A 55865-nucleotide genomic window follows, 5' to 3' on the forward strand; every position below is an offset into this window, starting at 1 on the left:
GATGTCCGGCGGGCGCGCTGAATCTTCTGGCGTCCCTAGTTGGCCCACGTCTGCGGGGCGATGTAGTAGCCCTCCTCGTCCACGACGATCTGCACGCTGCCGCTGCTGTGGTTGTAGACGCCGATGATCAGGCCGGGGTCGGCGACGGACACCAGGCTGGGCACCGTTTGACCCGCGGTGAAGTTCAGGTTCGACGCGTTCGGCACCGTCTGTTCGTTGGGGTAGACCGTGAGGAAGCCGTTCTTCCGGGGCTGGGTCGCGGTCACGTTGAGCACCGCTCCGGTCGGCTGGGGGCAGCCGGCCGCGCAGTCCTTGTGCCACCACGGGTAGAAGCTGAAGTTGCCGTATGCCGGGACGGGGCCCGTGACATCGGGGTCGGAGCGGGTGTCGACGAGACGCGTGGGCCCCGCGGGGACGTAGGACTGGTTCTCCCCGGCGGCGGCCGAGCCGAAGTAGCCCGCCAGGTCGGCGACGATCTGGACGGTGCCGCCGCTGCCGTTGTAGAAGTCGGCCTTGCCGTCGGTGACGGGGACGACGGCAAGGTTGGCGATCGTCTGCCCGGCGGTGAAGTTCAGGTTCGACACGGCCGGCATGGCGCCCGCGTCCGGGTAGGCGGTGAGGTAGCCGTGCTGGGTCGGCCGGGTGACGGTCAGGTTGAGTACGACGGCCGTGGTGCCTGCCGGGATGCGTCCGGACAGGTCGAGGGACAGGGTGGCGCGCGGGGTGATCGCTCTCGCCGCCGAGGTGCCGAGGCCGGAGCGGGTGTCCAGGACCCGGGTCGGGGAGACGGGCTTGAAGCCGGAACCGGCCTGGCCGTAGAAGCCCTGCAGGTCCATCAGGACGTGGACGGTGCCGCTGCTGCCGTTGTGGATCACCACCCCATCACCGCCTAGCGGCACCGTCACCAGGTTCGCCACCGTCTGCCCGGCCGTGAAGTTCAGGTTCGACGCGGTGGGGAGGCTCTGGCCGTTGTGGGGGTAGAGCGTGAGATGCCCGGCGGCGGTGGGTTGGGTGACGGTGACGTTGGCGACGACCGCGCTGACGTCGGCGGCCGGGATGCCGGCGACGCTGGGGACGGGCAGGACGACGTCGGCTCCGGCGGCGACGGCGGCCGTGGTCGTCACCCCGACGGCGTGCCGGGTGTCCAGCAGCCGCACCGGGGTGAGCGGGGTGTAGTCGGCGCCGACGACGACGTGCTTGTCGGGGGAGGGGCCGCCGCCCCTGAGGTCGTAGCGGCGGATGGCGTGGTCGCCGGCGCGGTGGAAGGTGTAGGTGAACGTGCCGTCCGTGTCGATGGGGAAGCCGGTGGTGGCGTCGTCGGGGACGTAGGAGTACGTCCGGTCGATGGGGCCGTTGGCCGTCCAGGCGGGGGTGGGGGCGATCGTGGTGACGGTGACCTGCAACGGGTTGGACGAGCCCAGCGGCTGAATGGAGTAGCCCCCGCCGCTTGTCGGGCCCACCACCTCCACCGCGCCCCGGTCGTAGTAGCCGGTCGCCGTGTCGGGCACCGAGGGGTCGTCCTCGCGGGGATCGCCGAAGAAGTCCGTGGCCGTCTCGCCCGGCGCCGAGGGGTCGGCGGAGTCGATGACGGGCGAGGAGGCGCCGGGCTGGAACCACAGCCGCGGTCCGGTGACCTGTTCGGTCAGCTGGGGGCTGGCGGAGATGTCGGCGCCGCCCTGTCCGGTGGCCGCCGCGAAGGAGGACGCGTCCGGATAGCCGGTGCCCGCCCAGGAGTAGAGGGAGCCGCCGCTGGTGGGGTCGATCACGTTGTCGTCGACGCTCGTGCCGGAGGTGGCGGTGTCGGCGACCGAGATCGCGGTCGCATCGGCCGTCGACGCGCAGGCCGAAGGGGAGGAGGCCCAGCCGTTGGCCGCCTCCTCGACGACGTCGTTCTTCACCGTCGAGCCGGAGGAATCCCCGTCCAGGACGATGCCCCGCGTGCAGTAGCCGACCACGGTGTCGCCGGTGACGACCGTGCCCGGCGCGCCGGAAACCGCGATGCCCGGCGCGTGGTTGGTCGCACGCGGGCTGAAGACGGTGTCCGCGCTCAGCACGGTGCCGGACGCGCCGCCATCGATCGCGACACCCGGGCTGCCGTTGGCGACATGAGTGACGCTCGTGCGGCTCAGTGTGACGTCACGGGACGTGCCGGTGATCCGGATCGCCGGTGCGCCCGCACTGCTGTTCACGGCCGCCCGGTCCACGGTGATGTCGGAGGAGTGGTCGATCAGCACGGAGGGAGCCCCGCCGGGCGCCGTCGTGGAGAAGCGACGGAGAACCACATGCTGCGCCCCCGAGACGGTGAACGCCGGCGTCGCCCCCTGCGCCGTGGTCCGGCCCCTGACGTAGGCGGGATTCAGCGACAAGTCGTTGGAGACGAAGGTGATGGGCGCGTCCGCGGTACCCGAACGGGTGATCGTCACCGACTCCGGATAGTCGCCCGCCTCGACCAGCACCGTCTGGCCCGGCTCCACGACCCCCGCCGCGGCACTGATCGTGCAGAACGGCCGCCCCTGGCTGCCGCTGTCAGCCGCGGTGTCGGAACACGTCGACGTCTTCGCGACGTACAGCACGTCGGATGCCGGGGTGTCCGCCATGGCCGGAGCACTGGACGCAACCGGAAGGGCCAGGCCCAGCAGCGCGAAAGCCACGGCCCGGGAAGGCCCCGCGATTCTCTTCAATTGTGTCCCTTTGTATCTGTGTGGGCGGGAGAAACGGGCGCTTCCACGGAACGTCGGACATACGATCGGATGGGCCCGGAGGCGGGATCGTAGCCCGCGGATCATCACAGACGGCCCCAGAGCCGGCCATGAATTGATCAAAACGGCGTGCGCGACACGCTTTAATCAGAGTTCCTGACCAACCGCACGGACCGGCCGACGAAAGGCACAGGAGAATGAGTGAGCCGCAGCTCTGGGGCGCCGTTGACGACTACTTCACCAGCCGGCTCTCGCCCGACGACGAGGCGTTGGAGGCGGCCTTGCGGGACAGTGAGGCGGCCGGGCTGCCGGCGATCGCCGTCACCGCGCCCCAGGGCAAGCTGCTGCAGCTCCTCGCCCAGATCCAGGGCGCCCGCACCATCCTGGAGATCGGCACCCTCGGCGGCTACAGCACCATCTGGCTGGCCCGCGCCCTGCCCGAGGACGGTCGGCTGGTCTCCCTGGAGTACAGCGCCAAGCACGCCGAGGTCGCCGTCCGCAACATCGCGCGCGCCGGCCTCGACCGGCTCGTCGACGTGCGCGTCGGCCCCGCCCTGGAGTCGCTGCCCAAGCTCGCCGACGAGAACCCGGCCCCCTTCGACCTGGTCTTCATCGACGCGGACAAGGTCAACAACCCGCACTACGTGGAGTGGGCGCTGAAGCTCACCCGCGCCGGCAGCCTGATCGTCCTGGACAACGTCGTACGGCAGGGCCGGGTCGCCGACGCGGACAGCACCTCCCCGGACGTCGTGGGCACCCGCGCCGCCATCGAACTCATCGGCCAACACCCCAGGTTGACGGGTACGGCCGTCCAGACGGTCGGCGCCAAGGGGTACGACGGGTTCGCGCTGGCGCGGGTGCTGTAAGCGGCGGAGCCGCCCCACAGGCGGCGTCTAGAACTCGTGGAAGAACCCGACGTTGACGCTGCGCGGGGCGGTGCGGTCGCGGATGACGATCTCCCCGTTGCCGCCCCGGGGCAGCGCCACCGTGCCGCCGTACACGAGCGGCTGCGCGTACTCCCCGACGACCAGCCGGACCTCCGACGACGGGTCGGGCTGCGAACCGCGCAGCCAGGTCACCTGCCAGGTGCCCTCCGGCCCGCACAGGAACTCCAGATGGACCCGGGAGACGAACAGCCAGTCGTCCGGCGTCACCAGTCGGCACGCGGACTTGTCCCGGCCCACCCGCAGCACGGCACCGGGCTCGCTCGGCGCGTCGGCCATCAGCATGCCCGCCGTGGCCCCCTCTTCCCCGGAGACGGTGGCCATGGTCAGTTCGAGCACGTGCGCTCCTCGTGAAGTGTCCTTACACAGCGGGCGCATGATAAATCGCCCGGCCAGGTCGCGTCCGGCACAATGGAGTCATGACCGAGCGAAAGCCACCGGGCGTCACGTTCGAGTCCTGGGTCGACAAACAGATCCGTGACGCGGAGGGACGCGGAGAGTTCGCCCAACTGGCCGGAGCGGGCAAGCCGTTGCCCGCCGGAACCGACACCACGTACGACGAACTGTGGTGGATCAAGCAGAAGATGGCCCGTGAGGGCCTTTCGGTCCTGCCACCGACCCTCGCCCTGCGCAAGGAGGCCGAGGACGCCCTCGCCGCGGCGTACGCGGCACCCTCGGAACGCATCGCCCGCAAGATCGTCACGGACGTCAACGTCAAGATCCGGGACATGATGTTCAAGCCGCCGCCCGGGCCCCCACTCGGGATGAAGCCGTACGACGTCGAAGAGGTCGTACGCGTGTGGCACAGGCGCCGGACGGCGGCGGAAGGGCCGGCGGCGGGCGGGTCAGCCGTGTAGCAGGCGCTCGGCGAGCGCGCGGTAGTCGCGCAGGGCGAGCCGGAGCTGTTCGGTGTCGGGGTGCGTGCCCTTGCTCCTCGCCTCGTCACCGTCCTGCCAGGACGAGCGCAGGGTGCGCCGCCGCCTGGTCACGGCCTCCGCGAACCGGCCGGCGATCTCCTCGACCACCTGGTCGGCCTCCCGCACGGCGTTCCGCGGCTCGTCGACGAATCCGGAGACCGCCTGCCGCAGACGCAGCTCCAGCTTGTCGCACTCCTCGTGAGGGAGCAGACGGGCGCTGGAACCCGTGCCGGAGGTCGCGGTGCCGGTACCCGAGGTCCCGGTGCCGGGCTCGGTGAGGTCCGTGGTGTCCGTGACACCCGTGGTGCCGGCGGCGCCCCCCGAGTCCTCGGTGCGGGCCTCGTCCGGGGTCGGGAACGGGGGGACCGTCCGGCCGTGGCCGCTGTCGCCGCCACCCACGCTCTCCTGGTTCCGGTCCGTGGACTCGCCGAGCCCACGTCCCGTACCCTCGCGCCCTTCGCGTCCCTCGCGCTCGGTCTCGACGGGCGTCGGCGCCGCCGTCCGCCGCGTGGTCCCGTCGGCGTCGGCGCTCTTCCTCGCGCCCGTACCCGGGCCGGTCGTTGCGTCGGTCATGTCGCTCAACTGCCCTTCACGTGACGTCGGTTGAGAGCAAACGGCAGATGGCCGCTCGATCGGGTGGCCGCCGGGGTGCGGGACTTGTCGTCGGCGTGGTGGATCGGCGAGGTCAGGTCCTCGAAGAGGGCGCGGGCCTCGACCATGGCCTCCCGCAGCTCCTCCGTGTCCGCCCGCTCGCCGTCCTTGCCGCCCGCGCCGCCGCCGACGGCGCTGTGGACGCGCCGGTAGCCGTGGACGTGGTGACCGTGGTGGACGGAGATCGCCTCCAGCTGCTCCTCGTACGCGCCGTCCGGGAAGCCGCGCACGGCGGCCACCTCCGACAGCAGCCGGTCGGCCTCGGCCACCGCCTCCCGCGGCGAGTCGACGAACCGCTCCTGCGCGGCCGCCCAGCGAGCCTCGAACTGCTCGCGCTGAGCCGGCTCCAGCGCCCGCTCGCGCAGCGAACCGTGCCGCTCCACGCGCTCGGTGAGCTCGCGCTCGGCGGCCTGGGTGTCCCCGTCGTGCCGGGCCAGCGTCCGGTCGTACTCGGGCCCGAAGCGCCGCTTCAGGTTCCGGCCGCCGTGCGGGCCCCGGGCGCGCGAGGTCAGGACGGCCGCGACAACGACCACGGCCGCCACGATCACGATCAGAGCAATGATCAAGCCTGTGGACATGGGTGCCTTCCAGTGTGTCGGCCCCTCGGGCCGGTTCTTTGACCGGGTTGCCCGCGAACCCCCGCTCAAACTGCGCCCGGAATCCGGGGACCGGCGTGTCGAACGAGCCGCGGCCCGATCGACGGCAGGGTGAGGGCGCCACCAGGGGACCGGATTCCGAGGAGGTCATGATCATGGGTGAGGTCATCGCACGGCTGGCCATGTCGCTGGACGGGTACATCGCGGGCCCCGAGTCGGGGCGGGAGCACCCCTTGGGGATCGGCGGGGAGCGGCTGCACTCGTGGGTGTTCGGGCTGCGCAGCTTCCGCAGGATGCAGGGCATGGAGGGCGGGGCGACGGGCCCGGACGACGACCTGATCGCCGAGCACGTCCAGCGGCCCGGCGCGGTCGTGATGGGGCACGGCATGTTCGTCACGGGCGAGATCCCGTGGGGCGAGGAGCCGCCCTTCCACGCGCCGGTGTACGTCGTCACCCACCACCCCCGCGAGCCCCTCGTCCGTACGGGCACGACCTTCCACTTCGTCACCGAGGGGCCCGGGCGCGCGCTGGAGCTGGCCCGCGCGGCGGCCGGCGACAAGGACGTGTCGCTTGCGGGCGGCGCGGACCTGGTCCAGCAGTTCATCCGCGCGGGGTGGCTGGACGAGCTGCTGCTGCACGTCGTGCCGGTGCTGGCGTGTGGCGGTCGCCGGCTGTTCGACAACCTCGGCGACCAGCACATCGAGTGGCACAAGACCCAGGTCCTGGACTCCCCCGAGGTCACACATATCCGGTTGCGCAAGGTGCCCGCGTCCGGCTGAGAATGCGGTCCATGACCTGGACCGTGGCCCCGGAGCCCGTCGACTCGGCCGTGGCCGCCGCACTGTGGCGGGCGTACTACACGGAGGTCAGCGACCGCTGGTACCTCCTGCACGAGGGGCGCCGGACGGACCCCGCCGAGCTGGAGCGGGAGATCGCCGCCGACCCCGGCTCCGAACTCGCCCCGCCCACCGGGCGGTTGCTCGTCGCGCGGTACGACGGCGTTCCGGGCGGCTCGGCGGGCGTACGGCTGCTGGACGCGGCGACCGCCGAGCTGACCCGGGTGTTCGTGGTCGAGGAGCTGCGCGGCAAGGGCGGCGCCCCGCTCCTCGTCGGCGCCGCCGAGGAGGCCGCCCGGGCCCTGGGCGCCCGGCGGTTGGTGCTCGACACCCGCGGCGACCTCGTGGAGGCCCGTGCCCTGTACGCGCGGCTCGGGTACCGCGAGACCGAGGCGCACAACCACGACCCGTACGCCGAGCACTGGTTCCGCAAGGAGCTGGTCAACTGAGCTCGGTGGTGCGGCCCTTCTGGGGCTGTTCGCGTTCCGAGCCGCACAGCTCGTCGTTCAACTCCTTCACCAGTTGGACGAGGTCGGTCGGGCGGTCCGGGCCCCACCAGTCGCCCAGGAGTTCGGCGAGGGAGTCCTCGCGGGCCCGGGAGAGCCGCTCGGCGACCTCGCGGCCGGTGTCGGTGAGGACGAGGTCGAGGCCCTCCCGGACGGCCAGGCGCCGCTCCTCGACCTGGCGGGCGGCGTCGAGGATGACCTCCAGCGGCACGGGGCTGTGCTCGGCGAGGACGCCCGGCTCGACCCAGCCGTACCGCTTGATGCGCAGCAGCAGCCAGCTCGCGGCCGGCAGCAGGTCGTAGCCGGCCCGCTCGGTGATGGTCCGGTAGATCTCGCGCCGGCCCTCCCGGGTGCCGAGCACGGACAGCGCGCGGCACACCTCGTCGTACGAGGACCGTTCGACCGGGTTGCTGGCCAGGGTCTCCGTGACGTCGGGCGCGGTGACCGAGCCGCGCAGCTTGTCCTCCTTGAGGAACCAGGCGAGCAGGAAGCCGAGCAGCGCGACGGGGGCCGCGTACAGGAAGACGTCGGTGATGGAGGAGGCGTACGCGTGCACGGCGGGGGCGCGCAGGGCGGGCGGGAGCGAGCCGATGCCGCGCGGGTCGGACTTGAGCGCGTCGGCCGAGACACCGCCGGGCAGCCGGGCGCCCCGGAAGGCGTCCGCGAGCTTGTCGGAGAGACGGCTCGCGAAGACCGTACCGAAGATCGCCACGCCGAAGGACGCGCCGATCGAGCGGAAGAAGGTCGCGCCGGAGGTGGCGACGCCGAGGTCCTCGTAGGAGACCGCGTTCTGCACGATCAGCACGAGCACCTGCATGACCAGGCCGAGTCCGAGGCCGAAGACGAAGAAGTACGTGCTCATCACGGCCGTGGAGCTGTTCTCGTCGAGCTGGTGGAGCAGGAGCAGGCCGATCGTGGTGACGGCCGTACCGGCGATCGGGAAGACCTTCCAGCGGCCCGTGCGGCTGACGATCTGCCCGGAGACGGTGGACGACAGCAGCAGGCCGAACACCATCGGCAGCATGTGCACACCGGACAGGGTGGGGGTGACGCCCTGGACGACCTGCAGGAAGGTCGGCAGATAGGTCATCGCGCCGAACATGGCGAAGCCGACGATGAAGCTGATGACCGCGGAGAGCGTGAAGGTGCGGACGCGGAACAGCTTCAGCGGCAGGACGGGCTCGGCGGCGGTTCGCTCGACCTGCACGAACACGACGGCGAGGAGGACGCCCAGCACGGCGAGTCCGACGATCTGCGGTGAGCCCCAGGACCAGGTGGTCCCGCCGAGGGACGCCACCAGCACCAGGCAGGTGGCGACGGAGGCGATGAGGAGGGTGCCGAGGTAGTCGATGGTGTGCCGGGTGTCCTTGCGCGGGATGCGCAGCACGGCCGCGATCACGGTGAGCGCGACGACGCCGACGGGGAGGTTGACGTAGAACACCCAGCGCCAGCTCAGATGCTCGGTGAACAGTCCTCCCAGCAGCGGTCCGAGCACACTGGTCGCCCCGAACACGGCCCCGAACAGGCCCTGGTAGCGTCCGCGTTCCCGCGGCGGTACGACATCGCCGACGATCGCCATCGACAGGACCATCAGCCCGCCGCCGCCGAGTCCCTGGACGGCCCGGAAGGCGATCAGCTGGGGCATGTTCTGCGCCATGCCGCACAGCGCGGAGCCCACCAGGAAGATCACGATCGCGGTCTGGAACAGCCGTTTGCGCCCGTACTGGTCGCCGAGCTTGCCCCACAGCGGGGTCGCGGCGGTCGAGGCCAGCAGGTAGGCGGTGACGACCCAGGACAGATGCTCGAGCCCGCCGAGATCGCTGACGATCGTCGGCAGCGCGGTCGACACGATGGTCTGGTCGAGCGCGGCCAGCAGCATGCCGAGCAGCAGTGCGCCGATCGAGACGAGGACGTTCCCGGGCACGTGCGGATCCCGTGCCTGCCGTACCTGCCCGGCCACAGCGGGCGCATCCCCTGCCATGAGGGCCTCCCTGGGTGTCAAGTCGTTGCGCGGCGTGTTCCGCCGTGATTTCCCATCGTGGTGGGAGTGACCGGATATGGCCTGTCGAGTCCTGCGGAAGCGGGGATTCCGGGGGCTTGTGGGAGAAGGGGTGGAGAAGATCGGCATAATCCTTGGAGCTCGCGAGGCGAGCGTGTGTCCGTGTGGAGGGAGGGACGAAGCGTGACAGACCCGGAGGGTCGGCGGTGCCCGGAGTGCGGAGCACCCAGAGACGCCGACAACACGCCGTCCTGCGCCTGCGCCCGGCGCGCGGCCGAGGCCCTGCTCGAGACCCGCACGGCGGAGGCGGCAGCGGCGGAGGACTTCGACCCGCTGCGCATACGGCCGTACGTGGAGCTGGAGGGCGCCGACGCGGGCGCGACGATGCCGTTACGGACGGTCCGCCCCGAGGAACCTGCCAGGGACGCGACATCCGTGCCGCCGACTCCCGCGGAGGGTGGGCCCAGCACCCAGGATCTGCGGCTGTTCGAGGCGGAGCGGACGGAAGGTGAGCCGGGGGACGGCGTCGAAAGGCCACGCGGCCGTCGCCGTACCGTGCTGCTGGGCGCGGCCGGGGCGGTCGTCGCCGTGGTGGCCGCGGCGGGGCTGGCGAGCGGGCTGTTCTCCTACGAGCCGCCCTCCCGGGACGGCGCGCTGCCGCAGGACGTCCGCGCGAGCGTGCCGGACGCGTCGCCGAGCACGGCGTCGGTGACGCCGTCGGGCCGGGCGGCCCCGGTACGGCCGTCCGCCGCGCCGACTCCGTCCGTCAGCCCCTCGGCGTCCGCCTCACCGACGCCGTCCACGACTCCGAGTCCCGCGCCGACCCCGTCCCGCTCGCCGAAGCCGGCGACGACTCCGCCCACGGTCACGGCCACCGGCACCGTCGGCGCGCCGAACGCCCAGCCCAACACCCAGCCCCCGGTCCTGCGCCGCGGCTCCGAGGGCCCCGAGGTCACCGAACTCGAACAGCGCCTCACCCAGCTGGGCTTCTACACCCGCACACCCACGGGCCACTACAACGAGGGCGTCGAGGACGCGGTGACGAGATACCAGAAGGCCCGGGGCCTCAACGTCCCGGAGTACGGGGTGTACGACCTCGTGACCCGGGCGCACCTGGAGTCGGAGACGACCGAGCCGTGACGGTCGGGCGGGTCCGGCGACCGCGGTGCCCCGAAGGGGCGGGGTGCCGGACTAGCCGACGTACAGGCGGATCCCTCCGTCGGCGGTCGCCTCCACGCGCACCTGTGTGAGGTCCCGCACCACGACGTCCGGGTCGTGGAAGTCGGCGCGGGCCCCGACGCCCACCACGCGCATCCCGGCGGAGCGTCCGGCCGCGATGCCGGCGGCGGAGTCCTCGAAGACCACGCACTGCGCGGGGTCCACTCCCAGTTCGGCGGCGCCCTTCAGGAAGCCCTCGGGGTCGGGCTTGCTCGCGCCCACGCACTCCGCGGTGACGCGGATCTCGGGCAGCTCCAGGCCCGCCGCGGCCATCCGGGCCGTGGACAGGGCCACGTCCGCCGAGGTCACCAGCGCGTGCGGCAGGCCCCGCAGCGACTCCAGGAACCGGCCCGCCCCGGCGATCGGCACGACCCCGTCGACGTCCGCGGTCTCCTCCGCGAGCAGGCGGGCGTTGTCCGCGCGGTTCTGCTCCATCGGACGGTCGGGGAGCAGCAGCGCCATGGTCGCGTGTCCCTGACGTCCGTGCGCCACCTTCATCACCTCGCCGCCGTCCAGCCCGTGCCGCTCGGCCCAGCGCCGCCAGACGCGCTCGACGACGGCGTCGGAGTTCACGAGGGTGCCGTCCATGTCCAGCAGGAGGGCGCGGGCGGTGAGGACGGTGGGCACGGTGGTGACCGTCATCGGCAGCTCCAAAGCGTGGCGGAAGGGCGGGTCGAGCGGCCCCGGAAGGGACAAAGCGCCCCGCCCGCCGGTCAGGGAGAACAGGCGGGGACCACTTTGTTCCTCCACGGTACAAAACCGGACCGGCATCCGCCACCACCGGGCGGAGAGTTCACCGGCCGTTCAGCTCGGGGCACGGCCGCCGCGCGCCGCTCAGCCCGCGACCGCCTCCCACAGCCCCCACACCCCGAGCCCCAGCATCAGCAGCGCCGCGATCTTGGTGATGAGGGCCAGCGGCACCCGCTTCATCAGCGCCTTTCCGCCGACGATGCCCAGCCCGGCCACCGCCCACAGCGCCAGCACCGCGCCCAGACCGACCGACAGCGGGTCGTCGTACCGGGCCGCGAGGTTCGCCGTCATGATCTGCGTCAGATCACCGAACTCGGCGACCAGGATGAGCATGAAACCGGCGCCGGCGACCTTCCAGAAGGACTGGTCCTCGGGCCGGCGGATCTCCTCCTCGTCCTCGCCCTTCTGCAACAGCAGCATCGCGGCGCCGGCCAGGAACAGCACACCCGTCAGCGCGTGCACCAGCCGTTGCGGCAGCAGGGTCAGGACACTGCCGGCGGCCACGGCGAGCACGACATGCAGCGCGAAGGCGGCGGCGACGCCCGCGAAGACGTACGAGGCGCGGTAGCGCGTGCCGAGCACGAGCCCGGCCAGCGCGGTCTTGTCCGGCAGTTCGGCGAGGAAGACGACGCCGAAGACGAGCGCCGTGACGGTGATGCTGATCAAGAGGTCCTCAATCGGTCGGGCCGCCCCGCCGAGAGTGATCACGTCTTCGGGAAGACACCTCGGCACGGCAGCACACTGAGCACCCGCGCCATGGGCACGGGCATGCACTGCTTGCCGAAGGTCTCGCTGGCGGGGTCCCTGGGACCCGCCTCCGGGCGCCGGCTCAGACGAGCTGAGCAGTATGTCGACGACTCCGGCGAAGAGCTACTCCCCTTCTGCGCCCTCCATGGTACGCGACGCCCGGACGGGAGAAAGTTCGACCGTGAACCTTGTCGTGTCATGTACGCGTCACTAGCTTCTTACCGAACGCTCACCCGTCCGCAACACGGCGCGACGAGCATTCCCCTGCTCGCCCTTCAACGCCCCTGCCCCTCAAGGGAGTTCGCATGCCGAAGTTCTACGCGCGTCGACGGCTCAGCATACTCGCGGCTCTTACCGGTCTCATAGCCTCGGCGGCCCTCTTCGACGGTCCGGCCGCCTCCGCCGCCCTGCCCACCCCGGTCAGCGCCGCCACCGCCCGCGGCTACCTCGCCTCGCTCACCGTGGCCACCGAGAACCGCACCGGCTACAGCCGCGACCTCTTCCCGACCTGGATCACCATCTCCGGCACCTGCAACACCCGCGAGTACGTGATCAAGCGGGACGGCAGCAGCGTCGTCACCAACTCCGCCTGCACCGCGACCAGCGGCTCCTGGTACTCGCAGTACGACGGGGTCACCACCACCGACCCGAGCACCTTCGACATCGACCATGTCGTGCCGCTCGCCGAGGCCTGGGACTCCGGCGCCTCGGCCTGGACGACCGCCCAGCGCCAGGCCTTCGCCAACGACGTCACCCGCCCGCAGCTCATCGCGGTCTCCGCCAGTTCCAACCGCTCCAAGGGCGACGACGACCCGGCCGAGTGGGTGCCCGCCCGTTCCGCGTACCTGTGCACCTACGTCCGCGCCTGGGTCCAGGTGAAGTACTACTACGACCTCTCCGTCGACTCGGCCGAGAAGTCCGCGCTGCAGAGCGACCTCGCCGGCTGCTGATCGTTACGCACGGAGCCTCCCACCACACCTCCGCCGTTCCGTACGGTACGGAGCGACGGAGGAGGGTGAGCCGAAGGGGCGGCTCAGGCGCTCCGGAGGCGAACCCGACCAGAAAGAGGTGCGGTGATCTCGTGGCTGAGCTGCGTCTGGGGCCGTTGCTGAGGTACGTCGGCGGCTCGGGTGCGACCGTGTGGGTCGAGGCCGGCCGGCCGGGCACCGCCGAGGTGCGGTGTGCCGACGGCGCCTCCGGGACGGCCCGCACCTTCCAGATCTGCGGACACCACTACGCCCTCGTCCCGGTCACCGGACTCACGCCGGGGGCGGCGACGGCGTACGAGGTCTTCCTGGACGGCACGCGCGTGTGGCCGGCGCCCGACTCCCCTTTCCCGCCCTCCGTCATCCGCGTCCCCGCCGAGGACGAGGGCGTCCGCGTCTCCTTCGGCTCCTGCCGCTGGGCCGCGCCGGCCGCCGACGGCAACGACCCCGTCGGCCCGGACGCCCTGGACGCGCTCGCCCAACGCATCGCGGCCGACCCGGAGGGCGAACGCCCGGACGTGCTGCTGCTGTTGGGCGACCAGGTCTACGCCGACGAGGTCTCCGACGCCACCCGCCGCTGGCTCGCCGCCCGCCGCGACCTGAGCGAGCCGCCCGGCAGCCAGGTCGCGGACTACGAGGAGTACACCCGCCTCTACTACGAGTCCTGGCTCGACCCCGAGGTGCGCTGGCTGCTGTCCACCGTGCCGACGTGCATGATCTTCGACGACCACGACGTCGTTGATGACTGGAACACCTCCGCCGCCTGGCTCGACGACATGCGCACGACCGCGTGGTGGCAGGAGCGGCTGCTGAGCGGGCTGATGTCGTACTGGGTGCACCAGCATCTGGGCAACGTGTCCCCGGACGAGCTGGCGGCCGACCCGGTGTACGCGGCCGTACGCGAACTTCCCGACGGCACCGACGAGTTGCGCGCCCACGCCGGCCGGGCCGACGCCGACGCGGCCGCGGTGCGCTGGAGTTACCGGCGCGACTTCGGCCGGGTGCGGCTGCTGATGGTCGACTCGCGGGCGGCCCGGGTCCTGGAGGAGGAGAACCGGTCCATGCTCGACCCGGGCGAGGCCGCGTGGCTGCGCGAGCAGGTGCTGGACGCGCGGGAGTCGTACGACCACCTCCTCATCGGCACCTCGCTGCCCTGGCTGCTGCCGCACCTGGTGCACGACGCCGAGGCCTGGAACGCGGCCCTGTGCCGGGGCGACCGCGGGGCGCGCTGGGCGCGGTTCGGGGAGGATCTGCGGCGGAAGGCGGATCTGGAGCACTGGGCGGCCTTCCCGGCGTCGTTCGCCGCGCTGGCGGATCTGATCGCCGAGGTGGGCTCGGGGCCCGAGGCGCCGGCGACGGTGCTGGTGCTGTCCGGCGACGTCCATCACGCGTACGTGGCCGAGCCGACGTGGGTCACGGGCGCCGGCCCGGAGGCGCGGGTGCTCCAGCTGACCTGCTCACCGGTGCACAACGCCGTTCCACGGGCGATCCGCTTCGGCTTCCGCTTCGGCTGGAGCGCGGTGGCCCGCGCACTGGGCCGCCGGTTCGCCCGGCACGGCAGGTGCGCGCCGCCGCCGGTCAAGTGGCGCAAGAAGGGCGGGCCCTGGTTCGGCAACCAGCTCATGTCCCTTGCGCTGCAGGGCCGTTCGGCCCGGCTGCGGCTGGAGCAGGCGACGGAGCAGGGCGGGCTCACAACGGTGGTGGACTCGACGCTCACTTCCGGGTGAGCGGGCGAGCGGGAGCCGGATTCGGTCACGCTTTCGGGCGCCACCACAGCTATGGGAGCGCTCCCACATGCGTCGAACCCCGGGCGCCCCCGTAGAACGGCGCAGATCGGTTGGCCAATGTTGAACTCCCAACAACATAAGCGCCCGCCCTAGCATGAAGGCTCCGTTCGGTACCGCCGCTCCCCTGCCCCCTGGACACCTTCCTGTCATGACCACGACATAGGTGCCATCACCGAAGGAGAACCCCCCACATGTCCGCCCGCCTCAACACCGCCCAGCCCTACGTCCTCGGCCTGTTCCGCATCGTCGTCGGCCTGCTCTTCACCTGTCACGGAGCCGCCTCCCTCTTCGGCGTCCTCGGAGGCGCCTTCGGCCAGGGCGGGACCATCCCGGCCGGCACCTGGCCGTCCTGGTACGCCGCCGCGATCCAGCTCGTCTGCGGCGCCCTCGTCCTGCTCGGTCTCGCCACCCGCGCGGCGGCCTTCGTCGCCTCCGGCTCGATGGCGTACGCGTACTTCCGGGTGCACCAGCCGCACGCCCTGCTGCCGATCGAGAACGGCGGCGAGGCCGCGGCGATGTTCTGCTGGGCCCTTCTGCTGCTGGTCTTCACCGGTTCCGGCGCGTTCGCCCTGGACCGGCTGTTCGCCAGGCGCTCGTCGGCCGACGGCGAGCGGACCGCGCGACAGGCAGCGGTGACCGTCTGACGCACATCCGGGCGCGACCCCAGGTGAACGTCCTGTGCCGATCACACGTGCCCCCCGCGGAACTCCTGTCACAGCCCATGCGTACGCTGTATGGCTGTTGATGGCCGCCCCTGCCGCTCCCCCGCGACGCTGCGGCTCGGTACGGGCCACCGGGGGAGTTCACGGGGAGTCGTGGTGCTGGAGAGTCTGGGGTCGCTGACCGGCAGCCCTTGGATCTACGTCATGGTGGCGCTGTCGGTGCTGCTCGACGTGTTCCTGCCCGTCCTGCCGAGCGGGGTGCTGGTGATCACGGCCGCGACGGCGGCGGCCGCGGGCTCGGCGACCGGCACGGTGCCGCACCAGGTCCCGGACATCATCGCCCTCACCCTGTGCGCGGCCTGCGCCTCCGTCCTCGGCGACCTGGTCGCCTACCGCCTCGCCTGGCGCGGCGGCGAACGCCTCGACCGCGCCATCGCCCGCTCCCCCCGGCTCTCCGGCGCGCAGGAACGTCTCGGCGCGGCCCTGGCCCGGGGCGGCGGCGCCCTGGTCATCCTGGCCCGCTTCGCCCCGGCCGGCCGCTCGGTCGTCTCCCTCGGCGCCGGCGCCGCCCACCGCCGGGCACGCGACTTCCTGCCCTGGTCCGCACTGGCGGGCCTGGCGTGGGCGGTCTACAGCGTGGCGCTCGGGTACTACGGCGGCCAGTGGCTGGGTACGACGTGGCTGGCGACCGGGGTGTCGGTGCTGGCGCTGTTCGGGGCGGGGGCCGGGGCGGCGTACGTAGTGCGGCGGCCGGCGAAGGCGTCCTAGCGACTGACGGCTGCTTGGTTTTTCTGGCCGTTTGGTTTTTCTGGCCGCTTGGTTTTTCTGACCGCTTGGCTCTTCTGGCCGCTTGGCTTTCCGCCCTCAGGCCGACGCCTTCTGCCCCCGCACCTCGAGGCCGTCCAGCAGTTCCGCCGTGGCCCGCGCGATCACCTCGACGGCGTGGTCGAACACCTCCCTGTTGTGCGCGGCGGGCGCCCGGAACCCGGACACCTTCCGCACGAACTGCAGGGCCGCGGCCCTGATCTCCTCTTCGGTCGCCTCCTCGGGCAACACGGGCGGACGAAGTGTCTTGATGCTCCGGCACATGCGACCAGTCTCACGCATGGGATACGGCCCTGCCAGGCCCTTTGGGCGACCCCGGCAGAATGATCCCCGGTGAGGGGGCCACCGTGGCGGGGCCGACCGGACGAGGGGACGGCAAGGGTATGGCGAAGCGACTCAGCGTGGCGGTGTTGGGGCCGGGCGGCATCGGCGGGCTGCTCGGTGGGCTGTTGGGCCGGGCGGGGCATCGGGTGGTCTGTCTGGCCGGGGAGGGCACGGCGGAGGCGCTGCGGGCGGACGGCATCCGCGTGCGCAGCGGGGTCTTCGGCGACTTCACCGTCCCCGTCGAGGCGGACACCGTGCTGCGCGAGCCGGTGGACGTCTGCCTCGTCGCCGTCAAGCACACCGCGCTGGACGCGGCCCTCGACCGCGTGCCGCCCGCCGCGCTGGGCGACGCCCTCCTCGTCCCGTTCCTCAACGGCGTCGAACACCCGGCGGCCCTGCGGGCCCGCTACGCGCCGCACGTGGTCGCCCCGGCCGTCATCCGCGTCGAGTCGACGCGCCTGGCGCCGGGTGTGATCGAGCACGGCAGCCCGTTCGCCGAGGTCGACCTGACCGGCGAGACGGTCGACCGCGCCCGCCTTGACGCCCTGGCGGCGGTGCTCGGCGACGCCGGGCCCGTCACCCGCGTACTCGACGACGAGACGTCGGCGCTGTGGGCCAAGATGTCGTTCCTGGCACCGTTCGCCCTGCTCACCACGCGGTACGGGCTCCCGCTGGGCGAGATCCGTACCCGACACCGCGACGAACTGACCGCCCTGGTGGAGGAGACCTCCGCGGTGAGCCGAGCCTGCGGCGGCCCGGCGGACCCGGCGCAGGCGCTCGCGCGCTACGACGACTTCCCGCCGCAGAGCAAGTCCTCCATGCAGCGTGACGCCGAGGCGGGCCGACCGCTCGAACTGGACGCCATTGGCGGGGCGTTGCTGCGGGCGGCCGATCGACACGGACTCAGTGTGCCGGTGGCGTCCCGACTGGTGCGGGAGCTGACGGCCGCCGGGCACTGAGGACGCGGCTCGCGGGCGGGCTCCGGGCTCCGGGCTCCGGGCTCCGGGCTCCGGGCTCCGGGCTCCGGGGGCATGCTCGCGCGTCAGAGCCGGGTCCTGAGCGCGCCGCTCCCTCGACAGCGCCAGGTCCTGAACATGCCGCTCGCACGACAGCACCGGGTCCGTCAGGGCGCTGGGCGGTGCGGCTCGCGCGTCAGCGCCAGGTCCCGAGCATGCCGCTCCCGCGACAGCACCGGGTCCGTCACGGCGCTGGGCGGTGCGGCTCCCGCGAGGCCTGTCAGGGTGCCTCGTGCAGGTCCGTGCGCCAGTCGTTGGACTTGATCGGGTGGCCCTTCGGGTACTCCAGGTCGACCGGGCCGAGGAGGGTGAACCCGGCCCGCCGGCACACGGAGTTCGACGGGGCGTTGTCCACCTTCGGGAAGGCGTGCAGATAGCGGTGCTCACCGGCCTCCCGGGCGGCGGCCATGACGCCCCGGGCCGCCGCGACGGCCAGCCCGCGTCCCTGGAACTCGGGCAGGACGCCCCACCCCGCCTCCCAGACCACGCCTTCCCGCCATTCCCGCTCCCAGAAGCCGACGGACCCGACCGTCTCCCCGCCCTCCGCCGTCACGACCCGGTACATCTGCCCCGGCTCCACCGCGAGGTAGCGGCGGTGGCGCGCGGCGACCTTCTCCTCGCTCTCCGGCCCACCCAAGTGCTCGGTCATCTCGGAGCTGTTGAGCCTGCGCAACAGCCACAGGTCCCCCTCTCCCCATGGCTCGAGTCGCACCTGCTGCTCCCCGCCCGTGATATCCATGCCGCCACCCTAGGACCCGGGTCTGACAGTCCCCCCGCTCTGGCCAAACGGGCTGTCCGGTTCGGTGCCGGTGAGCGCACGGCTGGCGTCCCACAGACGGGCCGCGACCGTCGTGTCGGTGAGGTGGGTCCAGAGCGCTTCCTCGCGGGGCGTGCCCCTCAGACCGAAGTGACGGGGGCCCCACAGTCGCCGTCCGCGCACGGTGGGGTCGAGGACCGCCCGGACGGCCGGCCAGGCACCGGCGTCCTTGCCCTGGACGAGGAGGGCGGCGGGGGCCGCGCGCAGACGTGCGGCGGCGGTCACCGCGGGCAGCGCCGGGCGGGCGGGGGTGAGGGCGTCCAGGGCGCCGCCGGGGTGGACCACGACGCTGGTCACCGTACTGCCGTGGGCGCGCAGCCGGCGGTCGAGTTCCAGGCCGAAGTACATCTGCGCCAGCTTGGAGCGTCCGTAGGTGCGCTGGGGCCGATAGTCCCGGCGGGACTGCAGGTCGGCGAGGTCCAGCCGTTCCGACTTCGCGGCGAAGCTGCCCACGGTGACGACACGGGCCGCCGGCGCGGCCGCCAGCAGCGGCATCAGGTGGGCGGTGAGCGCGAAGTGGCCGAGGTGGTTGGTGCCGAACATCAGCTCATGGCCGTCCCCCGTCTCCCGGCGCGGCGGGTCGTCGAGCGCGACCCCGGCGTTGAGGACGACCGCGTCGAGCTGTTCCGCCTCCAGCGCCCCCGCCGCCGTACGCAGCGACGCCTGATCGGCGAGGTCCAGCCGCAGGGCCCGGACCCGCGCGCCGGGCAAGCGGGACCTGATCGACTCCAGGGCGGTCCCGGCCTTCGCCGGGTCCCTGCTGCCCAGCACGACGGTGGCCCCGGTGGCGGACAACTGCTCGGCGGCGAAGTAACCGATGCCCGCGTTGCCGCCGGTGACCAGGAACACCCTGCCCTCGGCGCGCGGTGGGCGGTGGACGTCCCAGGCGGACGGGCTGGAGGACGTGAACGACATGAGACGGGCTCCCTTGCCACGGATGCTGCGAACGGATGCCACCCACCCTTCCGGCGCCCGCCGACACATCGCCCACCGATCACCGACAGCCGCGCCCCACGGCCGACATCCCACCGACAGACCGCTCGGCCGTCTCACCCGGCTCGACAGAGGATGTCGAGAACGGCCCACCGCCTCCTTCCCGGAGGCGGACGGACCACCCGGACCGCCCGCCTCACCCAGCACCCAGCACCCAGCACCCAAGGAGCCCCGGCATGACGATCCAGCGGATGGACAACGTCCTCATCGTGGTCGACGACCTCGACGCCGCCATCGCCTTCTTCGTCGAACTCGGCATGGAACTGGAGGGCCAGGGACCCGTCGAGGGTCCGTGGGTCGAACAGGTCATCGCGCTGGACGGCGTCCGGCAGGACGTCGCCATGCTGCGCGTCCCGAGCGGACACGGCCGCATCGAGCTGACGAGGTTCCACACGCCGAAGGCGATCACCGCAGAACCGAAGGACGCGCCGGCGAACACCCTGGGCATCCGTCGCGTCATGTTCGCCGTCGACGACCTCGACGCCACCCTCACCCGCCTGCGCGCCCACGGCGCCGAACTCGTCGGCGAGGTGGTCCGGTACGAGAACGTCTACCGCCTCTGCTACGTCCGCGGTCCCGAGGGCATCCTCGTCGGACTCGCCGAGGAACTCGGCTGACGGGCGGCGCGATGAGTTCGAGGGCCCGTGGCGGTCTTGAACGGACGTAGCGGCAGGGTGACCTGTGACCTCGCGATCTCCATCGACGGATACTCGGCGGGGCTCAACCAGAGCGAGCAGCGGCCGTTCGGCGACGACGGCGGTGACGGGTGGGGCGACCGGCTGCACTCCTGGATGTTCGAAGCGCCCGACGAGAACCAGACCGAGCTGGGGCGGATGACGGCCGCCAAGGCGTTCGTCATGGGACGCAACATGTTCGGCCCGGTGCGGGGCGAATGGGATCGGGCGTGGAACGGCTGGTGGGGCGAGGAGCCGCCGTTCCACGCCCCGGTCTTCGTGCTCACCCACCACCCGCGCGAGCCGCAGCCCATGAAGGGCGGGACCACGTTCCACCTCGTCACCGACGGAATCGAAGCCGCGCTGGCACGCGCGTGAAGCGGTCGGGGGGGCGACGTGTCCGTGCAGGGCGGTGCGGTCACCGTCGACCAGTACCTCGCCGCGGGCCTGGTCGACGAGCTGCGGCTGCACATCGTGCCGTTCACGCTCGGCGCCGGTACGCGGTTGTTCGACGGTGTCACCGCTCTGCGCCTCGAGCAGGTGGAGTCCCGGGCGGCGACCGCGGTCACCCATGTGAAATGTCGCGTGCGGCCCTGAGCGGAGGGCGGTGGTAGGGAACGCCACCGCCCGCACTCCGGTCACCCTCGTTCGTGTGAACCCCCCGAAGGAACTCGCATCCCAAATTCGAACAGGCGTAGCATTGCGGCGTGGCAACGACCTATGACTTCCCCAGTGACCTCCTCGCCGGTCAGGAGGAGCTGCATCAGGTCCGGGCCGAGCTGTCGGCCCTGCTCAAGCGTCTCCCCTGGTCGGTCGAGCCCCTGGACGGTTTCAGTGACACCGGCGGCTGGCGCAAGGTGGAGCGGCCCGCCTCCCCGGGCTGGACGCCGGACGAACAGGCCGAGGTCGAGAAGCTCCGCCGCCGTGAGCACGAACTGGCGGTGTTCGTCACCACGCACCGCTTCTGGACCGAGGTCGCGACCGACGACCGGGTGGACGCCCGCACCAGGCTGAAGCACGCGCGCGGGGAGAGGGAGACGACGCGGGAGTGAACGCGGAAGACCCCGGCCGAGACGGCCGGGGTCTTCTCGTCCTGTGGGCGCGGACGGTTTCGAACCGCCGACATCCTGCTTGTAAGGCAGGCGCTCTACCCCTGAGCTACGCACCCGAGACGAGTCGACAGCCTACCTTGCCGGAGGCAGTGCCCCGCAAACCCGTTTCGAACATCCCGCCCGGTACATCCTGCCCGGTCGGGGGGATAACCCCACCCCGCATCCGGGAGCGTTCCGGATCCCCCTGCGGCCCCCCGCTCCGTACGGTCGTAGAGCCTCAACAGTCCGTTGCGGGAAGTCTTGCGGGACATCCGTCCCAGGGGGAGATCGACTCATGGCCAGTCGCAGCAACGTCGCCCGGGTGGCCCTGGCCGCCGCCGCGGTCACGCTGATCGGGGGCACCGCCGCGTGCGGCGCGTCCGCCGGGGACGACAAGACGCCGGACCACCGGACGTTCGGGCTGCAAGGGAAGACGCTCACCGTCGACTCCGACGACTCGGCGCTGGAGATCGTCGCCGCGGACGGCAACAAGGCGGGGCAGGTCGAGGTGACGCGGTGGTTCCAGGGGACCGTGGCGATCGGCAAGGCCCCCCGGGTGACCTGGTCGATGAAGGACGACCGGCTGACGCTGCGGATGAAGTGCTCCGGTGTCGTCGCCGACTGCTCGGCCAGGCACCGGATCGAGGTCCCGCGCGGGATCACCGTGAAGGTCGAGGACGGCGACGGAAGCGTGCGGGCCCGTGGCTTCGAGGACGCCCTGAGCATTCGTACGAGCGACGGATCCGTGCACGTCAGCGACTCCACCGGACCCCTGACGCTGCGCACCTCCGACGGATCCGTGCACGCCGACGTCTCCTCCCGGCAGGTCCGGGCCGCGAGCGGCGACGGCTCGCTGCACCTCACCCTGGGCGCCGTACCGGACCTCGTCGACGCCGGCACTCACGACGGTTCCGTCACCGTCGCGCTGCCCCGGGCCACGTACCGGGTGACCACGAAGACCGGTGACGGTTCGGTGGACGTGTCGGTGCCCCGGGACGACTCCAGCTCGCACGTCGTCTCCGCGCGCACCTCCGACGGCAAGGTCACGGTGAAGACCGTGAACTGACCGGCCCGTGTGTTCGTCCTTCACGGGTGGGAGAATGAAACCCGGTACCCGCCAGGACGGATGACAGCACGGGAGAGGGATGTGACGGCGACACCTTCGAAGCCGTACTCGCCGTCGGTGCCACGGGCACACCGCAAGGCGCTCACGGACACCCTCACCCTCCTCGCCCTCCCCCTCGTCGCCGCGCCCGTGCTGCTCGCCGCGTTCGCCGGCGGCGGCACCCGGCGCTGGTTCGGCGGGCGGGCGGAGAGCCAGCGGGCGGAGGCGCAGGCGGCGAAGGACGCGGCGGCGGCCGCGTTCTACGAGCTGGACACCGCCCAGCGGGACCTGCGGATCTCCATCGAGACGATCACGGCCGTGGACGACTCCCCCGCCGCCCGGCGGGTCGTCTCCGACTTCGAGGCGCTGGGCCGGCGCATCGACGAGGTCAGCCACCGCTACATCGACGCCGTCGACGCCCACGACCTCGACCGCGACGACCTGGAGGCCTCGGCCGCCGCGCAGGCGCGCACCGAGCTGACCCGGGCCAAGGACGAGCTGGTGAACGTCAAGCGGGAGCTGGAGCGTTTCAGCGACGGCCTCGGCCCGCTCCTCGGCAAGGCGGAGACCCAACTGGCCCGGCTGGCACCGGCGGTGGAGCGCGCCCGGCAGGGGCTGCTGGCCGCCTCGAACGCCCTGGACGCGGTCCGGGGGTCGGGCCTGAGGGCGGACGATCTCGCCGCGCGCCTCGCCGCCCTCGGCCCCGAGCTGACCAAGCTCAACCAGGGCGCCGGACAGCACGGCGTCCCGCAGACGCTGGAGCGGGCCGAGCGGGTGGCCCGGGAGGCCGGGGCGGTACGGGCGGAGGCCGAACGCCTGCCCGAGAAGGCGGCCGAGATCGACCACCGTCTGGTCTCCCTGCGCACCCGCGCCCAGGCGCTCACCACGCGCGCGGGCCAGGTGGAGCCGGTCCTCAGCGAGCTGCGGCGCCGCTTCTCGGCGGCCTGCTGGCAGGACCTGCAGCACGTGCCGGAGCAGGCCGCGGAGAACGTCCGGCAGGCCGAGCTGAAGCTGAAGGAGGCCCAGGCGGCCCGCGACGCCCAGCGCTGGCCGGACGCCACGGCCCTGCTGTCGACGGTGCGGGCGCTGCTGAACACCACCGACGAGTCCGTCTCGGCGGCCCGGGACCGCCTCCAGCGGCTGAACGCCGTGCAGAAGGACCCCCAGCAGGAGATCGACAGAACCCGCTTCGCGATCCGGGACGCGCAGCGCCTGGCGATGACGGGCCGGTCCACGCCGGATCCGCGCCACGCGCGCCCCTTGGACGACTCCGTGGCCCGGCTGGAGAGGGCGGTCACCGCCCTGGAGGGCCGCCACCCCGACTACTGGCACTTCCTGACGGAGACGGAGGCGGTCCGCCGCACGGTCGCGGACGTGGTCGCGCGGATCCGGGAGGAGCGTGGGGGCGGCCACTGAGCGACCGCCCCCGGTGCAGCCGGACTAGCTGCGGTAGGCGTAGTACGCCGAGTTCGGGTACGAGGCGATGAGGCTCGACAGCGACCGCCGGTAGGTGTCCGTGTCGTGGTACGTCAGATACGGCACGCCACTGGAGCTGCGGTACGTCGTCATCATGGTGTGGTCCTTCGACCCGTCCTTGTCGAAGTCCATCTGCAGCACGTCCCCGAGGTCCATCTGGTACGCGTTGGCCAGCGCGGTCGTCCGCTTGGCGGTCTGCGTGAACCACGACCACTCGTTGACGCCGATCCAGGTGTCGGTGTCACTCGACGTCCCGGAGTTCCAGGTGCCGTACTCCTGGGTGGAGCTGGTGACCTTCTTCCAGCCGCCCGCGAACAGCGACTGGCTGATGAAGTTGGTGCAGTCACCGCCCATGCCGTTGTACTTGCGGTACGCGGTGTTGTAGTTCTTCCAGTACTTCTCCGCGTAGGTCACCATCGCCGAGTAGTTGTACGGCGCCGACGTGCCGAGGTTCTTCGGGGCCGCCGGTGCCGGGTAGGTGATCGCGGCCCGGGGCGCGTCGATGACGGCGCTCGGGCGGACCTTGGTCGCGGAAGCGGCGGGGGCGGGCTCGTTGACGGGGCGGGGGCCGGTGTCGGTGAGGCGCTCACCGGTGAGCTGCCAGCCGCCTTCCGCCCCGGCGGTGAAGGTGAGTTCGTGGTGCGCGGTGAAGCCGGTGGTCGCCGGCTCGTCGCCGCGTATCCTCGCGTACGTCAGCGTGGTGGTCTCGGTGACCTGGACGGTGGCCGTACGGCCGTGCAGCTTCGCGCTGTTGACGGTGACCTTGGTGTCGGCGGCGGTGTAGGCCTCGCCGAGGGCGGCGAGCCGCGAGCGGGTGCCGCGCAGCGACGACACCGCCCCGGACTCGGACGTGGCCAGGGCCGACGCCAACCGCACGCCGCCGGTGGCCTTCAGGGAGGTGCGGGCGGCCGGCTGCGGGGTGTCGAGCAGCGCGGCCGTTCGGTCGGTGAGGACGGCGTCCGCGATGCGGCCGAAGGCACTCGTGGTGGCCGCGTTGAGGGCGGGCGCCGAGGCGTCGGCCGCGTGGGCCGCGGTCACGGGGAGCAGGGCGGTGGAGAGGGCCACGGCGGCGACTGCGGCCGCGGAACGACCTCTGGCCGCACGGGTGTTGCTGGGGCTCACTGGTGCTTCTCCTAGGAGTGGGGGGTGCTTCATTTCACGACCGTCGACCAGTCGGGCTGCTGCGCGGGGTCCAGAGCGCGCAGCTGCGCGAGGGTCTCGGGCTTCTGCACGTCCAGCCAGTCGGCCAGTTCCTTGAAGGACACGCATTTGACGCCCTTCTTCGTGCAGACGTTCTTGACGACCTGGTCGACGGCCTTCATGTAGATGCCGCCGTTCCAGTCCTCGAAGTGGTTGCCGATGAACAGCGGGGCGCGGCTGCCGTAGTACACGCGGTCGAAGCCGGCCATGTAGGAGTCGACGGTCTGCCGCTCCCACTGCGGGTAGTCGGCGGAGTTGCCGTCGGTCTCGCCCTCGGACTGGTTGGCGAGGAAGTTGAAGTCCATCGACAGGCCCTGGTACTTGCCGCCCTCGTACGGCAGCAGTTGCAGCGGGAAGTCCCAGATGCCGTTGTTCTTCTGGGGCCAGATCTGGAAGCCGCCGGGCGAGGAGGCGTCGTAGCGCCAGCCGTAGCTCTTGATGGCCTTCAGCAGGTTCTTCTGGCCCTCCAGGCAGGGGGCGCGGCCGCCGGTGACCTCCTTGGTGAACTCGAAGGGGAGGGCGGCGACGTCCTTGAGGCCGGTGTTGGTCTTCCAGTGCTCGACGAACGTGAAGAACTGGTCGATCTCGCTCTTCCACTCGGCGACGCTCCAGTCGCCGCCGCCCTTCTTGCCGCAGAAGTGGCCGTTGAAGTGGGTGCCGATCTCGTCGCCCTGGAGGTAGGCCAGGCGCAGCTGGTCCAGGGTGTCGCGGATGTGGTCGTCGGTGGCGTAGTCGATGGCGGCGGAGCCGACCGGGTGCTGGGGCGGGTGGTAGAGCTTGGCCTTGCTCTTGGGCAGGAGGTAGATGCCGGTGAGGAAGAACGTCATGTGGGCGTCGTACTTCTTCGCCAACTCGCGGTAGTGGGAGAAGAGATGGTCGCTGCCCTCCAGCGCGCCGTCCCAGGAGAAGACGACGAACTGGGGCGGTTTCTCACCGGGTTTGAGCGGTACGGGCTTCAACTGGCCGGGCTGGGGGCCGGTGTAGGCGGTGGAGCCGTCGCCGAGGGTGTCGGTCTGTCCGTTCCAGGTCGTCGAGGGGGTGGGGCTGGGGGCGACGGTGGGGGGCCGGCCGGTCGCGGCGGCGGGCTCGGTGTGGTCCTGGCGGGTCAGGATGAGGGAGGTGGCGACCAGGCAGGCCACGACCAGGAAGGGGGCCAGGGTCATGAACCACAGCCGGGTGGTGCGGCTCTCGGTCGCTCCGCCGCGCCGGCCGGCGGACGGTTCCCTGCCGGGCATGCGGTCTTCACGGGGCATGCGGTGCTCATTCTGCGAGGGGGGTGGGGGGTGTGGTGCGCGGGCCCGGGGGTCAGCCGAGTCCCATGGCGCGCGACCAGACGGCGTACGGGACGCTGCCGGCCGGTGTGCCGCCGAGGCCCTTGAGCGGTAGTGGCTCCAGGGACTCGGTGAGGTCCATGCGGTAGACGACGACCGCGGTCGAGACGGAGCCGGCGCTGCCGGCGTACCAGGCGGCGGTGTCGTCCGCGGTGGTGCCGGGCTTCCCGGCGGCCGTCGGGGTGGCGACGGTGGGGTGGGCGCTGTTGAGGGCGTCCGTGAGCGCCTGGGTGACCTGTTCGGCCACCCGCGCGCCCATCGCCCGGCGGGCCGCGGGGGTTGTCAGCGGGACCGGCGCGCCGTTGCGGGTGATACGGCGTACCGAGTACGGCTCGGTGTGCTTTCCGTCGGCGGCGAAGGTGGCGTATCCGCTGGCCATCCGGATGGCGCTGGGGGTGGAGTTCCCCAGGGACAGCGCGGGCACCTGCGGTCCGATGCTGGAGGGGAGCAGTCCGGCGGCCTGGGCGGTCTTACGCACCGTGTCCAGGCCGGTGTCCATGCCGAGCTGCATGAACGGCGTGTTCACGGACTGGGCGAGCGCCCTGCCGAGGGAGATCGGCCCGTAGGACCTGTTGCCGTCGTTGTGCGCGGTGACGACTTTGCCGCTGCGGTCCCAGTACGGCCCCTCGGGTGTGGTGACGGGCACGTCGTCGTTGCCGTCGTACACGGTCTGCGGGGTGACGGGGGTCGGCGGGCCGGTGCGGGTCTTGCGCACGCCGTGCTCGAGACCGGCCGCGTAGACGAACGGCAGGAACGCCGAACCGGCCTGCACGGTAGCGGCGTTGGACTCGTTGAAGCCCTGCGTACGGTGGTCGGGGCCGCCGTAGACGGCGAGGATGCGGCCGTCGGTGGCGACGGAGGCGGCGCCGTAGTGCGCGGTCCTCGCGGCCTTGGGGTCGCTCTTCAGCGCCTTCTTGCGGGCCGCCGCGACGGCGTCGGTGAGCGCGCTCTCCCGTTTGCGGTCGAAGGTCGTGTAGATCTGGTAGCCGCCGAGGTCGAACTGCTTGTCCGAGATGTGCCCGGCCTTCTTGGCGTACTGCTGCGCCAGTTCGACCAGGTAGTCGCTCTGCTTTCCGGTGTCGTACACGCGGGCCGACTTCAGCGGCTCGGGGAACGTGCGGTACTTGGCCCGCTCCCGCGCGGACAGCTTGCCGGTCTTGACCATGCGGTCGAGGATCCAGGACCAACGCTCAACGGCCCGCTTGTGGTTGGCCGCGGAGAGGGTGGGGTCGTAGAGCCCGGCGCCCTTCAACAGGGAGGCGAGGAAGGCGGCCTGACTGACGTTCAGACGGGTGACGTCCTTGCCGTAGTAGGCCTGGGAGGCGCGCTGGATGCCGTAGGTGCCGCGGCCGAACCAGCTGGTGTTGAGGTAGCCCTGGAGGATGTCGTCCTTGCTCATGCGGTTGTCGAGCTTGAGCGAGATCATCGCCTCGGTGAACTTGCGGCTGAGGGTCTGGTTCTGCGTCAGGTAGACGTTCTTGACGTACTGCTGGGTGATCGTCGAGCCGCCCTCGGTGACCCCCTGGCCAACCGTGCTCCACAGGGCGCGGGTCAGGCCCTTGAGGGAGATGCCGGGGTCGGAGTAGAAGCTCTCGTTCTCGGCGGCGAGCACCGCCCAGCGGACGTCCTCGGGGATGTCCTTCAGCGGCATGGCCTGCCGCCGTACCCATCCGGTACGGGCCATGGGGGTGCCGTCGGACCAGAAGTAGACGTTGTCCTGCTGCGTGGCGTAGCTGTTGAGGTTGCGCGGTATGTCGGTCGCGGCGTAGGCCACGACCAGGAACATGCCCGTCAGCCCGACGGCTCCCAGGAAACCGCCGAGCCACTGCCGCCAGGAGGGCAGCCAGCGGCGCCAGCCGCTACGGCCGGGGCGGGGGTAGGCGGGGCGTAAGCGGCGTAACGCCGTCCGGGGGGACCGTTTGGGTGCCGCGCGGCGGCGGCGCGGGCGGCGGTGGTCAGCCGGCCGGCCCGCGTGTTGTGCTGTCCCGGTCACGACCGGAAAATATCAACGATCTTCGCATCTTCTCCACACGCGAATCCGCCAGGAACGACCACATACCGAACAGTACGGACCATGGCCACCTTGTGACTTGAGTCACAGGTTCCGCCTTTATCCCCCCGCTAACCTGGGCACATGCCTCGATACGAATACCGCTGCCGGAGCTGCGGCGACACCTTCGAAGTCAGCCGGCCCATGGCCCGCTCCGCCGACCCCGCGACCTGCCCCGCCGGACACGAGGACACGGTGAAGCTCCTGTCGACGGTGGCCGTCGGCGGCACGGCGTCCACCCCCGCGCCGGCGCCGAGGGCCGGCGGCGGGGGTGGAGGCGGCTGCTGCGGCGGAGGCTGCTGCGGCTAACCGGCCGTCGCGCCGGTCGCCTTGAGGAACTCCCGCAGGATGCGCTCCCCCGCCAGGACGCCCCGCTCCGGCAGCGCCGTGATCGCGGGGGCCGTCCAGTCGGCCTCCGCCAGCTCGCCGTGGCCCGGGCGCCAGCCCCGGTCCGCGGCGAGGAGCAGGTCCGCGTCCAGCAGGGAGTCGCCCGCCGCCAGGGTCAGCTCCGCGCCCGTCCTGCGCGCGACCTCCCTCATCGCCGCGCTCTTGGTGAGGGGCTTGGGCACGGCGTAGATCTTGCGGCCCTGGAGGGACACCGTCCAGCCGCGGTTCTCCGCCCAGACCGCGAGCTCCTTCACCCACTCCTCCGGCAGCAGCTCCCGCTCGACGACCAGATAGGCGAACAGGTCCTCGGCGACCCGGTGTTTGCGCACCCAGACCGGGTCGGCCGTGGCCAGCAGATGCTCGCGGACCTCGTCCAGCGGGGCGCACTCGTCCGCCAGCCGGGCCGTGACCCGCCGGTGCCAGTCCAGGTCGGAGACGCCGTCCACCATCAGATGGCCGCCGTTCGCGCAGATCGCGTACGTCGGGGCCGGACCCGGCAGGTTGATGCGCAGGTACTGCTTGCGGGTACGGGTCGTCGTCGGCACGAACACCGCCGCGTCACCCAGGTCGGTCAGCAGCGCGGCCGCCGTCTCCGTCATGAACGACAGCGGCCTGCTCTCGTGCACCTCCACACAGAGCAGCCGGGGCGCCCGCGCGTCCGGCATGGTCAGCGCTAGGGCCGCCGGGGAGTAGATCAGCGTCCGGTCGAGGTCGCTCGCCACCAGCACCGGCATCAGACGTTCACCGCCCGGCCGTCGGCGCCGGTCGCACCGCGCGTGTACTTCGGGTGGATCAACCCGACACAGCTGTACGGCAGTTCGTCGACCTCCTCGACGGGCACCCCCCGCTGCCCGGCCAGCAGCCGTACGTGGTCCAGGTCGGCGCCCGCCCCGGCCCGCGCCAGGATCTTCCACGGCACCCGGCGCAGCAGCACGCGTGTCGTCTCGCCGACGCCCGGCTTGACGAGGTTGACGTCGTGGATGCCGTACTCCTCGCTGATCCGCTCGACGGCCGCCCAGCCCTCCCAGGTGGGCTCGCGGTCACCGGACAGCAGCTCCTTCGCCTGCGCGTCCACCTCGTCCATGACCTCGGGGAAGCGGGCGGCCACGGCGTCGACGAACTCCAACGAGACGTCCGCGCCCGCCAGTTCGCGGTAGAACTTGGCGCCGTGGAAGTCGTGCGGGCCCACCAGGTCCGCGCGCAGGACCGTGCGGGAGACCAGGCCGGAGACGGTCGAGTTGAGGCAGGCCGAGGGGATCAGGAAGTCCTCCCGGGTGCCGTAGGTCCGTACGCAGGAGCCCGGGTCGGCCAGGACCGCGATCTCCGGGTCGAAGCCGGTGATCTCGTCGGAGGCCTCGAACTCCTTGACGGCGTCGGCGAGTTCGCGGGTGATCGCGCCCTTGCCGGTCCAGCCGTCGACGAAGACCACGTCCCGCGGGTCGTGGTGAGCGGCCAGCCAGCGCAGGGCGTTGGCGTCGATGCCGCGTCCGCGCACGATGGAGACGGCGTAGTGCGGCAGGTCCAGTCCGTGCCGGAACCGGGCCCAGCGGCGCATCAGGACACCGACGGGGGTACCGGCGCGGGCCAGCGAGACCAGGACGGGCCGGGGCGACCGCTCGGCCAGCACGAGCTCGGTGACGGCGCCGACCGCCTGCGCGAGACGGGACGCGGTCGACTCCAGGGCCGCGTGGAAGAGCTCCTGGTACTGCTCGCTGGGCTGGTACTCCACCGGCAGCGACTCGGCGTAGTGCGCGCCGCCGCTCTGGATGGCCTCCTCGCGCTCCTCGGTCGGCGCCTCCAGCGTCACGTCCGAGAGGTCCCGCAGCAGCCAGCCGACCTCGTCGGGCGGGTACGAGGAGAAGGCGGGGCCGCGGAGGGGCTCGGGCAGCATGGCGTGCCTTTCGGGGACGTCGGGGACGTACGAGGGCACGACCACGAGCAGGACGTGCGGGGTGTGGGCGGCGAGCTGGGCCAGCAGGCCGTCGGGGGCGTGCAGGTGCGGGGTGTCGGCGAGCGAGTCGACCACGGCGACGACCGCGTCGAATCCGGCACCGGCGACGTTGTAGACGTAACGGTCGCCGGGGCCGTCGGCCGGGTCGTCGTGGGCGGGGAAGACGAGGCGGCTGCGGATCGCGTAGCCCGGGTCGTCCACGGCCAGGACCGGTGAGCGGGTCGTGGTGGAGTAGGTGACCTCGGCGTCGGATATCTGCTCCAGCTCGCGGGCGAGGCGGAGGGGGGCGTACATCAGCTCTTCGAAGCCGAGGATGTGGACGCGGTGGGCGTCTGGGGGGAGGGCCTCCGCGAGGCGGGCGGCCATGGCGGGGAGGGCGTGTTCGAGGCGGGTGCGCTGGGTCGGGGTGAAGCCGTGACGGCCGCCGTCGGGGAGGTTGCGGGGCCAGAGGAGGTCCACTCGGTGGGGTGCCGGGTGCGGGTGCGTGGGGGCTGGTCGCGCCCACGCGGCGGTAGCCGCAGATTCAGCGCAGCCCCGCGCCCCTGACGCGTCTTCGTACCGCGCGACGAGTTCTTGCCCCTTCTCCAGCACTCCCTCCGGGAGGCGTACGGTCCCCGAAGCCGCCGTCACCAAGTCCACCCTCGCGCCTATCTCCCTCGCGAAGTCCTCCAGGCGGCCCGCGTCCTCGGGTGAGCGCATGTCGACCAGGGCCACCACCACGTACCGGTGTCGTGGATAGCGGTCGTGGAGGGCGCGCACGGTGTTGAGGACCGTGTTGCCCGTCGAGAACTCGTCGTCGACCAGGACCAAGGGGCCGGTTCCGGCGAGCAGGGCGGGGTTCTCGGGGAGAAGGAGGTGGGAGGTGGCGTGGGAGTGGGACTCCTCGAAGCCGCCGGCGGGGGCCACGCCCGGTACCGGGCGGCGGGTGGAGTGGAGGTAGGGGGCCAGGCCCAGACCGTCGGCCACTGAGTGGCCGAGGCCCGTCGCCGTTTCCGCGTAGCCGAGGACGACCGACTCGGCCGCCTCCTCGGCGCCCAGGAGGGCGCGTACCCGGCGGCCCAGGGCGAACCCGTGGCCGTAGACGACCGACGGCGACTGCGGGACGTGTTTGCCCAGGACGTTGGAGACGAGGAGGTGCGCCCGCTTGGGGTTGCGGCGCAGGGCCAGGCCCAGGAGGTCTTTGAGCTCGTCGTCGCCCACGAGTTCGATCCCGAGTCGCTCGGCGACCCAGGTCCCGGACCAGACCCCGTCGTTCACTGCGTTGATCATGATTCCCTGGTTGGTGAGGTTCAGCCGGGTATGCCGGCGGCGAGCAGGTCCACGAAGCTGACGTCCTCGCGCGCGACGCCGAAGACCTCGGCCCGCAGCATGGTCCGCTCGGCCCAGGCGCGGTGCGGCTTCACCTCGTTCATCTTGTTCGTGTACGCCGATCTGAGCACGCCCCCGCCGCCCCGCTCGGGCCGCAGGATGTCCGCGGCGTCGCTGAACTCCTCGTGGCTGACCACGGACAGCGCGTGCACGGGCAGGACGTGGGTGGGGTGGATGCAGGTCTTGCCCAGCAGACCGTTGGCCTGGTCCAGGGAGATCTCCCGCAGCAGCCCGTCCATGGCGTGCTCGATCAGTTTCTCGCGCAGTTCGACGGCCTGCCCCTCGAGGAAGGGGCTGGTGCGCAGGAGCGGCTTGAACATGCGCTCCGGTACGCGGAAGTACTCCCAGACCGGCCCGGTCACCGTGAAGCCGGTGCCGTCGGCCCGGCCCAGCATGTTCACCACGTCGGCGATCACGGAGGCGACGATCTGGACGTCGTAGGCGGTCATGTCGGGGGCCCGGCGCAGGCCGTAGGAGGCGCAGAAGTCGGTGACGCCGAGGCGCAGCGCGAGCACGCGGTCGCGGTACTTGTCGACGGTGCGGGCGATGCCCTCCAGGGCGGCCACCCGCGACTCCCGGTACATCAGCTCGGGGGTCTCGAGGACGGGCATCCCGAACAGCCGGTGGCCGCTCGCGCTCTCGGCGTGCGCCAGGGCCTCCAGGAAGGGGATGCCGCGCTCCTCGGTGAACTTCGGGAACACGAATCCGGACAGCAGCCGCACGTCGGCGCCCAGTCGCGCCACGAGATCGGGGATCTGCTCGGCGGCGCGGACCCGGATGAACAGCAGCGGAAGCCGGCCGGGGTCCCTGGTGGCCAGGTCGGCGAACTGGCGGACCAGGTTCTCCTCCCCCGCCGGCACGTCCGCGTCGTCGATCGAGTCCTCCAGGCACAGCACCATCGAGACGACGCCGTGCCCGGCCTGTTTGACGACGTCGTCGGCCAGCCTGGGCCGGGTCGCCGGACTGTACAGCGTGGCGCCCAGGGCCGCGGCGAGCAGCCGGGCCGGGGAGTCCGTGCCGAACTCGCACGGCTCCTGATGGAACAGACGCCGCCGCACCTCCGGGGCGATGTGCCCGAAATGACGCATAAAACTCCCCCGTGGCACAAGGTAAGCCTGTGGATTCTGAGAACAGGTGGCCGGTAATAGTACGTACCGGCCCTTGTCAGGGGTTCCCGTCGGGCATGAATTTCCGGTAACGCCCGCGGACACACCCGTGGTGCGGTGCCGCCCCCGCGTTGTCGTGACCAGGACCGAGAAGGCAGGATGACCGCTATGACGCACGCGATGCTGAAAGGGTCGAACGTCCCGCTCGAGGCCACGGCGGTGCGCGCCGTGCTGCGCTGGACGCCCGGGCAGGGGGTCCCGGAGGTCGACGCCTCCGCGCTGCTCCTCAACCCCGACGGCCGTGTGCGCTCCGACGAGGACTTCGTCTTCTACAACCAGCCCCGGCACCCCTCCGGGAAGGTCAGGCTCCTCGGCAAGAAACGTACCGCCGAGGGTCCCACCGATACCATCCAGACGGACCTGGCCGGTGTCGAGCCCGACGTCAGCCAGATTCTCCTGGTCGCTTCGGCGGACGACGTCACCTTCGACCGCGTACAGGGCCTGCGCATCCTGCTGTACGACGCCTCGGTCGCCGACGGTGAGCCGCTGGCCTACTTCGACATCACGCCCCAGACCGGCAAGGAGACGGCGCTGATCTGCGGTGAGCTCTACCGCCGCGACAAGCGCTGGAAGTTCCGGGCGCTGGGCGAGGGCTACTCCAACGGTCTCAAGGGTCTGGCCACGGACTTCGGCATCTCGGTCGACGAGTCCGACCCGGAGCCGCCGGCCGCGCAGCCCCACGCGCTGCCGCCGGAACAGCCCACCGGGGTCCCGTCCCAGCCGGCCTACGGCTTCCCCCCGCAGCCCGCCACGACCCAGCCCGCCTACGGCTACCCCCAGCCCACCCCCGCGACGACGGCGGCGGCCTCGGGCGACCAGTCCGGCTACGGCTACCCGCCGCCGGTGGCGACGCTCCCCAACCCGGATTTCCGGCTGCCCCCGCAGGGGCCGCAGTTCATCCGGCCCTGACGGGCGCGGGCGCTACACCTTGGTCTTGTAGCCCCGTCCCCACTGCAGTCCCCAGCCGTACAGCCGGTCCAGCTCCGCCTGGAAGCCGTAGACGAACTTGACCTCGCGGCGGACGACCAGTTCCTTCCGCACGTTCTCGATCATGACGACCGCGCAGGACCGGGCCTGGGGGTGGCGTTCGTCGAGGTGGATCTCGATGCGCGGCCCGTTGCTCGGGTACAGCGTCACGATGGCGTGCGTGCGGTCGAACGCCGGGGTCTGGTCGTAGATGTAGACGAACACCAGCAGGCGTTTGATCTGCTCCCGGTGGTCGAGGTTGATGTACATGTCCTCGCCGGAGCCCGACCCGAACCGGTCGTCGCCGCTGAGCTTGACGTACGGCGGCGCGTTGACGTCCCCGAAGTAGCCCCCGAGGGGCTGTACGACGCCCTTGGAGCCGTCGGTCAGCTCGTACAGGCATCCCAGGTCGAGGTCCACGTTGACCATGCTCTGGCTGTGGCCCATGACCTCCGGCGGGCGCAGCGCCTTGAGCGGGTGCCGCAGCAGCGACTCGCGCTGCGAGCCGCCGATGTCGGACGTCCGCATCCGCCAGCTCAGGTTGACCCGCAGATGCCCGCTCGCCGCCTGCTGCTTGGTCAGGGAGACGTAGTGGTGCCGTTTGGTCAGCTCGATCGCGTTCGTCGCCGCGCTGCCCGAGTCGAAGTCGACCTCACGGCCGCGCCACAGTCCGTCCAGAAAGCCCATTCCCGCCCCCACTCGTGCCCCGCACGTCACCCCGACGACCGGCGGGGCGGCCGGAGGCCCGGCCGCCCCGCTCAGAGCGTTCCCTCACCCGCGGGTGTGTCACACCCCGGAGGAGATCTCAGCCTTCTCGTCCGAGCCCGTCCCTTTTCCCTCGGCGGCCGCCAGTTTCTGGTTGCGGCGCACGGAGGACCAGAAGGACCAGCCGATCAGGACGACGCCGACGAGGCCGGTGATGACCTCGTTGATCTGGTACTGGATGGTGACCATGAGGATCACGGCCAGCGCGCCGATCGCGTAGTGCGCGCCGTGCTCCAGGTAGACGTAGTCGTCGAGGGTGCCCTGGCGGACCAGGTAGACGGTCAGCGAGCGGACGTACATCGCGCCGATGCCCAGACCCAGCGCCATCAGCACGATGTCGTTGGTGATGGCGAAGGCGCCGATGACACCGTCGAAGGAGAAGGAGGCGTCGAGCACTTCCAGGTACAGGAACATGAAGAAGGCGGCCTGGCCGGCGAGGACGATGGCCGGTTTCTTCTTCCCGGTGCGCTCGGCCTCTTCCTCCTCCTCGTGCTCGCGTTCCTCCTCCGCCTCCAGGCGGTCCTCGAAGAAGCCGGACAGACCGCCGACGATCATGTAGGTGATCAGTCCGGCGATGCCGGCGATGAGGACGGTCTGCGCCTTGTCGACGTGGCCGCCGCCGTGCTGGTGGGCGTGGGCGGCGAAGGTGAAGGAGGTGATCAGCAGGACGATCAGGGCGATGCAGACCGCCAGCATGTCGACCTTGCCGAGCTTGGCCAGCGGGCGCTCGATCCAGCGCAGCCACTGGATGTCGCGGTCCTCGAAGATGAAGTCGAGGAAGATCATCAGCAGGAACATCCCGCCGAACGCGGCGATCGCCGGGTGGGCGTCGGTGACCAGCTGCTGGTAGCGGTCCTTGTTGTTCAGCGCGAGGTCGACGGCCTCGATGGGGCCCATCTTGGCGGTGACCGCGACGATGACGACGGGGAAGACCAGCCGCATGCCGAACACGGCGATGAGCACGCCGACCGTGAGGAAGATCTTCTGCCAGAAGGCGTTCATCTTCTTCAGGATCCCGGCGTTGACCACGGCGTTGTCGAACGACAGGGAGATCTCGAGGACGGCGAGGATCGCCACGATGCCGAATGCCTCCCACCCCCCGTAGAAGACCGCGGCGACCAGGCCGAGCGCGGTAATCGCGAACGACCAGCCGAAGGTTTTCAGAAGCACTGGCTACCCAATCGTGTGTGTACGGGTTTCCCCCGTGCCGTACCCGGCTTTACTCACTGTTGACCACGGAGTCTAGAGGGAGAAGCCACAGGGCCGTAGGGGCGGGGCCCGCTCCCCCGCGCCGTACTCGGCTTTACGAGACGTTGACTCCGAAGTCTAGAGCGATTCCCCTGAGCCCCGACGCGTACCCCTGACCGACCGCACGGAACTTCCACTCGCCCTGGTAGCGGTAGACCTCGCCGAAGATCATGGCCGTTTCCGTGCCGGCGTCCTCGCTGAGGTCGTAGCGGGCCAGTTCCTGTCCGTCGGCCTGGTTGACGACCCGGATGAAGGCGTTGGAGACCTGGCCGAAGGTCTGGCCGCGCTCGTCCGCCATGTGGATCGAGACCGGGAAGACGATCTTGTCGCACTGGGCCGGCACCTTGGCTAGGTCGACCAGGATCGACTCGTCGTCGCCCTCGCCCTCACCGGTGAGGTTGTCGCCGGTGTGCTCCACCGAGCCGTCCGGGCTCTTGAGCTGGTTGTAGAACACGAACCACTCGTCGCCCAGCACCCGTCCCCCGCTGCACAGCAGGGCGCTGGCGTCCAGGTCGAAGTCGGCGCCGGTGGTGGAACGCGCGTCCCAGCCCAGCCCGATCATCACCTGGGTCAGGTTCGGCGCGGCCTTGGACAGGGAGACGTTGCCCCCCTTGGCGAGCGTGACGCCCATGATGCTGGTCCCTCCCCGAGTCGGTGCTTCTCTGCTGCTTGTCCTGCGCTCCCCCAGAGGGGGCACCCCCCAGGCGCCGCGCGCAGACGGCGCGGCGCCGGGCGGGCAAGGCGCGTCTCAGACGTTGACGCCGAAGTCCTGGGCGATGCCGCGCAGGCCGGAGGCGTAGCCCTGGCCGATGGCGCGGAACTTCCACTCCGCGCCGTTGCGGTACAGCTCGCCGAAGACCATGGCCGTCTCGGTGGAGGCGTCCTCACTCAGGTCGTACCGGGCGATCTCCTGTCCGCCGGCCTGGTTGACGACGCGGATGAACGCGTTGCGGACCTGGCCGAAGGACTGCTGGCGGTTCTCGGCGTCGTAGATCGACACCGGGAACACGATCTTGTCGACGTCGGCCGGCACGCCCGCGAGGTTGACCTTGATGACCTCGTCGTCGCCCTCGCCCTCACCGGTGAGGTTGTCACCGGTGTGCTCGACCGAGCCGTCGGGGCTCTTGAGGTTGTTGAAGAAGACGAAGTTCTGGTCGCTGGCGACCTTGCCGGCACTGTTCAGCAGCAGCGCGCTGGCGTCCAGGTCGAAGTCGGTACCGGTCGTCGTCCGGACGTCCCAGCCCAGACCGACGAGCACCGCGGTCAGGCCCGGGGCCTCCTTGGTCAGCGATACGTTGCCGCCCTTGCTGAGGCTGACTCCCACGAGTCCTCCATTGGTTTCCAGGGCGGGGAGCCCCGCCGTGCGTTTGACATCGGATCAACGAATCGATCCTAGTGACGGGTTCCCGCCGTACGCATGGCTTGCCACCGAAGAATCACAGGGTGTCGAGGGCCTTGACGTACTCGTTCAGGTCACGGGCGTCGGGGAGGGCGTTGACGACGGTCCAGCGGACCACGCCGTCCTTGTCGATGACGAAGGTGCCGCGCACCGCGCAGCCCTTGTCCTCGGCGAAGACGCCGTACGCGCGCGAGACCTCGCCGTGCGGCCAGAAGTCGCTGAGCAGCGGGTACTCCAGGCCCTCCTGCTCGGCGAAGACGCGCAGGGTGTGGATGGAGTCGTTGGAGACGGCGAGCACCTGGGTGTCGCGGTCGGAGAACTGCGGCAGGTTGTCGCGCACCTCGCACAGCTCGCCGGTGCACACACCGGTGAAGGCGAAGGGGTAGAAGAGCAGGACCACGTTCTTCTCGCCATGGAAGTCGGAGAGCTTCACGGTGGCGCCGTGGTTGTCCTTGAGCTCGAAGTCGGGGGCCTTGTCGCCGACCTGGATCGCCATCGGGGTTCCGTCCCTTTCGGTGGGCTGTTCGGGTGACGTCCACCCTACGCAGCGATCACCGGAGGCCGGTGGACGGGCCGAGTACGACGCCCGGCCCGTCCGTGGGTGGCTACTTCTTGGACTTGGCCGCCTTCGGCGTCACCAGCCGGCTGCCGCTCCAGTCCTTGCCCACGCTGACGCTCTTGGAGGCGGACAGCCCCGCCGTCGTCGCGGCTTCGGAGATGTCGCTCGGCTCGACGTATCCGTCCCGGCCGGTCTTCGGCGTCAGGAGCAGGATCGACCCGCCTTCTTCGATGTACGTGGTGGCGTCCACCAGCGCATCGGTCAGGTCGCCGTCGTCGTCGCGGAACCAGAGCACCACGGCATCGGCGACGTCGTCGTAGTCCTCGTCCACCAGGTCACTGCCGATGACTTCCTCAATGGCCTCGCGGAGTTCCTGGTCTACGTCGTCGTCGTAGCCGATCTCCTGGACCACCTGCTCGGGCTGGAACCCCAGCCTCACGGCAGGGCTCGTCTCCGCGTGGTCCGCGGTCGCGCTCACGGGTTGCCTCCTGATCTTGTTTTTGGGTATGTCTCAGCCACGCGCGTGCGCGAGGCATTGGCCGTAGTCCACACGGGCGGGGCGGATCGCGCAAGTACCCGGCCGTTCAGACCGCCGAAACGGTGACGTTCCTGGCCGTGTCACCGCAACTCCAGGCACGACGCCCACGTCGTCAGTGACCTGCACCACACCGTTGTGCCCGCTTTGCGGCATTGGGAACCCGGGACTCCTGAGACGGATCTCGATTACCTCTCAGTAGAGATGACGTTTGCTTTCCCGAGGTACACGATGGGGAACGGTGCAGACACACCGAAAAGCAGCTCAAAAGCTGCCCTCAGCAGCCCTCTGACAGGTAAGGAACAGCGTGGCTTCCGGATCCGATCGCAACCCGATCATCATTGGCGGCCTTCCGAGTCAGGTTCCTGACTTCGATCCCGAGGAGACCCAGGAGTGGCTCGACTCCCTCGACGCCGCCGTCGACGAGCGGGGCCGTGAGCGGGCCCGCTACCTGATGCTGCGGCTGATCGAGCGGGCCCGCGAGAAGCGCGTGGCCGTGCCCGAGATGCGCAGCACGGACTACGTGAACACGATCCCGACCAAGGCCGAGCCGTTCTTCCCGGGCAACGAGGAGATCGAGCGCAAGGTCCTCAACGCGACCCGCTGGAACGCCGCGGTGATGGTCTCCCGCGCCCAGCGACCCGGCATCGGGGTCGGCGGTCACATCGCCACGTTCGCCTCCTCCGCGTCCCTCTACGACGTCGGCTTCAACCACTTCTTCCGGGGCAAGGACGACGGTCTCGGCGGCGACCAGGTCTTCTTCCAGGGCCACGCCTCCCCCGGCATCTACGCGCGCGCGTACCTGCTCGACCGGCTCAGCGAGGAGCAGCTGGACGGCTTCCGCCAGGAGAAGTCGAAGGCCCCCAACGGCCTGTCCTCCTACCCGCACCCGCGCTCGATGCCGGACTTCTGGGAGTTCCCGACGGTGTCGATGGGCCTCGGCCCGATCGGCGCGATCTACCAGGCGCGGATGAACCGCTACATGCAGGCGCGCGGGATCGCCGACACGTCGAAGTCGCACGTGTGGGCCTTCCTCGGCGACGGCGAGATGGACGAGCCGGAGTCGCTCGGCCAGTTGTCCATCGCCGCCCGCGAGGGCCTGGACAACCTGACCTTCGTCGTCAACTGCAACCTGCAGCGCCTCGACGGCCCGGTGCGCGGCAACGGCAAGATCATCCAGGAGCTGGAGTCGGTCTTCCGGGGCGCCGGCTGGAACGTCATCAAGCTGATCTGGGACCGCTCCTGGGACCCGCTGCTCGCGCAGGACCGCGACGGCATCCTCGTCAACAAGATGAACACCACGCCGGACGGCCAGTTCCAGACGTACGCCACCGAGTCCGGCGCGTACATCCGCGAGCACTTCTTCGGTGACGACCAGCGGCTGCGCGCGATGGTCGAGAACATGACCGACGACCAGATCCTGCACCTGGGGCGCGGCGGGCACGACCACCGCAAGATCTACGCGGCGTTCAAGGCGGCCACCGAGCACAAGGGCCAGCCCACGGTCATCCTCGCCAAGACCATCAAGGGCTGGACGCTGGGCCCCAACTTCGAGGGCCGCAACGCCACCCACCAGATGAAGAAGCTGACGGTCGACGACCTCAAGCGCTTCCGTGACCGGCTGCACCTGCCGATCTCCGACAAGGAGCTGGAGTCCGGCGCGCCGCCGTACTACCACCCGGGCCGGAACTCGGAAGAGATCCAGTACATGCACGACCAGCGCAAGCAGTGCGGCGGGTACGTCCCGACGCGTGTCGTGCGCGCCAAGCCGCTCGCGCTGCCGGACGACAAGGCGTACGCGACCGTGAAGAAGGGCTCGGGCCAGCAGTCCATCGCGACGACCATGGCCTTCGTCCGTCTCCTCAAGGACCTCATGCGGGACAAGGAGCTGGGGCGTCGCTTCGTGCTGATCGCGCCGGACGAGTACCGCACGTTCGGCATGGACTCCTTCTTCCCGAGCGCGAAGATCTACAACCCGCTCGGCCAGCAGTACGAGGCGGTGGACCGCGATCTGCTGCTCGCGTACAAGGAGTCGCCGACCGGCCAGATGCTGCACGACGGCATCTCGGAGGCCGGCTGCACCGCCTCCCTCGTCGCGGCGGGCTCGGCCTACGCGACGCACGGCGAGCCGCTGATCCCGGTCTACGTCTTCTACTCGATGTTCGGTTTCCAGCGCACCGGTGACCAGTTCTGGCAGATGGCCGACCAGCTGGCGCGCGGTTTCGTGCTGGGCGCGACCGCGGGGCGCACGACGCTGACCGGTGAGGGTCTGCAGCACGCGGACGGCCACTCGCAGCTGCTCGCCTCGACGAACCCGGCGTGCGTCGCGTACGACCCGGCGTACTCGTACGAGATCGCGTACATCGTGCAGGACGGGCTGCGGCGGATGTACGGCGGATCCGAGGAGCATCCGCACGGCGAGGACGTCTTCTACTACCTCACCGTCTACAACGAGCCCATCCAGCACCCGGCCGAGCCGGCGGACGTGGACGTCGAGGGCATCCTCAAGGGCATCCACCGGCTCTCCGAGGGCACCTCGGGGTCGATCCCGGCGCAGGTGATCGCGTCCGGTGTGGCCGTTCCGTGGGCGGTGGAGGCACAGCGGATCCTCGGCGAGGAGTGGAACGTCAAGGCGGACGTGTGGTCGGCGACCTCCTGGAACGAGCTGCGGCGCGAGGCCGTGGCGGTGGAGGAGCACAACCTGCTGCACCCCGAGGAGGAGCAGCGGACGCCGTACGTCACGCAGAAGCTGTCGGGGGCGCAGGGGCCGTTCGTGGCGGTGTCCGACTGGATGCGGTCGGTGCCGGACCAGATCGCGCGGTGGGTGCCGGGGACGTACCAGTCGCTGGGGGCCGACGGGTTCGGCTTCGCGGACACCCGGGGTGCGGCGCGGCGGTTCTTCCACATCGACGCGCAGTCGATCGTGGTGGCGGTGCTGACGGAGCTGGCGAAGGAGGGGAAGGTGGACCGGTCGGTGCTCAAGCAGGCGATCGACCGGTACCAGCTGCTGGACGCGTCGGCCGCGGATCCGGGTGCGGCGGGCGGAGACGCGTGACCCTGACCGCGGGTCGGTGAGTCGAAGGGCGGCGGACTGTGATCCCGCCGCCCTTCGCTGTTTCCTTTCCGGTTTCTTTACGATGCGGGCATGGAGCAAGAAACGGCGCAGGCGCGCTGGGAGCACCTCACCCAACGGCCGCTGCTGGCGCTGGCCGTCGTGTTCGCCGTCGCGTATGCCGTGCCGATCGTGGACCACTCGGCGGGGCATGCGCTGACGCAGGTGTGCACGGTGGTCGAGTGGGTGGTGTGGGGGGCCTTCGCCGGGGACTATGTGACGCGGCTGGCGCTCGCCCGGCGCCGCAAGGAGTTCGTGCGCCGGCACTGGATAGACCTGTGCGCGGTCGTGCTGCCGATCCTCCAGCCGCTGCGGCTGCTGCGCATGGTCGCGACGCTGATGCTGGTGGGGCGGCGGGCGCGGATGGCCAACCAGATCAGGCTGACGACGTACGTCGGCGGGGCGGTCGTCGGGCTGCTGATGTTCGGCTCGCTGGCCGTGCTGTCGGTCGAACGGGACTCACCGGACGGGAACATCCGGACGCTGGGTGACGCGCTGTGGTGGTCGTTCACGACGATGACGACCGTCGGGTACGGCGACCACGCCCCGACCACCGGTCTGGGCCGCATGATCGCCGTCGGTCTGATGCTCTCCGGCATCGCGCTGCTGGGTGTGGTGACCGCGAACATCGCCGCCTGGTTCCTGGCCCGCTTCGAAAAGGACGACGCGGAGGAACAACGCCAGACCCAGGCCATCGAATCCCTCACGGAAGAAGTCCGAGCCCTGAGAGCCGAGGTAGCGGCCCTCCGCGACCTGTCGGGCGACCACGACAACCCCACGCCCATGACAAGCCCCCGCCTCTGAACGCCCCCGAGCCGGTCCCGCGCGTGGGACACTCCCGGTTCGCCCAGGGCCCGCCGGGATCAAGCGGCTGCCCGCCCAACTGCGGGCCATGGCGAGCCAACCACAGACGATCGCCACGGGGCCGAGAGTAATGTCCGCCCAGCCCGAACAGGACTCCCCCAGATCCGCAGCGATGGGTCCGTGACCACGCCCCCTCGCATCACCCCGCGCATGAGGCGGGCCCCCGGTCCATCAGCCGGGGGCCCTTCCCTCACCTTGCCCCGGGTCAGAACAAGCCGTTGCCCGGGGTGGCCGCTCCCGCCAACCACACGATGGCCAGGAGCGTGTCAATGGCGCCCAGTACGAAGGCGACCAGGGCCGGAATCGAGCGACTGCCCGCCCAACTGCGACCCATGGCGAGCCAACCACACACGATCGCCACGGGGCCGAGGATGATCCCCAGAACGAAAAACCCGGCGACCGCGCAGATGACTCCGATGATTCCGAGCGTCGCGCGATCCGGCCCGGTCCGTGACCACGTCCGGCTACGTGACCGGGGGTACCTGCGCGTTCCGTGTCCGAAGCCCGCCATCATCAACTCCCTGAACCCCGGGGTCTGTTCGGGGTTCAAACATGCGGGTACCCCCGGATCGGCGATTAATCATCGGGCTGTCGGCGCGCTGTCCCCCTCCGGCAGCGCGCCGCAGCACCGGTCCGCCCTCTCCGGAGGGCCTGACCCACTGTGACCTGCGGCGCGCACCGGAAGCGAGGGATCTTTAGCCCCTTCACCCTGATAGGGGAAGTTCCTTGAAGATCCGTCAGATCCGTCAGATCCGTCAGATCCCTCAGATGTGGCCCACTCCGGCGCCCGCGTCCGCGTTCGCGCCCCGCTTGGTGAGCAGCGCGACGAAGACCGCGACCACCGCGACACCGCAGGCCACGAGCGACGCCAGGCTCATCCCGGAGATGAAGGTGTCGTGCGCGACGTCCGTGATCTTCGCGACGATCGTCTCCGGCGTGCCCTTGGCCACCGGCGCCACACCGACCTGGACCGCCTCGGAGGCCTGGTCCAGCTGGGCCGGGGTGAGCGGCGGCAGACCGGCGTCCTTCCAGTTGCCCGCGAGGTCGCCGTCGACCTTGGAGGCCATCACGGCGCCCAGCACCGCCGTACCGAGGCTGCCGCCGATCTGCATCGCGGCCTGCTGCAGACCGCCGGCGACACCGGACAGCTCCATGGGCGCGTTGCCGACGATGACCTCCGTCGCGCCGACCATGACCGGCGCGAGACCGAGGCCGAGCAGCGCGAACCAGAGGGACATCACGGCGCTGCCGGTGTCCACCTTCAGCGTCGACATGCCGTACATCGCGATCGCGGTGGCCGCCATGCCGCCCGCCAGCGGGATCCGCGGGCCCAGCTTGGTGATCAGCGCGCCCGCGAGCGGCGAGCCGACGATCATCATCCCGGTGAGCGGGAGCAGATGGAGACCGGCGTCGATCGGCTTCATACCGTGGACGTTCTGCAGGTAGAACGTCACGAAGAACAGGCCGCCCATGAACGCGATGGCCATCAGCACCATCAGCACGACACCCGCGGACAGCGGGACCGAGCGGAACAGGCCGAGCGGGATCAGCGGCTCCTTGACCTTCGTCTCCCAGAAGGAGAAGAGGGCGAAGCCGACGAGGGACACGGCTATGAACGTCCACGTCTTGCCGTCGCCCCAGCCCCAGGTGGGCGCCTTGATCAGGGCCCAGACCAGGCAGAACATGGCGCCGGAGAGCAGCGCGATGCCGAGCAGGTCGAAGGAGCGCGGCGCGTTCTCCGCGCGGTGGTCGAGCAGGATCAGCAGGCCCAGCACCAGCGCGATGGCGCCGACCGGCACGTTGATGAAGAACACCGACTGCCAGTTGACGTGCTCGACGAGCACTCCGCCGAGGATCGGGCCGCCGGCGGTGGAGGCGCCGATGACCATGCCCCAGATGCCGATGGCCATGTTGAGCTTCTCGGCCGGGAAGGTGGCCCGCAGCAGGCCGAGCGCGGCCGGCATCAGCAGCGCGCCGAACAGGCCCTGCAGCACGCGGAAGGTCACGACCGCGGCGATGCTGTTCGACAGGCCGATGGCGCCCGAGGCGGCGGCGAAGCCGGTCACGCCGATCAGGAATGTCTGGCGGTGGCCGAAGCGGTCACCGAGCTTGCCCGCGGTGATCAGGGAGACCGCGAGGGCGAGGAAGTAGCCGTTGGTGATCCACTGGACGTCGGCGAAGCTCGCGCCGAGGTCCTTCTGGATGGCCGGGTTGGCGATGGCCACGATGGTGCCGTCCAGGGCCACCATCATGACGCCGACCGCGACCGTGATGAGAGTGAACCAGGGATGGCCGCGGAGTCCGGACGAGGACGGCGACCCGTCCGACGGGACCTCCGGCGCGTCGCCCCCCGACCCCGTCGTGTCGATGGTCTGACTAGTCATGCGTTCGAGGCTAATGGCAGCCACTGACAGTTGACGAATCAAATCAGAAGCCGGTAACTGACACCCATGGAAACACTGCGCGAACGCAAGAAGCAGCGCACCCGGGAAGCCCTGCTCAGGGCCGCCGCCGAACTGTTCACGACCCGCGGCTACGAGGGCACCACCGTCGACGACATCGCCGAGGCCGTCGACGTCTCCCAGCGCACCTTCTTCCGTTACTTCGCCGGCAAGGAGGAGGCCGCGCTCGCCCTCCAGGGGCTGGTGGTGACCCGGTTCGTCCAGGCGGTCCGCGAGCGGCCGGCCGGCGAGGCGCCGATGGAGGCGCTGCGGCAGTCGGTGCTCCAGGGCTGGGCGACCCTGCACGAGGTGATCGAGGCCGTCGTACCGGTGGAGCTGTACCTGCGGCTGTACCGGGTCGTCGAGTCGACGCCCGTGCTGCTGGCCGCGCATCTGCGCCGCAGCGAGGAGATCGAGGAGACCCTCGCGCGCCTGCTCGCCGAACGGGAGGGCGTGGACGTGGACGCCGATCCGCGGCCGCGGCTGGCGGTGGCGGTGTTCGGCGGGGTGATGCGGGTGACCGAGCGGCAGTGGGTGGCTCGCGAGGACTTCGGTCTGGAGGAGATGCGCGCGTTGACGGTGTCGTACCTCGAACAAGTGGGACCGGCACTTACCGAGAACTGGCGGACACGCTGAGACACGATCAGGTGGTCGTGCGTTTATCGAAACGTGATACCTGTCACTCGGCTCACGCGAGACCCTCTCGTTCTCCTAGTGTGTCCTCCCAGTGACTTCCTTCGACACCTCCCCGCAACTGAACGTCTGGCGCGCACTGCTGGCCCTGTCCGTGGTGTTCGTGATGCTGGCGACCACCGGATGGACCGCTCTGCGCAGCCACGGCGTGAAGACCCCCCTGCAGGCCTCGCTCTCCTCGTGGGAGCACGGACGCCTGCACGGCCACCGGCTGCCGGACCCCGACGCGACCCCCGCGCGGCTGTCCCGGTTCTTCGCCTCGCTCACCGCCCAGGAGAGCGCCGCCCTCGTGCGCCGCTATCCGCTCGCGGTCGGCAACATGAACGGCGCGCCCGTCGCCCTGCGCTACGAGGCCAACCACCTCGCGCTCGGCCGGCAGCGCAAGGTCGAGCTGAAGCGCATGCACGACCCGCGCCTGACGCCCGCCGGGCAGCAGGAGGCGGGCCGCCGTATGCACCGCTACGAGCAGCTGATGAGCCCCGGCCGGCAGATCCTCGCCTTCGACCCGGAGGCCTCCGGACGCGTCGCCGAGGTGCTGGGCGACCTGCAGCACGCCCAGCGCGTGTCGGTCGTCGTCCCCGGCGTCGACACCGACCTGCTCACCTTCCAGAAGACCTACCGCCCCTACTCGGCGCCGGTCGGCATGGCGAAGTCGCTGTACGCGGCCGAGCAGTCGGCGAGCCCCGGCACGCGGACGGCCGTGATCGCCTGGGCCGACTACACGGCCCCCGCCGGACTCGGCATCGAGTCGGCGACCGGCGTGCGCGCGGCCGAGGGCGCGGTACGGCTGAACGCCCTGCTGCGGGCCCTGCCCGGCCGTGCGCCGGTGTCGCTGTTCTGCCACAGCTACGGCTCGGTGGTGTGCGGGGTCGCCGCGCACGCGCTGCCGCGCCGGGTGGCCGACATAGCGGTGGCCGGAAGCCCCGGGATGCGCGTGGAGAAGGCCGCCCACCTGCACACCTCCGCCCAGGTGTGGGCGATGCGGGACGCCACGGACTGGATCCAGGACGTGCCGTACCTGGAGCTCGGCGGCCTGGGGCACGGGGCGGACCCGGTGTCGTCCGCGTTCGGGTCGCGGGTGCTGTCGGCGCAGCGCGCCAAGGGGCACGCGGGCTATTTCGCGCCCGGCACGGACAGCCTGCTGAACTTCGCGGAGATCGGCGTTGGCGCGTACCGCTCGGTGCGGTGTGCGCACGACGATGGTGCGTGCCGCGCGGGTTTGTCCGGCTCGGCGGCGGCCCAACGCGCGTAGCACCGCAGAAACTGCGGTCTGCGCGGGGTGGCGACGAAGGAGCGGGTCGTGCATACGATGAGCCGCATGGGTGACGTACTGGCCGGATTTCATGCCGCCTGGGAGTTCGAGTCCGACTCCGTGCTCATCCGTTACGAGCGGGGGCTGCGAACACCGAAGCTCTTCCAGGCGCTGGGGGAACGGCGGATCCCGCTGGAGGCGGTGTCGGGTGTGACGCTGGCCCCGGGCAGACGGGGCACGGTCGTGCTGCGGGCCGAGCTGCGGGCCGGGGCCGACCCGCTGCTGGAGGCGGCGGCCGGACAGCTGAAGGAGGGGTGCGACCCCTACCGGCTGGTGCTGCCCGGCGAGCGCGAGACCCTCGCCGAGTACTACGCCGACGAGCTGAAGTCCGCGCTGAGCGGCGATGCCGAGCCCGCCGACCGTTTCCTGGTGGCCGCTCCCGAGGCGCCGAGGCAGTTCAAGGCGTACGACGCGAAGGCGTCCTTCGACGGCAAGACCGTGAACTTCCGGTGGTTCTGGACGGGCGCGTCCTCGGCGAAGTGGAAGGCGGGCGACCAGAGCTTTCCGGTCACCGCTCTGAGCGGGGTCGAGTGGCGCTCCCCCGAGGTCTTCGAAGGCCATCTCCGGCTGCTGCGGCGGGACGGGGCCGAGGCGCCCGCGCAGCCCGACCAGGATCCGGCGGCCGTGGTGTTCGGCCTGGGATACGGGCCGGTGCACGAGTCGCTGCCGTTCGCGGCGACGGTCCTGGCGGCGATCCGCAGCTGCGGGCCGCTGCCGGCGGCGCCGGCCCGCCGGGACCCCGCCGACATCGCGGAGCGCATCCGTCACCTGGGCGAGCTGCATCAGGCGGGCCTGGTGACGGACGCGGAGTTCTCCACGAAGAAGGCGGAACTGCTGGCGGAGCTGTGAACTACTCCCGGCCGGCGGAGGTGAACGTCATGTCCGCGTACCGGTCGCCCGCCACCTTCGCCGCTATCGGCTCCAGCAGGGCCAGCTCGTCCTCGGTCAGCTCGATGGCCGCCGCCCGCGCGTTCTCCTCCACGCGGCCCGGCTTGCGGGTGCCCGGGATGGGGATCACGGGGAGGCCGTGCACCGCCGCCCGCTGCTGGACCCAGGCGAGCGCCACCTGCCCGAGCGACGCGCCGTGCGCGTCGGCCACGGCGCGGATCGGCTCCAGGAGGCCAGCGTTGGCGGCCGCGTTCTCCCCGGTGAAGCGGGGCTGCTGACGGCGGAAGTCGTCGGCGCTCAGCTCCTGGTCGGCGTTGGTGAAGGCCCCGGTGAGGAAGCCGCGGCCGAGCGGGGAGTACGGCACCAGGGCCACACCCAGTTCGCGGGCGGCGGGCACCACCTGCGCCTCGATGTCCCGGCTGAACAGGGACCACTCCGACTGCAGGGCCGCGATCGGGTGCACGGCGTGGGCGGTGCGCAGTTCCTCCGCGGTGACCTCGCTGAGCCCCAGGTGCTTCACCTTGCCCTCGCGCACCAGCTCCGCCATGGTGCCGACGCTCTCCTCAAGCGGCACGTTCACATCGCGCCGGTGCATGTAGTAGAGGTCGATGACGTCGACGTCCAGCCGCTTCAGGCTCGCCTCGACGGCCTGGCGGATGTACGGCGGGTCGTTGCGGACGATCCGGCGGGTGGGGTCGTCCGGCGGGATCGACAGGGCGAACTTGGTCGCGATGACGACCTGGTCGCGGTGGGCCTTGAAGAACGGCGAGAGGAACCTCTCGTTCTCGCCCTGGCCGTAGGCGTCCGCCGTGTCGAAGAGCGTGACGCCCAGCTCCAGGGCCCGCTCCAGGGTGGCGCGCGACTCCTTCGCGTCGGAGGGGCCGTAGGCGAAGCTCATGCCCATGCAGCCGAGGCCCTGTACGCCGACCTCGAGGCCGCTCGCGCCCAGCGGTGCGGTCGGAATCCTGCCGTCGGTCATCGAACCTTCTCCCCCTCGTAGGCACGGACGCGCTCCGCGTCCGCGTAGAAGCTGATCTTCCGGTCCAGCACCGCGAGCGTGTCCTGCAGCTCCGCGATCCGGGCCAGCACGTCCCGCCGCGTCGCCTCCAGCAGCTCGAACCGCTCGCCGTAGGTGTGGTCGCCCTCGCGCACCAGCTCCGCGTACCGCACCATGTCGGCGACCGGCATTCCGGTGAGCCGGAGCTTGCCCACGAGGTCGAGCCAGTCGAGGTCGCGGTTGCTGTACCGGCGCTGGCCGGTGTGCGAGCGGTCGACGTGCGGCATCAGGCCGATGCGCTCGTACCAGCGCAGGGTGTGCGCGGTCAGCCCGGTGAAGGCGACGACCTCGCTGATGGTGTAGCTGTCCTGGCCTTCCGGGCGCCGGTGCGGATGGGGCGGGGCGCCGCAGGAGTCGGTCCTGGTAGGGGTGGTCTCCATCACCGTCATGGCCTCAACGCTATGGCCTTGGAGTGCGCTCCAAGCAAGCGGAATCGGTAAGAAACCGTCCGCCGGCCTGACCCCACGAGAAGCAGGAAGCGGAAGCGGCTTAGGCTCGTCGGCATGTCCTTGCAGAGCCTCGCGCTGATCGAAAACTGGCCGGTTCCCGTCGCCGCGGCGGGTGTGGTGCGGGCCGACGGGACGGTCCTGGGCACCCACGGCCCCGTCGACCGGCGTTTCCCGCTGGCCTCGGTGACCAAGCCGCTCGCGGCGTACGCCGCGCTCGTCGCGTACGAGGAGGGCGCGATCGAGTTCGACGAGCCCGCCGGGCCGGCCGGCTCGACCGTACGCCATCTGCTCGCGCACACCTCCGGTCTCGCCTTCGACGAGCACCGCGTGACGGCCCCGCCCGGCGAGCGGCGGCTGTACTCCAACGCCGGTTTCGAGCAGCTGGGCGACCACATCGCCAAGGCCACGGACATCCCGTTCGCCGAGTACCTGCGGCAGGCGGTGCTGGAGCCGCTGGGCATGACGTCCACCTCGCTGGAGGGCTCCCCGGCGAAGGACGGCGTGTCGACGGTGGCGGACCTCCTGCGCTTCGCCGCCGAGATCCAGGCGCCGCGCCTGCTCGACCCCCGAACGGTCGCGCAGGCGATGACCGTCCAGTACCCGGGCACCAAGGGCGTGCTGCCGGGCTACGGCCACCAGAACCCCAACGACTGGGGCCTCGGCTTCGAGATCCGCGACTCCAAGTCCCCGCACTGGACGGGCTCCTCGTCCTCGCCGCGCACCTTCGGCCACTTCGGCCAGTCCGGCACGTTCCTGTGGATCGACCCGGACGCCGGGTGGGCGGGCGGGAACGGCACAGGGCTCGCGTGCGCCGCATTGACGGATCGCGCGTTCGGGCCGTGGGCGATCGAGGCGTGGCCGCCCTTCACGGACGCGGTGCTGGCCGAGGCGCGCTGAGCTTCCGCGGGCCCCTTCAGGGCGCGGTCGCCATCTCCCACATCAGCAGCTCCGCGTTTGTCACCCCGACCGCCTCCAGGTCCTTGGCGTCCGTCAGCCGGGCCGCGTCCCCCCGCCCCAGCTCCACGCCGTCCAGGGTCACGTCGCCGCGCGCCACGTGTACGTACACGAACGCCCCGTCCGGGACCGCGGTGCGCTCCCCCTGCGTCAGGCGGCGCACGTGGAGCATCGCGGCCGCCTCCGGGACCGCGTAGGGCGTGGAGTCGGCGATGCCGCGGACGATCTCGTACGACGGGTCGCCGCCGGGCCGCAGGGGGGCCAGCCACATCTGGACGAAGGTCAGGGGGGCGGGGCCGTCGTTGCGCTCCACGTGCCGTACCCCCGCCGCCGCGCTCAGCCGCTGGACGTCGCCGGGGCGGACGGTCGTCTCGTGGCCCTGGGAGTCGCGGTGGGTCAGCTCGCCCTCGACCACCCAGGTGACGATCTCCGTGTGGCTGTGCGGGTGTTCGTCGAAGCCGGCGCCCGGGGCCAGCCGCTCCTCGTTGCAGGCGATGACCGCGCCGAAGCGGAGGTTGTCGGGGTCGTAGTGCGGGCCGAAGGAGAAGGCGTGCCAGGACTCGATGCCGGCCGCCGCGTCGCCCCCGGGATAGCGCTCCGCAGCGCGCCGTACGTCCATCACGTACCCCAAGGTAGCGGCGCGGCGGGAGCTGTGCGGCCGTCACCCGCAACCCTGCTCGGCACACTTCCGTCCGGATGAGGCAGTCTTGTCCCCGTGCCCGAACCCGAAGCCAGCAAGCCCGAAGCCACCCGGTCCGACGTCCATCCGCACGCGGCGACCCTGAAGCGGCTGGAGAAGTCCTCCGGGAGTCTCGCCGCGCAGGCCATCGCGCGGATGGACGAGACGCTGCCGTGGTACCGGGCGATGCCCCCGGAGAACCGTTCCTGGATCGGGCTGGTCGCCCAGGCCGGTATCGCCGCCTTCACCGAGTGGTTCCGGCACCCCGACGCCCCGCAGGCCATCTCCACGGACGTGTTCGGGACGGCGCCGCGCGAACTGACCCGGGCCATCACGCTGCGGCAGACCGTGGAGATGGTGCGCACGACCATCGAGGTCATGGAGTCCGCCATCGACGAGGTGGCGGCGCCCGGCGACGAGAGCGTGCTGCGCGAGGCCCTGCTCGTCTACGCCCGTGAGATCGCCTTCGCCACCGCCCAGGTCTACGCCCAGGCCGCCGAGGCACGCGGTGCCTGGGACGCCCGGCTGGAGTCGCTCGTCGTCAACGCGGTGCTCAGCGGGGAGGCCGACGAGGGGGCGGTGAGCAGGGCGGCCGCCCTCGGCTGGAACGCGCCCGAACATGTCTGTGTCGTGCTGGGGACCGCCCCGGACGGGGACTCCGAGCTGACGGTGGAGGCCATCCGGCGTGCCGCCCGGCACGCCAAGCTCCAGGTGCTGACCGGGGTGCTCGGCGACCGGCTCGTCGTCATCGCCGGCGGCAGCGACAACCCGCTCGGCGTCGCCAAGTCGCTGATCGGCCCTTATGCGGCCGGACCCGTGGTCGCGGGACCCGTCGTACCGGACCTGCTGGCCGCCACCCGGTCCGCGCAGGCCGCCGCCGCCGGGCTCAAGGCGTGTTCCGCCTGGCAGGACGCGCCGCGCCCGGTGCTGGCGGACGATCTGCTTCCGGAACGCGCGATCGCCGGTGACCCGAGTGCGCGCGAGCAGTTGGTGGAGGAGATCTACAGACCGCTGGAGGAGGCCGGCTCCGCCCTTCTGGAGACGCTGTCGGTCTATCTCGAACAGGCGTCCAGTCTCGAGGGCGCGGCCCGGATGCTCTTCGTTCACCCGAACACCGTGCGCTACCGGCTTCGACGTGTGACTGACGTCACCGGTTGGTCACCCTCTGATGTACGCTCCGCTTTCACCCTGCGCATCGCGCTGATCCTGGGGCGTCTGGCCGATGGGGATCTCCCCGCCTAGTCTTTTGTCGGGGGCCCACAAAACCCCCTCGTGTTCTTCGTCCCTGTCCCCACGGGCGGCCCGGGCCGCCCTCAAGAGAGAGTGTGAGAGTGCTCGTACTCGTCGCTCCCGGCCAGGGCGCCCAGACGCCCGGCTTCCTGACTCCCTGGCTCGAACTGCCCGGTGCCGCCGACCGCGTCGCCGCCTGGTCGGACGCCATCGGACTGGACCTCGCCCACTACGGCACCCAGGCCGACGCGGACGCGATCCGGGACACGGCTGTGGCCCAGCCGCTCCTCGTCGCCGCCGGAATCCTGTCCGCCGCGGCACTGGGTGACATCCAGCCCGGGGCCGTCGCCGGTCACTCCGTCGGTGAGATCACCGCCGCCTCCTTCGCCGGCGTCCTCGACGACACCGCCGCGCTGACCCTCGTCCGCAAGCGGGGTCTGGCGATGGCCGACGCCGCCGCGATCACCGAGACCGGGATGTCGGCGCTGCTCGGCGGCGACCCCGAGGTCACCGTCCCGCACCTGGAGAAGCTGGGCCTGACCCCGGCGAACGTCAACGGCGCCGGCCAGATCGTCGCCGCGGGCACGCTGGAGCAGCTCGCCGCGCTGAACGAGGACAAGCCCGAGGGCGTCCGCAAGGTCGTCCCGCTGAAGGTCGCCGGCGCGTTCCACACGCACCACATGGCTCCCGCGGTCGACGCGCTGGCGAAGGCCGCCGCCGACCTCACCCCGGCCGACCCGAAGGTCGCCTACGTCTCCAACAAGGACGGGCAGACGGTCGCCACCGGCGCCGAGGTGCTGGAGCGGTTGGTCGGCCAGGTCGCCAACCCGGTCCGCTGGGACCGGTGCATGGAGACCTTCCAGGAGCTCGGCGCCACCGCCCTGATCGAGGTCTGTCCCGGCGGCACGCTGGTCGGCCTCGCCAAGCGCGCGCTGCCGGGCGTGAAGATCCTCGCGCTCAAGACCCCCGACGACCTCGACGCGGCCCGCGCGCTCATCGCCGAGCACGTTCAGGCCTGACGCCCTAAGGAGCCGTACGAACATGTCGAAGATCAAGCCCAGCAAGGGCGCCCCGTACGCGCGCATCCTCGGCGTGGGCGGCTACCGTCCCACCCGTGTGGTGCCGAACGAGGTGATCCTCGAGACGATCGACTCCTCCGACGAGTGGATCCGTTCGCGCTCCGGCATCCAGACCCGGCACTGGGCGAACGACGAGGAGACCGTCGCCGCCATGTCGATCGAGGCGTCGGGCAAGGCGATCGCCGACGCCGGCATCTCCGCCGAGCAGATCGGCGGCGTGATCGTGTCGACGGTCTCGCACTTCAAGCAGACGCCGGCCGTGGCGACCGAGATCGCCGACAAGCTCGGCACCGACAAGGCCGCCGCCTTCGACATCTCGGCGGGCTGCGCGGGCTTCGGCTACGGCCTGACCCTCGCCAAGGGCATGATCGTCGAGGGCAGCGCGGAGTACGTGCTCGTCATCGGCGTGGAGCGGCTGTCCGACCTCACCGACCTGGAGGACCGGGCCACGGCCTTCCTGTTCGGCGACGGCGCGGGCGCGGTCGTGGTGGGCCCGGCCACCGAGCCCGCGATGGGCCCGACCGTCTGGGGCTCCGAGGGCGACAAGTCGGAGACCATCAAGCAGACCGTGCCGTGGACCGAGTACGACAGCTCCACGGGCAAGTTCCCTGCGATCACGCAGGAGGGCCAGGCGGTGTTCCGCTGGGCCGTGTTCGAGATGGCGAAGGTCGCCCAGCAGGCGCTGGACGCGGCCGGAATCACCGCGAACGACCTGGACGTCTTCATTCCCCACCAGGCCAACGAGCGGATCATCGACTCGATGGTGAAGACGCTGAAACTGCCGGAGCACGTCACGGTCGCGCGTGACGTGCGCACCACCGGCAACACCTCGGCCGCCTCGATTCCGCTCGCGATGGAGCGGCTTCTGGCGACCGGTGAGGCGAAGAGCGGCGACACCGCGCTCGTCATCGGCTTCGGGGCGGGTCTCGTCTACGCCGCGACTGTCGTTACCCTCCCCTAGGCACTGCGTGCCGGATCACGAACGGTCCGGAGACGCAGAGCACTGCCAAACCCTCTGGATCACATAGAAGGAGCGCCTGACATGGCCGCCACTCAGGAAGAGATCGTCGCCGGTCTCGCCGACATCGTGAACGAGATCGCCGGCATCCCGGTTGAGGACGTCCAGCTGGACAAGTCCTTCACCGACGACCTGGACGTCGACTCGCTGTCCATGGTCGAGGTCGTCGTCGCCGCCGAAGAGCGCTTCGACGTCAAGATCCCGGACGAGGACGTGAAGAACCTCAAGACCGTCGGCGACGCGACCGACTACATCCTCAAGCACCAGGCCTGAGTTCCTGCTCGGGTCGGACGCTGACCGGCCCCGCCACCCGGCGGTGGCGCCGCTTAATCCTCGTAATTGGAGAAAGAATTCCCGTGAGCTCGACCAATCGCACCGTGGTCGTCACCGGTATCGGCGCAACCACACCGCTGGGTGGCGACGCAGCCTCTACCTGGGAGGGCCTGATCGCCGGCAAGTCCGGTGTGAAGCCCCTGGAGCAGGAGTGGGCCGCCGACCAGGCGGTCCGCATCGCCGCGCCCGTCGCCGTGGAACCCACCGAGGTCATCCCGCGGCCGCAGGCCCGACGCCTGGACCGCTCGGCGCAGTTCGCGCTGGTCGCGGCCAAGGAGGCCTGGGCGGACGCCGGCTTCGAGGGCAAGGCCGGTGAGACTGGAACATCAGCCGCTTCCGCGGCGGGCAAGGTCGACCCGGACCGCCTCGGCACCGTCATCGCCTCCGGCATCGGCGGTGTGACGACCCTCCTCGACCAGTACGACGTGCTGAAGGAGAAGGGCGTCCGCCGCGTCTCCCCGCACACCGTGCCCATGCTGATGCCCAACGGCCCCTCCGCCAACGTGGGTCTGCTGGTGGGCGCCCGGGCGGGCGTGCACACGCCGGTCTCCGCGTGCGCCTCCGGCGCCGAGGCCATCGGCTACGCCATCGAGATGATCCGCACGGGCCGCGCCGACGTCGTCGTCGCCGGCGGCACCGAGGCGGCCATCCACCCGCTGCCCATCGCCGCGTTCGGCAACATGATGGCGATGTCCAAGAACAACGAGAACCCCGAGGGCGCCTCGCGTCCCTACGACGTCGCACGGGACGGCTTCGTCCTCGGCGAGGGCGCCGGCGTGATCGTCCTGGAGTCCGCCGAGCACGCCGCCGCGCGCGGCGCCCGGGTGTACGCCGAGGCGGTCGGACAGGGCATCTCCGCCGACAGCCACGACATCGTGCAGCCCGAGCCGGAGGGCCGGGGCATCTCGCACGCCCTGCAGAACCTGCTGGAGCGCACCGACCTGGACCCGGCGGAGATCGTGCACGTCAACGCGCACGCCACCTCGACGCCGGCCGGAGACATCGCCGAGCTCAAGGCGCTGCGCAAGGTGTTCGGCGACGACGCGGACCACATGGCGGTCTCCGCGACCAAGTCGATGACCGGTCACCTGCTGGGCGGCGCGGGCGGTGTCGAGACGGTCGCGACCGTGCTGGCGCTGTACCACCGCCTCGCCCCGCCGACCATCAACGTCGAGAACCTCGACCCGGAGGCGGAGGCCAACGCCGACGTCG

At 71.0% G+C, this 55865-nt stretch carries 53 protein-coding genes, 1 tRNA gene and 2 pseudogenes (1 of these 56 running past the window's edge); 28 read left to right on the plus strand and 28 right to left on the minus strand.

Features of this window, described 5'->3' with window-relative positions:
• Window positions 1-35: 35 nt before the first annotated feature.
• Window positions 36-2597 carry a right-handed parallel beta-helix repeat-containing protein gene (locus MKW14_RS35640; protein WP_240870175.1) on the minus strand — a complete coding sequence of 854 codons (2562 nt, stop codon included), beginning with the start codon at window positions 2595-2597 and terminating at the stop codon, window positions 36-38.
• 299 nt (window positions 2598-2896) lie between these two features.
• Here MKW14_RS35640 and MKW14_RS35645 point away from each other — a divergent pair, with 299 nt between their 5' ends.
• The gene (locus MKW14_RS35645; RefSeq protein WP_240870180.1) at window positions 2897-3565 is read left to right on the plus strand and encodes an O-methyltransferase; all 669 of its coding nucleotides are present in this window, start codon (window positions 2897-2899) and stop codon (window positions 3563-3565) included.
• 27 nt (window positions 3566-3592) lie between these two features.
• Here MKW14_RS35645 and MKW14_RS35650 read toward each other — a convergent pair whose 3' ends face one another.
• Window positions 3593-3982: an FHA domain-containing protein gene (locus tag MKW14_RS35650; RefSeq protein WP_240870182.1), complete on the minus strand. Its 390-nt coding sequence runs from the start codon at window positions 3980-3982 to the stop codon at window positions 3593-3595.
• Window positions 3983-4062: 80 nt separating this feature from the next.
• On the opposite strand from MKW14_RS35650, the gene MKW14_RS35655 reads away from it, so the two are divergent.
• A complete protein-coding gene (locus tag MKW14_RS35655; protein WP_240870183.1) occupies window positions 4063-4500 on the plus strand; it encodes a DnaJ family domain-containing protein in 438 nt (145 codons plus the stop codon).
• Here the strand turns inward: MKW14_RS35655 and MKW14_RS35660 are convergent.
• Window positions 4489-5133 (minus strand): hypothetical protein, encoded by a 645-nt coding sequence (locus tag MKW14_RS35660; RefSeq protein WP_240870184.1) that lies wholly within the window; start codon window positions 5131-5133, stop codon window positions 4489-4491. The two genes, MKW14_RS35655 and MKW14_RS35660, sit on opposite strands and share 12 nt — an antisense overlap.
• Window positions 5134-5138: 5 nt before the next feature.
• Window positions 5139-5789, minus strand: a complete 651-nt coding sequence (locus MKW14_RS35665) for a hypothetical protein (RefSeq protein ID WP_240870187.1) — start codon at window positions 5787-5789, stop codon at window positions 5139-5141.
• Window positions 5790-5962: 173 nt separating this feature from the next.
• Between MKW14_RS35665 and MKW14_RS35670 the strand changes: the two genes are divergently transcribed.
• Window positions 5963-6586 (plus strand): dihydrofolate reductase family protein, encoded by a 624-nt coding sequence (locus MKW14_RS35670; protein WP_240870189.1) that lies wholly within the window; start codon window positions 5963-5965, stop codon window positions 6584-6586.
• 11 nt (window positions 6587-6597) lie between these two features.
• Window positions 6598-7092 (plus strand): GNAT family N-acetyltransferase, encoded by a 495-nt coding sequence (locus MKW14_RS35675; protein WP_240870191.1) that lies wholly within the window; start codon window positions 6598-6600, stop codon window positions 7090-7092.
• Here the strand turns inward: MKW14_RS35675 and MKW14_RS35680 are convergent.
• Complete coding sequence (locus MKW14_RS35680; RefSeq protein WP_240870193.1) at window positions 7085-9130, minus strand: MDR family MFS transporter; 2046 nt, start codon at window positions 9128-9130, stop codon at window positions 7085-7087. The genes MKW14_RS35675 and MKW14_RS35680 overlap by 8 nt on opposite strands.
• A gap of 201 nt (window positions 9131-9331) precedes the next feature.
• Between MKW14_RS35680 and MKW14_RS35685 the strand changes: the two genes are divergently transcribed.
• Window positions 9332-10288, plus strand: a complete 957-nt coding sequence (locus MKW14_RS35685) for a peptidoglycan-binding domain-containing protein (RefSeq protein WP_240870195.1) — start codon at window positions 9332-9334, stop codon at window positions 10286-10288.
• Window positions 10289-10339: 51 nt separating this feature from the next.
• Here MKW14_RS35685 and MKW14_RS35690 read toward each other — a convergent pair whose 3' ends face one another.
• Entirely contained in the window at window positions 10340-11008 is a 669-nt protein-coding gene (locus tag MKW14_RS35690; protein ID WP_240870196.1) for an HAD-IA family hydrolase, read from the minus strand.
• Between the two features lie 192 nt (window positions 11009-11200).
• Entirely contained in the window at window positions 11201-11782 is a 582-nt protein-coding gene (locus tag MKW14_RS35695) for a TMEM165/GDT1 family protein (protein WP_240870198.1), read from the minus strand.
• Window positions 11783-12168: 386 nt separating this feature from the next.
• Between MKW14_RS35695 and MKW14_RS35700 the strand changes: the two genes are divergently transcribed.
• The 4 genes from MKW14_RS35700 (at window position 12169) to MKW14_RS35715 (ending at window position 16066) form a co-directional block, all read left to right on the plus strand.
• Window positions 12169-12813 carry an HNH endonuclease family protein gene (locus tag MKW14_RS35700; RefSeq protein WP_240870199.1) on the plus strand — a complete coding sequence of 215 codons (645 nt, stop codon included), beginning with the start codon at window positions 12169-12171 and terminating at the stop codon, window positions 12811-12813.
• Window positions 12814-12944: 131 nt separating this feature from the next.
• The gene (locus MKW14_RS35705) at window positions 12945-14576 is read left to right on the plus strand and encodes an alkaline phosphatase D family protein (RefSeq protein ID WP_240870200.1); all 1632 of its coding nucleotides are present in this window, start codon (window positions 12945-12947) and stop codon (window positions 14574-14576) included.
• Window positions 14577-14827: 251 nt separating this feature from the next.
• Window positions 14828-15280 carry a DoxX family protein gene (locus MKW14_RS35710; protein ID WP_240870202.1) on the plus strand — a complete coding sequence of 151 codons (453 nt, stop codon included), beginning with the start codon at window positions 14828-14830 and terminating at the stop codon, window positions 15278-15280.
• 174 nt (window positions 15281-15454) lie between these two features.
• Window positions 15455-16066: a DedA family protein gene (locus tag MKW14_RS35715; RefSeq protein ID WP_240870203.1), complete on the plus strand. Its 612-nt coding sequence runs from the start codon at window positions 15455-15457 to the stop codon at window positions 16064-16066.
• Window positions 16067-16162: 96 nt separating this feature from the next.
• Here MKW14_RS35715 and MKW14_RS35720 read toward each other — a convergent pair whose 3' ends face one another.
• Window positions 16163-16387, minus strand: coding sequence for a DUF2277 domain-containing protein (locus MKW14_RS35720; RefSeq protein ID WP_240870204.1), 225 nt, complete (start codon window positions 16385-16387; stop codon window positions 16163-16165).
• A gap of 119 nt (window positions 16388-16506) precedes the next feature.
• Here MKW14_RS35720 and MKW14_RS35725 point away from each other — a divergent pair, with 119 nt between their 5' ends.
• Complete coding sequence (locus MKW14_RS35725) at window positions 16507-17406, plus strand: ketopantoate reductase family protein (protein WP_240870205.1); 900 nt, start codon at window positions 16507-16509, stop codon at window positions 17404-17406.
• Window positions 17407-17683: 277 nt separating this feature from the next.
• Here the strand turns inward: MKW14_RS35725 and MKW14_RS35730 are convergent, their stop codons facing one another.
• Together MKW14_RS35730 and MKW14_RS35735 are read right to left on the minus strand one after the other, a co-directional pair.
• The gene (locus MKW14_RS35730; RefSeq protein ID WP_240870207.1) at window positions 17684-18202 is read right to left on the minus strand and encodes a GNAT family N-acetyltransferase; all 519 of its coding nucleotides are present in this window, start codon (window positions 18200-18202) and stop codon (window positions 17684-17686) included.
• A 9-nt stretch (window positions 18203-18211) separates the two neighbouring features.
• Window positions 18212-19195 carry an SDR family NAD(P)-dependent oxidoreductase gene (locus MKW14_RS35735; RefSeq protein ID WP_240870209.1) on the minus strand — a complete coding sequence of 328 codons (984 nt, stop codon included), beginning with the start codon at window positions 19193-19195 and terminating at the stop codon, window positions 18212-18214.
• A gap of 254 nt (window positions 19196-19449) precedes the next feature.
• On the opposite strand from MKW14_RS35735, the gene MKW14_RS35740 reads away from it, so the two are divergent.
• From MKW14_RS35740 to MKW14_RS35750, 3 genes and pseudogenes are all read left to right on the plus strand, one after another.
• Entirely contained in the window at window positions 19450-19890 is a 441-nt protein-coding gene (locus tag MKW14_RS35740; RefSeq protein WP_240870211.1) for a VOC family protein, read from the plus strand.
• Window positions 19891-19947: 57 nt separating this feature from the next.
• A pseudogene (locus MKW14_RS35745) lies at window positions 19948-20544 on the plus strand (dihydrofolate reductase family protein).
• 110 nt (window positions 20545-20654) lie between these two features.
• Window positions 20655-20999, plus strand: a complete 345-nt coding sequence (locus MKW14_RS35750; protein WP_240870213.1) for a DUF8825 domain-containing protein — start codon at window positions 20655-20657, stop codon at window positions 20997-20999.
• 44 nt (window positions 21000-21043) lie between these two features.
• On the opposite strand, the gene MKW14_RS35755 is transcribed toward MKW14_RS35750, so the two are convergent.
• Window positions 21044-21115: transfer RNA gene (locus tag MKW14_RS35755), tRNA-Val, on the minus strand.
• A gap of 218 nt (window positions 21116-21333) precedes the next feature.
• Between MKW14_RS35755 and MKW14_RS35760 the strand changes: the two genes are divergently transcribed.
• Together MKW14_RS35760 and MKW14_RS35765 are read left to right on the plus strand one after the other, a co-directional pair.
• Window positions 21334-22104, plus strand: a complete 771-nt coding sequence (locus MKW14_RS35760; RefSeq protein WP_240870215.1) for a DUF4097 family beta strand repeat-containing protein — start codon at window positions 21334-21336, stop codon at window positions 22102-22104.
• Window positions 22105-22185: 81 nt separating this feature from the next.
• Window positions 22186-23559 carry a coiled-coil domain-containing protein gene (locus MKW14_RS35765; RefSeq protein ID WP_240870217.1) on the plus strand — a complete coding sequence of 458 codons (1374 nt, stop codon included), beginning with the start codon at window positions 22186-22188 and terminating at the stop codon, window positions 23557-23559.
• A gap of 24 nt (window positions 23560-23583) precedes the next feature.
• Here MKW14_RS35765 and MKW14_RS35770 read toward each other — a convergent pair whose 3' ends face one another.
• Genes MKW14_RS35770 through MKW14_RS35780 form a run of 3 tightly spaced genes read right to left on the minus strand, consistent with a single transcriptional unit; the run spans window position 23584 to window position 28143 of the window.
• Window positions 23584-24741 carry an amidase domain-containing protein gene (locus MKW14_RS35770; RefSeq protein WP_240870220.1) on the minus strand — a complete coding sequence of 386 codons (1158 nt, stop codon included), beginning with the start codon at window positions 24739-24741 and terminating at the stop codon, window positions 23584-23586.
• Between the two features lie 29 nt (window positions 24742-24770).
• Complete coding sequence (locus MKW14_RS35775; RefSeq protein WP_374116644.1) at window positions 24771-26072, minus strand: polysaccharide deacetylase family protein; 1302 nt, start codon at window positions 26070-26072, stop codon at window positions 24771-24773.
• A gap of 52 nt (window positions 26073-26124) precedes the next feature.
• Window positions 26125-28143: a transglycosylase domain-containing protein gene (locus MKW14_RS35780; protein WP_240870222.1), complete on the minus strand. Its 2019-nt coding sequence runs from the start codon at window positions 28141-28143 to the stop codon at window positions 26125-26127.
• Between the two features lie 141 nt (window positions 28144-28284).
• Between MKW14_RS35780 and MKW14_RS35785 the strand changes: the two genes are divergently transcribed.
• A complete protein-coding gene (locus MKW14_RS35785; protein ID WP_240870223.1) occupies window positions 28285-28509 on the plus strand; it encodes an FmdB family zinc ribbon protein in 225 nt (74 codons plus the stop codon).
• Here the strand turns inward: MKW14_RS35785 and MKW14_RS35790 are convergent.
• From MKW14_RS35790 to MKW14_RS35800, 3 genes are read right to left on the minus strand one after another with little or no spacing between them, the layout of a single operon-like run.
• Entirely contained in the window at window positions 28506-29321 is an 816-nt protein-coding gene (locus MKW14_RS35790; RefSeq protein ID WP_240870232.1) for an HAD family hydrolase, read from the minus strand. The two genes, MKW14_RS35785 and MKW14_RS35790, sit on opposite strands and share 4 nt — an antisense overlap.
• Window positions 29321-31807: a phosphoribosyltransferase gene (locus tag MKW14_RS35795; RefSeq protein ID WP_240870233.1), complete on the minus strand. Its 2487-nt coding sequence runs from the start codon at window positions 31805-31807 to the stop codon at window positions 29321-29323. The genes MKW14_RS35790 and MKW14_RS35795 overlap by 1 nt, the downstream gene beginning before the upstream one ends.
• Window positions 31808-31827: 20 nt before the next feature.
• Window positions 31828-32994 (minus strand): HpcH/HpaI aldolase/citrate lyase family protein, encoded by a 1167-nt coding sequence (locus MKW14_RS35800; RefSeq protein WP_240870235.1) that lies wholly within the window; start codon window positions 32992-32994, stop codon window positions 31828-31830.
• 186 nt (window positions 32995-33180) lie between these two features.
• On the opposite strand from MKW14_RS35800, the gene MKW14_RS35805 reads away from it, so the two are divergent.
• Window positions 33181-33981 (plus strand): TerD family protein, encoded by an 801-nt coding sequence (locus MKW14_RS35805; RefSeq protein WP_240870306.1) that lies wholly within the window; start codon window positions 33181-33183, stop codon window positions 33979-33981.
• A 12-nt stretch (window positions 33982-33993) separates the two neighbouring features.
• Here MKW14_RS35805 and MKW14_RS35810 read toward each other — a convergent pair whose 3' ends face one another.
• From MKW14_RS35810 to MKW14_RS35835, 6 genes are all read right to left on the minus strand, one after another.
• Window positions 33994-34725, minus strand: a complete 732-nt coding sequence (locus tag MKW14_RS35810) for a TerD family protein (RefSeq protein ID WP_240870236.1) — start codon at window positions 34723-34725, stop codon at window positions 33994-33996.
• A gap of 99 nt (window positions 34726-34824) precedes the next feature.
• Complete coding sequence (locus MKW14_RS35815) at window positions 34825-35973, minus strand: DUF475 domain-containing protein (RefSeq protein WP_240870237.1); 1149 nt, start codon at window positions 35971-35973, stop codon at window positions 34825-34827.
• A 133-nt stretch (window positions 35974-36106) separates the two neighbouring features.
• Entirely contained in the window at window positions 36107-36682 is a 576-nt protein-coding gene (locus MKW14_RS35820) for a TerD family protein (protein ID WP_240870239.1), read from the minus strand.
• A 117-nt stretch (window positions 36683-36799) separates the two neighbouring features.
• A complete protein-coding gene (locus tag MKW14_RS35825; protein ID WP_240870240.1) occupies window positions 36800-37375 on the minus strand; it encodes a TerD family protein in 576 nt (191 codons plus the stop codon).
• A gap of 112 nt (window positions 37376-37487) precedes the next feature.
• On the minus strand, window positions 37488-37946 hold the full coding sequence (locus MKW14_RS35830; RefSeq protein ID WP_240870241.1) for a peroxiredoxin: 459 nt from the start codon (window positions 37944-37946) through the stop codon (window positions 37488-37490).
• A 109-nt stretch (window positions 37947-38055) separates the two neighbouring features.
• Complete coding sequence (locus tag MKW14_RS35835; protein WP_133041255.1) at window positions 38056-38487, minus strand: DUF3052 domain-containing protein; 432 nt, start codon at window positions 38485-38487, stop codon at window positions 38056-38058.
• A gap of 364 nt (window positions 38488-38851) precedes the next feature.
• Between MKW14_RS35835 and aceE the strand changes: the two genes are divergently transcribed.
• Complete coding sequence (gene aceE, locus MKW14_RS35840) at window positions 38852-41599, plus strand: pyruvate dehydrogenase (acetyl-transferring), homodimeric type (protein WP_240870243.1); 2748 nt, start codon at window positions 38852-38854, stop codon at window positions 41597-41599.
• Window positions 41600-41689: 90 nt separating this feature from the next.
• Window positions 41690-42460 carry a potassium channel family protein gene (locus MKW14_RS35845; RefSeq protein WP_240870246.1) on the plus strand — a complete coding sequence of 257 codons (771 nt, stop codon included), beginning with the start codon at window positions 41690-41692 and terminating at the stop codon, window positions 42458-42460.
• A gap of 265 nt (window positions 42461-42725) precedes the next feature.
• On the opposite strand, the gene MKW14_RS35855 is transcribed toward MKW14_RS35845, so the two are convergent.
• Complete coding sequence (locus MKW14_RS35855) at window positions 42726-43034, minus strand: small hydrophobic protein (protein WP_240870308.1); 309 nt, start codon at window positions 43032-43034, stop codon at window positions 42726-42728.
• A gap of 228 nt (window positions 43035-43262) precedes the next feature.
• Window positions 43263-44904 (minus strand): annotated as a pseudogene (locus MKW14_RS35860) (MFS transporter); the annotation flags it as partial.
• 66 nt (window positions 44905-44970) lie between these two features.
• Between MKW14_RS35860 and MKW14_RS35865 the strand changes: the two are divergent.
• The 3 genes from MKW14_RS35865 to MKW14_RS35875 all read left to right on the plus strand — a co-directional run bounded on the left by MKW14_RS35865 (window position 44971) and on the right by MKW14_RS35875 (window position 47815).
• The gene (locus MKW14_RS35865; protein WP_240870251.1) at window positions 44971-45597 is read left to right on the plus strand and encodes a TetR/AcrR family transcriptional regulator; all 627 of its coding nucleotides are present in this window, start codon (window positions 44971-44973) and stop codon (window positions 45595-45597) included.
• 91 nt (window positions 45598-45688) lie between these two features.
• Window positions 45689-46906 carry an alpha/beta hydrolase gene (locus MKW14_RS35870; RefSeq protein WP_240870253.1) on the plus strand — a complete coding sequence of 406 codons (1218 nt, stop codon included), beginning with the start codon at window positions 45689-45691 and terminating at the stop codon, window positions 46904-46906.
• A gap of 57 nt (window positions 46907-46963) precedes the next feature.
• On the plus strand, window positions 46964-47815 hold the full coding sequence (locus MKW14_RS35875) for a DUF4429 domain-containing protein (protein WP_240870309.1): 852 nt from the start codon (window positions 46964-46966) through the stop codon (window positions 47813-47815).
• A gap of 1 nt (window position 47816) precedes the next feature.
• Here the strand turns inward: MKW14_RS35875 and MKW14_RS35880 are convergent, their stop codons facing one another.
• A complete protein-coding gene (locus MKW14_RS35880; protein ID WP_240870254.1) occupies window positions 47817-48833 on the minus strand; it encodes an aldo/keto reductase in 1017 nt (338 codons plus the stop codon).
• Window positions 48830-49300 (minus strand): MerR family transcriptional regulator, encoded by a 471-nt coding sequence (locus MKW14_RS35885; protein ID WP_240870255.1) that lies wholly within the window; start codon window positions 49298-49300, stop codon window positions 48830-48832. Before MKW14_RS35885 ends, MKW14_RS35880 begins: the two co-directional genes overlap by 4 nt.
• Window positions 49301-49414: 114 nt before the next feature.
• Here MKW14_RS35885 and MKW14_RS35890 point away from each other — a divergent pair, with 114 nt between their 5' ends.
• Complete coding sequence (locus tag MKW14_RS35890) at window positions 49415-50257, plus strand: serine hydrolase domain-containing protein (protein ID WP_240870257.1); 843 nt, start codon at window positions 49415-49417, stop codon at window positions 50255-50257.
• A 16-nt stretch (window positions 50258-50273) separates the two neighbouring features.
• Here the strand turns inward: MKW14_RS35890 and MKW14_RS35895 are convergent, their stop codons facing one another.
• Complete coding sequence (locus MKW14_RS35895; protein WP_240870310.1) at window positions 50274-50933, minus strand: pirin family protein; 660 nt, start codon at window positions 50931-50933, stop codon at window positions 50274-50276.
• A gap of 96 nt (window positions 50934-51029) precedes the next feature.
• Between MKW14_RS35895 and fasR the strand changes: the two genes are divergently transcribed.
• From fasR to MKW14_RS35920, 5 genes are all read left to right on the plus strand, one after another.
• Entirely contained in the window at window positions 51030-52235 is a 1206-nt protein-coding gene (gene fasR, locus MKW14_RS35900; RefSeq protein WP_240870258.1) for a fatty acid biosynthesis transcriptional regulator FasR, read from the plus strand.
• Window positions 52236-52324: 89 nt separating this feature from the next.
• A complete protein-coding gene (locus MKW14_RS35905; protein ID WP_240870260.1) occupies window positions 52325-53242 on the plus strand; it encodes an ACP S-malonyltransferase in 918 nt (305 codons plus the stop codon).
• A 22-nt stretch (window positions 53243-53264) separates the two neighbouring features.
• On the plus strand, window positions 53265-54263 hold the full coding sequence (locus MKW14_RS35910) for a ketoacyl-ACP synthase III (protein WP_240870262.1): 999 nt from the start codon (window positions 53265-53267) through the stop codon (window positions 54261-54263).
• An 81-nt stretch (window positions 54264-54344) separates the two neighbouring features.
• Window positions 54345-54593, plus strand: coding sequence for an acyl carrier protein (locus MKW14_RS35915; protein ID WP_015660680.1), 249 nt, complete (start codon window positions 54345-54347; stop codon window positions 54591-54593).
• A gap of 83 nt (window positions 54594-54676) precedes the next feature.
• Window positions 54677-55865: the 5' portion of a beta-ketoacyl-[acyl-carrier-protein] synthase family protein gene (locus MKW14_RS35920; RefSeq protein ID WP_240870264.1), read on the plus strand. 107 nt of this gene lie beyond the right edge of the window; only the first 1189 of its 1296 coding nucleotides appear in the window; the start codon lies at window positions 54677-54679; its stop codon lies beyond the right edge, outside the window.

This window comes from Streptomyces gilvus, assembly GCF_022513565.1.
Lineage (GTDB): Bacteria > Actinomycetota > Actinomycetes > Streptomycetales > Streptomycetaceae > Streptomyces > Streptomyces gilvus.

Coding starts and splice junctions, on each gene's coding strand:
- MKW14_RS35640 (WP_240870175.1), bottom strand. CDS start 2,597: ATGGCGGACACCCCGGCATCCGACGTGCTGTACGTCGCGAAGACGTCG.
- MKW14_RS35645 (WP_240870180.1), top strand. CDS start 2,897: ATGAGTGAGCCGCAGCTCTGGGGCGCCGTTGACGACTACTTCACCAGC.
- MKW14_RS35655 (WP_240870183.1), top strand. CDS start 4,063: ATGACCGAGCGAAAGCCACCGGGCGTCACGTTCGAGTCCTGGGTCGAC.
- MKW14_RS35660 (WP_240870184.1), bottom strand. CDS start 5,133: ATGACCGACGCAACGACCGGCCCGGGTACGGGCGCGAGGAAGAGCGCC.
- MKW14_RS35665 (WP_240870187.1), bottom strand. CDS start 5,789: ATGTCCACAGGCTTGATCATTGCTCTGATCGTGATCGTGGCGGCCGTG.
- MKW14_RS35670 (WP_240870189.1), top strand. CDS start 5,963: ATGGGTGAGGTCATCGCACGGCTGGCCATGTCGCTGGACGGGTACATC.
- MKW14_RS35675 (WP_240870191.1), top strand. CDS start 6,598: ATGACCTGGACCGTGGCCCCGGAGCCCGTCGACTCGGCCGTGGCCGCC.
- MKW14_RS35680 (WP_240870193.1), bottom strand. CDS start 9,130: ATGGCAGGGGATGCGCCCGCTGTGGCCGGGCAGGTACGGCAGGCACGG.
- MKW14_RS35690 (WP_240870196.1), bottom strand. CDS start 11,008: ATGACGGTCACCACCGTGCCCACCGTCCTCACCGCCCGCGCCCTCCTG.
- MKW14_RS35700 (WP_240870199.1), top strand. CDS start 12,169: ATGCCGAAGTTCTACGCGCGTCGACGGCTCAGCATACTCGCGGCTCTT.
- MKW14_RS35710 (WP_240870202.1), top strand. CDS start 14,828: ATGTCCGCCCGCCTCAACACCGCCCAGCCCTACGTCCTCGGCCTGTTC.
- MKW14_RS35720 (WP_240870204.1), bottom strand. CDS start 16,387: ATGTGCCGGAGCATCAAGACACTTCGTCCGCCCGTGTTGCCCGAGGAG.
- MKW14_RS35725 (WP_240870205.1), top strand. CDS start 16,507: ATGGCGAAGCGACTCAGCGTGGCGGTGTTGGGGCCGGGCGGCATCGGC.
- MKW14_RS35730 (WP_240870207.1), bottom strand. CDS start 18,202: ATGGATATCACGGGCGGGGAGCAGCAGGTGCGACTCGAGCCATGGGGA.
- MKW14_RS35735 (WP_240870209.1), bottom strand. CDS start 19,195: ATGTCGTTCACGTCCTCCAGCCCGTCCGCCTGGGACGTCCACCGCCCA.
- MKW14_RS35740 (WP_240870211.1), top strand. CDS start 19,450: ATGACGATCCAGCGGATGGACAACGTCCTCATCGTGGTCGACGACCTC.
- MKW14_RS35760 (WP_240870215.1), top strand. CDS start 21,334: ATGGCCAGTCGCAGCAACGTCGCCCGGGTGGCCCTGGCCGCCGCCGCG.
- MKW14_RS35775 (WP_374116644.1), bottom strand. CDS start 26,072: ATGCCCCGTGAAGACCGCATGCCCGGCAGGGAACCGTCCGCCGGCCGG.
- MKW14_RS35785 (WP_240870223.1), top strand. CDS start 28,285: ATGCCTCGATACGAATACCGCTGCCGGAGCTGCGGCGACACCTTCGAA.
- MKW14_RS35790 (WP_240870232.1), bottom strand. CDS start 29,321: ATGCCGGTGCTGGTGGCGAGCGACCTCGACCGGACGCTGATCTACTCC.
- MKW14_RS35795 (WP_240870233.1), bottom strand. CDS start 31,807: ATGATCAACGCAGTGAACGACGGGGTCTGGTCCGGGACCTGGGTCGCC.
- MKW14_RS35800 (WP_240870235.1), bottom strand. CDS start 32,994: ATGCGTCATTTCGGGCACATCGCCCCGGAGGTGCGGCGGCGTCTGTTC.
- MKW14_RS35805 (WP_240870306.1), top strand. CDS start 33,181: ATGACGCACGCGATGCTGAAAGGGTCGAACGTCCCGCTCGAGGCCACG.
- MKW14_RS35810 (WP_240870236.1), bottom strand. CDS start 34,725: ATGGGCTTTCTGGACGGACTGTGGCGCGGCCGTGAGGTCGACTTCGAC.
- MKW14_RS35820 (WP_240870239.1), bottom strand. CDS start 36,682: ATGGGCGTCACGCTCGCCAAGGGGGGCAACGTCTCCCTGTCCAAGGCC.
- MKW14_RS35830 (WP_240870241.1), bottom strand. CDS start 37,946: ATGGCGATCCAGGTCGGCGACAAGGCCCCCGACTTCGAGCTCAAGGAC.
- MKW14_RS35845 (WP_240870246.1), top strand. CDS start 41,690: ATGGAGCAAGAAACGGCGCAGGCGCGCTGGGAGCACCTCACCCAACGG.
- MKW14_RS35855 (WP_240870308.1), bottom strand. CDS start 43,034: ATGATGGCGGGCTTCGGACACGGAACGCGCAGGTACCCCCGGTCACGT.
- MKW14_RS35865 (WP_240870251.1), top strand. CDS start 44,971: ATGGAAACACTGCGCGAACGCAAGAAGCAGCGCACCCGGGAAGCCCTG.
- MKW14_RS35875 (WP_240870309.1), top strand. CDS start 46,964: ATGAGCCGCATGGGTGACGTACTGGCCGGATTTCATGCCGCCTGGGAG.
- MKW14_RS35880 (WP_240870254.1), bottom strand. CDS start 48,833: ATGACCGACGGCAGGATTCCGACCGCACCGCTGGGCGCGAGCGGCCTC.
- MKW14_RS35885 (WP_240870255.1), bottom strand. CDS start 49,300: ATGACGGTGATGGAGACCACCCCTACCAGGACCGACTCCTGCGGCGCC.
- MKW14_RS35890 (WP_240870257.1), top strand. CDS start 49,415: ATGTCCTTGCAGAGCCTCGCGCTGATCGAAAACTGGCCGGTTCCCGTC.
- MKW14_RS35895 (WP_240870310.1), bottom strand. CDS start 50,933: ATGGACGTACGGCGCGCTGCGGAGCGCTATCCCGGGGGCGACGCGGCG.
- MKW14_RS35910 (WP_240870262.1), top strand. CDS start 53,265: ATGTCGAAGATCAAGCCCAGCAAGGGCGCCCCGTACGCGCGCATCCTC.
- MKW14_RS35915 (WP_015660680.1), top strand. CDS start 54,345: ATGGCCGCCACTCAGGAAGAGATCGTCGCCGGTCTCGCCGACATCGTG.